This is a genomic window from Mycobacterium sp. 050272, assembly GCF_039023525.1.
GTDB lineage: Bacteria > Actinomycetota > Actinomycetes > Mycobacteriales > Mycobacteriaceae > Mycobacterium.
Genome location: NZ_JBCHKV010000021.1, coordinates 1 through 57,671, shown reverse-complemented (window position 1 = coordinate 57,671; position 57,671 = coordinate 1). Strand labels below are relative to the sequence as shown.

Below are 57,671 nucleotides of genomic sequence, written 5' to 3'. Positions count from 1 at the left end.
GCAAGCCGTGAAAGCGACTCCCCGCAGCCTGCAGATGTTGCTGTTCGCCCGTCGTGTGGTGCGGCAACGCGACGTCCTGGACGGAAGCATGGCGCACGAACTGCTCTGCGCCGCCGACGCCGGCCAGCTCAGCTACGACGATTGCTCGGCACTGATGATCGATTACATCGCCCCATCGCTGGACACGACGATCAGCGCCATCTCCAACGCCCTGTATCTGTTCGCTACACACCCCGATCAGTGGCGCCTGGCAAAAGACGACCCCGGGCTGATCCCCAATGCCGTCAACGAAGTGATCCGCTATGAATCGCCGCTGCGCGCCTTCGCCCGCCAGGTACGCCACGACACCGAGATCGCCGGCACGCCGATACCTGCCGGATCACGGGTTCTGGTCATGTACGCCTCAGCCAACCGTGACGAGAACGAATGGGACAGACCCGAAATCTTCGACATCCGCCGCGACGCTGGTCGCCACATCGGTTTCGGCCACGGAACCCACGCCTGCGCCGGTCAGGGACTCTCCCGGATGGAGACCGCCGCCATTTTGCGCGCCCTGCTGGAACGGGCGGACCGAATCGAAGTCGTCGGGCAACCCGTCTGGGCAGTGAACAACATCATCCGCCGACATCAACACCTTCCGCTCAAGTTGATACCGGCCTGAACATCTCGGGCGGCCTAATCGACACCTCGACCGGGTAGCGGTCGCGGTGTATGCGAGCGGCACCGGTTTGCCATCGGCATGGTGAGTGAGTACTCTCTCACCATGCCCGATTCGGGACGCGATCGACTGCTGGCGGAGGCGCTGAAGCTCTTCGCCGCCAAGGGCTATGCGGCGACGTCTGTCGCCGACATTCAGCGGGCGTCGGGCCTCGCCCCCGGATCGGGAGCGTTGTACAAGCACTTCGCCTCCAAGCGTGAACTGCTGGAGGCGGCGGTGACCCAACGGATCGAGAGCATCGTCGCCGCCCGAGAGCAGTTCGATGCCGGGCAGCCCGGCAGCGTCGAGCAAGCGGTGCGTACCGCGGGGCAATTGATCTGGAGCAACCTGAACCACAGCGAGGATTTGCTCAAGGTGATGCTGCGCGAACCCGAGGAGCTCGGCGATCTCGACGAGAAGACCTGGCAGGTCATCACCGACAACGCCTATCAACGGTTCGCCGACGAGCTGGCCGCGTCCAATCGCTCAGGCCGTACCAGCATTCCCGATCCCGAGGCCGCGGCGGCCGTGGCGATCGCTTCCCTGTCTCACGCAGCGACGCTGCAGGCGCTGTCCGGACGCTTGCCGGGCAACGTCGACGAGGATCGCTATTTCGAAGCATGGGTCACCCAGACCGTTAGCGTCCTCGCACAACACACCAATCCCAGAAACCGTTGAGTATCAACCTCTTCCAGGAGTAGAACTATGACTTTCTCACTGCAACTAAGCGACGACGTCATCGAGGTACGCGATTGGGTGCACCAGTTCGCGGCCGAAACCATCCGCCCCGCCGCGGCCGAATGGGATGAACGGGAGGAAACTCCGTGGCCGGTGATCCAGGAGGCCGCGAAGGTGGGCCTCTACTCCCCCGACTTCTTCGCGCAGCAGGCCGCCGAACCGACCGGCCTGGGCTTCCTCACCGCGTTCGAGGAGATGTTCTGGGGCGACGCCGGCATCGCGCTGTCCATCATGGGGACCGGCCTGGCGGCAGCGGCGTTGGCGGGCAACGGAACTCCCGAGCAGCTTGGACAGTACTTGCCCGAGATGTTCGGTACGCCCGGCGACCCCAAGCTCGGTGCGTTCTGCTCGTCGGAGCCCGACGCGGGTTCCGACGTCGGAGCCATCCGCACCCGGGCCCGGTTCGACGAGGCGACGAACGAGTGGGTGCTCAACGGCACCAAGACATGGGCAACCAACGGCGGTATCGCCAATGTGCACATCGTGGTGGCGTCGGTCTATCCGGAGCTGGGCACCCGCGGCCAGGTGTCGTTCGTCATCCCGCCGGAGACCAAGGGGCTGTCACAAGGGCAGAAATTCAAAAAGCACGGTATCCGCGCGTCGCACACCGCCGAGGTGGTCCTCGACAATGTCCGGTTGCCCGAGGACTGCATTCTCGGCGGCCGCGAGAAATTCGAGGCCCGGATCGCGCGGGTCAAATCCGGCGCCTCGGCGGGTGGCCAGGCGGCGATGAAGACCTTCGAGCGCACCCGTCCGACCGTCGGCGCGATGGCCGTCGGCGTGGCCCGGGCCGCCTACGAGTACGCACTCGAATATGCCTGCCAGCGTGAGCAATTCGGCCGCAAAATCGGCGAGTTCCAGGCGGTGGCATTCAAGCTCGCCGACATGAAGAGCCGGGTCGACGCCGCTCGCCTGCTGGTGTGGCGTGCCGGCTGGATGGCTCGCAACAACCAGAACTTCGACTCCGCCGAAGGCTCGATGGCCAAGCTGGTCGCGAGCGAGGCCGCGGTCTACGTCACCGACGAGGCCATCCAGATCCTCGGCGGTAACGGCTACACCCGCGACTACCCCGTGGAGCGGATGCACCGTGACGCGAAGATCTTCACCATCTTCGAGGGGACCAGTGAGATCCAGCGCCTGGTGATTTCGCGGGCCTTGACGGGTTTGCCGATCCGTTAGGTTTGACGGCATGAAACGTGCGGTCGTCGCGACAATCGGATCCATCGTCCTCGGCTCCTGGGTGAGCATGCCCCCGGCCGCCGCGGACAACCCCGTCTGTACGGCGTCGCTGTGCGCGTTCTTGTCTCCGTCGCGCAACATCAGCTGCGAGGTCAACTACAAGCGCGACCCCAGTCTCCCCGACGAGGTGTACTGCCAGACCTTCTCGCCGGAACAGTCGGCGCACCTGTCCACGGGCGGGGTCGTCACCAGCTGTAAGGGCGTTTCGTGTGTTGGCAATCCCGGGGAGAACACTCCTACCCTTGCTTACGATCAGACCGCGAGTGTGGGCCCCTTCAGTTGCACGTCCAAATCGGACGGTGTGACCTGCACGGTCTCCGGTGGCAAAGGATTCACGATCTCCACTGCGGGAATCACGTCCGTCGGTTGAGGCTGTTCGCCTTTCGTCCCCCAGCTGGCGGCGCAAGCCGGGGCGGGCAGGGCAATCGCGGTGGTGACGGCCGTCTCGGCGCTGGCGTTGCTGCTACGAATGCGACGGCCGATTGGGTCGGCGGGGCAGGGCAACTGACACCTGCCCGGCGGCCACCAGACATGATGACCGCATGACCACCGAGCTCCGGGTTCTCGACAGCGAGGACGACCTCATCGCTGCGCTTAACGTCTTTCGCGTCGCGATGGTCGGTTTTCCACCGATATCCGATCTGCCACCCGGCCAGATCACCAAGATGATCGACCCTGGACGGATGGTCGGGGCGTTCGTCGGTGGGCAACTGGTCGGCACCGCGTACGCCGGGACGAACACGTTGACCCTGCCCGGCGGAGCGGCCGTGAGCCATGCCGCGGTGACAGATATCGGGGTGCTGCCGTCGTTCACCCGGCGGGGCATCGCCACCGACCTGGTGCGCCACCAGCTAACCGACTTCACCGCGCGAGGGGAGGTGGTCGCATCGTTGCGCGCGTCGGAGGCCACGATCTACGGGCGGTATGGCTACGGCGTGGCGAGTGCGATGCAGAGCACGCAGGTCCAGACCGCGCGGGCGGCGTTTCGTCCCGGAGTCGCAACGGGTGGGCCGGTGCGACTTGTCGGTGCCGCCGAGGCCTGGGAGATGCTGCCTCGCATCTATGACGCCCATCGCCGATCCCGGGCAGGGACCATCGACCGGCCCGGAGTGTGGTGGGAGGGCGTGCGGCTGCGCACCGAATTATCTTCTGGGGCTTGGTATGTCGCCGTGCACGGCGAGCCGGGCGACGAGTCGGGTTTCGTCCGCTACCGCCCGGTCGACACCGACAGGTGGTTTGTCAGCGAGCAGCGCACCATCATGGTTGAGGATTTCTTCGCGCCCACCGTCGATGCCTACCTGGGGCTGCTGCGCTTCCTGCTCGGGCTGGATCTGATTGACCGAGTGACGTTTTGGATGCTGCCGCTCGATGATCCGATGCCGTCGCTATTGGTCGATCGCCGGGCGGTCAAGGTGACCGCGGTGCATGACGAAACGTGGTTGCGTGTCGTCGACGCGGAACGTGCGCTGGCGGCGCGCTCCTACGCCGGTGACGGCGCCGTCACCGTTGCCGTCAATGACCCACTGCTGCCTAAGAATTCGGCCAGGTACACGATTAGCGGCGATGGCGCCGAGGCCACGACTCGGCCCGCCGATCTGCACGTCGGCATCGAGGGGCTGGGTGCGGTGCTGCTGGGCGGCACGACCTGGCGCAGTCTTGCTTTGGCGGGGCTGGCGCGGGCCGAGAATCCGGCGATGCTGACCGTGGCGGACCGGCTGTTCGCCGTTCCCGAAGCACCCCATGCGGGAACGTTCTTCTGATCAGTCTCGGACAACCCTGACCGGGTAGAGGTTGTGGCTGCCCTGGAAGCCTTTCAACTCGGCTTCGCACGGTGCGCAGAGTTCGATATCGGGTGCGCCGTCGATCGCGTCGCGCACCGACTCGCTGACCAGGATCTCACCGCCATCGGCCTGCCCGGCGACCCGGGCCGCCATCGCGACGTTGCGCCCGAAAAGGTCGTCGCCGCGCCGGACCGACGGCCCGAGGTGCATACCGATCCGGACGCGAATGCCTTCGGTGTCTTCGAGCAGGGCGCGTTGCACACCGATGCCGCACAGCACGGCCTGGCGGGGATCGGCGAAGGCGATCATGAATCCGTCGCCCTGATTTTTCACCACGTGACCGCCGTGGTCGTCGACGAATTTCTGGATGAGCCTGTTGTGCTGTTGCAGCACCCGCACCCATTCGCGGTCGCCCAGGGCCTCGTTGTGGGCGGTCGAATCCTCGATGTCGGAGAAGGCGATCACGACATCACCGTCGGCGGTGAGCCGGGCGAGGTCGGGCCGTTCCACCTGCGCCCAGCCGGCGAGGTCTTCGACCGAGTTGCGGACCGTCGCGCCGACGCCTTTGGTCAGGAGCGAATCTGCCGTCTTGAATGCGGTTCGGATCGCCAAGGGCGCGACTCCGCGTCGGCGCCGGCGTCGCCCACTGCTGCGCCGGCTGCGTTCGAGCGCGGCGCGTGCGCCACTGAGCTGCCGACGCGACACGATGAGCAGCACGCCGAGCGTGATCAGGCCGCCGAGTTCGGCCACCGCAACCACAGTCAGCACCACCGTCATTGGGCCGAGTATGCCGCAGCGCTGCGTCAGCGGTTTTCGGCAGACCTCTGGATCACCAGACGTACCCCGGCCGCCACCAGGTCGGGCTGGTGGATTTGGATGAAGTGGTCGCTGTCGGTCGCGATCAGGTGGGGTGTCTGCGGCCGCAGCGCGATCAGATCCGACGCGCCGTCTCGCCAGGCCCGCTCCAGCGTGGCGCTCTGCTCATCCGACACGCTGCCGGGAACCGCGAACGGCTCGGTCCTCGTCAGTACGACGGTGGGCACCGGCGGGAAAGGTCGTGCCTCGGCGACCTGCGCGATGCTCTTGTCGAAGTCGATCACCTCGAACGAATCCGCATTCGCGAACTGCGGCAACGGATGATCCAACTGTTGGCGGTAAATCGGCCAGTCCGATCCCATCAGGGCCGGGATCTCGACGGCGAAGGCGTCGACAAACGCGCATGCCCGCACCTGGTCGGGATAGGTCTGCGCGTACAGGCGGATGAACAGCCCGCCGAGCGAGTGCCCGACCAGAACGTAGGGGCCCGGCACATGGGCGGCAGCCAGCAAGGCATGCAGATCTTGGACAACGTCTTGGGCGGTGCGTGGCATCGCAACCGGTGAACTGCGGTCGCTGATGCTGGGCGGGTCGGGATAGCGCAAGGTGCCGGGCCGGTCATAGGCGCAGACGCGGTGGTCGTCGGCCAGAGCAGGCAGCACACCCGGACCGACAGCTGGGGCAACCACCTGGGACTGATTCCACGGGTCCGACGAGTTGTGATAGCCCGATTCCAAAATGATTGTCGGACTGCCCCTTCCGTGGCATTCCAGATAGAGGTGGCGGCCGTTGCCGATCTCGATCGGACCGGCAAAGTCGCCGCCGCCGCCCGACCCTGATGCAGCGTGGTGATTGGCGCCGCATCCCACCAGCGCGATTAGCACTGCGATGGCCGACAGAAGTCTCAATGCGCTATCTGCGATCCGCATCGCGTCATTGTGCAGCTAAGCCAGCCATGCGTAGCGGAATTCCGGGCAAGCTCGTGCACGGCGTTTCGTACCGTGTGCGCCGGCGATGCCGGCCCGGATGCCATGGGAGATGATGCATAGGTGACGGTCGAGAAGACGAGCGAGGTGTTGCGCGTCGGCGACAACTTCGAGCCCACCTTCGAGCATGAGCTGGCGGCTCGCTACGAAATTCCCTTACTCCCAGGCGGTCCGCGACGCGCCGAGTTCCTAGCGCAGCATGCGGCGCAGATTCGCGTGGTGGTGACCTCCGGCCGCTACGGCGTCGACGCCGAAATCATCGCAGCGCTGCCCAATCTGGAAGCGATAGTCAACAACGGCGCAGGAGTGGATTTGATCGACCTGGCCGCGGCCGGCCAACGGGGCATCGGCGTGAGCAATACTCCGGATGTGCTGTCGGACACCGTTGCCGATACCGCGCTGGGGCTGATCCTGATGACACTGCGCCGATTCGGTGCGGCCGACCGCTACGTGCGAGCGGGCCGGTGGGCAAGCGAGGGACAATTCCCGTACGCCAGAGACGTCAGTGGCCAACGGGTCGGCATCTTGGGATTGGGCCGCATCGGATCGGCCATTGCTACCCGGTTGCTCGGATTCGGCTGTGCCATCGCCTATCACAACCGGCACCGAATTGACGGATCGCCGTATCGTTACGCCCAGTCGCCGCAAGAGTTGGCCGAATCGGTCGACGTGCTGGTCGTAGCCACGACCGGCGACGAGCAGGCTCGTCATCTCGTCGACCGCTCCGTCCTTGCGGCGTTGGGTCCCGACGGCTATCTGATCAACATTGCTCGCGGGAGCGTCGTGGACCAGGACGCGCTAGTGGAGTTGCTCGCCGCCGGCGCACTGGGCGGAGCGGGCCTGGACGTGTTCGCTGATGAGCCCAATGTGCCTGCGGCGCTTTACGATCTGGACAACGTGGTGCTGTTCCCGCACATCGGTAGCGCGACAGCGCGCACCCGACGGGCGATGGCACTGCTGACGATCCGCAACCTCGAGAGCTACCTGAACACCGGCGAGCTGGTTACACCGGTGTTGCGCCGCCGCGGATAACCCACTACCGCCGCCGCACCAGCCGCTTCTCCACCGTGGCCAAGGCACTGTCGGTCAATTTGCCCAGCGCGGCCAGCAGGACGATGGCCAACAACATCACATCGGTGCGTCCAGTGTTCTGGCTGTCCAGCAGCAGGAACCCCAGGCCCTTCGAGGACGCGATCAGTTCGGCGGCGACCACGAACAGCCACGCATTGGCCAGGCCTAATCGCAGCCCATTCACCAATTCCGGTGCCGCGGCGGGCAACATCACCGTGGCCAGCAGCGACGCGCCGCGTCGACCGTAGGCCCTTCCCACCTCCACCAGCTGCGGGTCGACGTGTGAGAGCGCAGATGCCGTCGTCGTATAGACGGGAAAAAACGCGCCGATGGCGACCATCAGAATCTTCGGCGTCTCGTCGATGCCAAACCACAAGAGCAACAACGGAACCCATGCCAGCGAAGGCACGGTGCGAAACGCCGCGACGGTCGGCGCCAACAACCGGCACACGATTACCGACAGCCCGACCAGGGAACCCAGCGTGAGCCCCGCGACGGCGCCCGCAAAATAGCCGACCAACACCCGAGAACCGCTGGCCTGCAAGTGAGTCCAGAGTTCACCACGCCGTATGAGCCCACCCAGTGCCGACACCACGTCGCCGGGAGGCGGAAGCTGGCTCGGTGAGAAGAACCCCGTGGTCGCGGTGGCGAGCTGCCAGATCACCAGCAGCAGCACCGGGACAATCAGTCCCACTAACGCCAGCGGCAACTTCGCCAGCCGGCTCGATCGCGACGTCAGTGCGCTTGCTGAGCGAATTTCGGTTCGATCAGCGTGCTCAGCGCGTTGCGGCCCGCATCGTCGGACTTGATATCGGAGTCGGCTACCGCCAGCGGCTCCACCCGCGTCAGTACCGTACGCACCGGGTCCCCCGGCACCGAGTCGATATCCACCAGTGTCCGGGTCAGCTCCTCCTGCGCCACGCTCAGCGCTATGTTCGCCTGCGAGGCCAGCAATGCCGCCAGTTGATCGGGGTGTGCTTTCGCCCACTTCCGGGCCTCCTCATAGCTGTTGACGACCGCCTGGAGCGCTTCGGGGTGATCGGCGATGAAATCCTCGCGGGCATCCAAGACGCCGTAGGTGTTGAAACTGCGGTTGCGGTAGATGAAGCGTGAACCCTGCTGCTGGATGGTCTGTGCGATGAACGGATCCAGCCCGGACCACGCATCGACGTTGCCGCGCTCCAACGCGGTCTTGCCGTCGGCATGCTGCAAGTTGACGATCTCGATATCGCTCGGTGAAAGTCCGGCTGTGGCAAGCGATTGCAACAGGAAGAAGTACGGGTCGGTGCCTTTGGTGACGGCTACCTTCTTGCCCTTGAGATCGGCCACCGAATTGATCGGCGAGTCCTTGGTGACGACCAGTCCCGTCCACTCACCGCCGGCATAGAGGTCGACGACCTTGATCGGTGATCCGTTAGCCCGCGCGACCAACGCGGCGGACCCGGCGGTGGATCCGACGTCCAGCGCTTTGGACCGCAGCCCCTCGTTGGCCTTGTTGCTGCCGGCGGAAAGCACCCATGTGACGTTGTAACCGCGGCTTTCCAGCAGGTGCTGGTCGCGCACCACCAGACTCAACGGGTTGTAGTAGGCGTAATCCAGATGGATGTCTCTCGACGCCGTAGGACCCGCATTCGAACCGCAGCCCGATACCGCGATGACGCCGGCGATCATCGCAATCGAGGTCCGGTAACGACCTTTCACCATACTTTTGCCTCACTGCCTCGTCGGGGTACACCGAGCTCGTCCAGCAATTGCTCCCGCAACGCGGCGATTCGCGGATCCCCGCGGTCGCGTGGTTTGGGTATCGCGACCTCATGCGTCGCGGCAATACGGGCCCCGCGCGAGTCATCCGCGCGCAGAATCAGCACTCGGTCGGCGAGGATCGCCGCCTCGTCCACGTCATGGGTCACCAACACCGTTGTCGTACCTGCCTCTTGCTGCACGGCATCGAGCAGGTCCTGCATCCGCAGTCGCGTCAGCGCGTCAAGGGCGGCCAGCGGCTCGTCCAGCAAGAGAACGCGCGGGCGTCGCGCCAGGGCCCGCGCGAGGCCGGCGCGCTGCGCCATCCCGCCGGAGACTTGCCGCGGATAGTGTTGGCCGAACGCGCGTAACCCGACGACCTCAAGCCAGTGTTCCACTGCACCAATACCTTTAGCGCGTGCCGTGCCAGGCGCCAGCCCGTAGGCCACGTTCGCGGCCAAGGATCGCCAGGGCAGCAGCCGCGGCTCCTGAAACACCACCGCGCAGCGTGGGTCAATTCCGCGCACCGCTTCGCCGTCGATCTCGATCCGTCCCCCGGTAGGACTGTCGAGACCGGCGATGAGCCGCAGCAGTGTCGACTTGCCGCTACCCGACGAGCCGAGCAGCGCGACCACCTCGCCGGGCTCGATTTCGACGTCGACCTCGTGCAGCACGGTATGTGTTCCGAAGGTGCGGTCGACACCACGAAGGGACACCCGGGCCGGCGCCGGATTGGTCGACATCACCCGCGCAGCCTAGGAATCGCTGTGACAGAACACCAGGTTTGCTTCGGGCATGATTCAAACCTCGCCCCGTTGGGCAGTCTTCGGGTTGACAACTGCAGTTGTATCGCGAGTCGGAATAACCGCCCGAGCGGCGCCGTCTGTGGACAAGGTGCAGCGCTAATTTTCGCGGCGCGCTTCAAAAACCAGAACGCTGTGGCCGATATCACCGCGATACACAGTTCGTCCATCAACCGCGTGCAGAGACTGGGGGAGGAATTCGTGTGCAGGCCAAATGTGGCAGTGCCGCATCGGGTGCAACCGGCGACGGTGGAACCGCATGGACATGCCGAACGCGGTGAATCCAGGGGAACCGCACGGTTGTTCGCCTCGGTGCTGGCCGTCCTGCTCGCAACAGGGTGGGCGGCCAACCATTTCGCCGGGTTGATCCCCGCGCTGAGCGATCACCAGCATCTCCATCGGACCACGCTCGACGCGATCTTCGGGATCTACGCGGTGGGACTGCTGCCCGGCCTGCTCATCGGCGGCCGGCTATCGGATGTGCTGGGACGCCAGTCGGTGGCATGGGCGGGGTCGATCACCACCCTGGCTGGCACGGTCGCGATGCTGCTGTCGCTGCATTCACCGGTCTTACTCGGGGGCCGCCTGGTGGTCGGGGCGGGAGTCGGGCTGGTGGTCAGCTCGTGCACCGCCTGGGCTTCGGACATGAAGGGGCCGGCCGGCGCCGCGATTGCCGGCGCCGTTCTGACGGCCGGTTTCGCGGTGGGCCCGTTCGCATCTGGCGTGCTGGCCTCGGTGGGGCAATCCGGGCTTTGGGAGTCGTTCGGCATCGCCGCCGCGCTGGTCGTGCTCGCCACGGTCGTCGCGGTGGTGTCGGCTCAGCGCGCGGACGTGGCCGCACCGCTATCCGTGTCCGGTCAGAAGCAGTCCACGTCGGCACGCCCCGACATCGCGCGGGCGTTGAGCTGGGCGCTACCCCTGTCGCCATGGGTGTACTCCTCGGCGACTCTTGCCTTCGTCACGGTCCCCACCCACGTGCACACCGGGCTCGCCGCCCCGCTGGCCGCAGGAACCGCAGCGCTGATTGCCAACGGCGTCAGCGGCACCACTCAATTGGTCGCCCGCGCGCGGCAGTGGGGTCCACAGGCCGGCACCGCCGGCACCGTGCTGGCCGCACTCGGCTACGCGGTGACCGCCGCGGCGCCGTCGACGATGCCGCTGGCCGTGGCGTTGTCGCTACTGGTGGTGCTGGGCTGCGCGTCTGGCCTGCTGCTGCGCGAGGGGCTGATCGACTTGGAAGCCGCCGCGCCACAACACTTGCGCGGTGCGCTCACCGGAACGTTCTACACGGTCAGCTACATCGGCTTCGGCCTGCCGATGCTGCTGAGCACCATCGGGTCCGCGAAGGCCGCAGCGACGATCCTCACGGTGATGGCGGTGCTGGCGTTGGCGACCGCCGCAGCCCGGGCGGTGCGGCTGCGCCGAAACAGCCATCGGCAGAGCGAGTTTCGTCCTGGGTGATCGCTACAGTGCCAGTGCCTGGCGCAGCACCGCGATCTTCTCCGCCTGTTCGCGCTTCGATATCGCCGCATCCTGGATCAGCATCGAGCCATGGAAAGTTCCTGGGAACAAATGTAATTCGACGCTCACACCGGCCGCCAGCATGGCCACCGCATAGGCGACGCCTTCGTCGCGAAGCGGGTCGAAGTGCATAACCGAGACGTACGCCGGCGGCAGACCGGCCAGATCGGTGGCACGAGCCGGCGCGGCATAGATCGGCACGTCGTCGGTTCCGGCGCGACCCGCGCCCAAATAGCAGTCCCAGCTGACGATCGCTCGGGGGCGGCTCCATAGCGGGGTATCGATGAAGTCGGTCATGCTCGACGTGGCGAGTCGGTCGTCGAGTTCGGGCACCGACAGGAACTGAAACACGATGTGCGGCCCGCCGCGGTCGCGAGCCAGCAGCGCCAGCGCCGCACAGAGTCCGCCTCCGGCGCTCGTCCCGTGAATGGCGATGCGTTGCGCGTCGATGCCCAATTCGTCCGCGTTCTCGGCCATCCAGATCAGTCCGGCGTACACGTCCTCCAGGCCGCCGGGGAACGGCGTTTCTGGTGCGAGCCGGTAGTCGACAGACACCACGACGACGCCGAGTTCGCGGGCAAGCAAGACGTTCGAGCCGTGTTCGGTGTCGAGGTCGCCTGCGACAAACCCGCCCCCATGCACGCTGTACACCGCGGCCGGGGCGCTGCGCCGATCCGGCAAATAGATGCGGATCCGAACCGCCGGATCGCCGTCGCGACCCGGGATTTCCCGCTCCTCGACCCGCAGTCCCGTGGCGTCCGGCACCGGAAGCGCTGCGATGAGGTCCGACATCGCCGCCCGAATGGCCAACGGGTCGTCACCGGGCAAGTCGGGCAGATATGGAAGCGCCGCAGCAATTTCGGGGTCGAACGCATAGGTGGTCATGGGCACTCCTGAATCGATCAGCCGCGATGTCGTTCGTTAGTTTGCTCCTGGCGATCGGCGTCTGGCTAGATCGATGCACGTTCGTGCGCGCGCTGTGTGTATCGGCGCGCCTCACCTCGGCGCCCGGATGGAATGAAGTCGAGAATCGATCGGTTCGTACATAGCGGTGAAGTTTCTGCTGATAACGCTGATCACGCATGTGCCGGACCCTATCTCAGGTGAGAAGAAGAGCCCGGCGGTTCGTTTGCACGATGTGCTCGATAAGGCGGTGCTGGCCGAGGAGCTGGGTTTCGACGGCTTTGCCGTCGGCGAACGCCACGAAGACCCGTTCATCTCCTCGTCGCCGCCGGTGGTGCTCAGTAACATCGCGGCGCGGACCTCCAAAATCGGCCTTTTCACCGGCGTTACGACGTTGAGCCTGCTCGACCCGGTCCGCGCGTTCGAGGACTACTCCACGCTCGACAACCTGTCCGGCGGGCGCCTTGAGCTGATCATCGGCAAGGGCAACGGGACGGCACAGGCCCAGTTGTTTCACGTGACGGCCGATGACCAGTGGGACCGCAACCGCGAAGGCTATGAGCTGTTACGTCTGCTGTGGGAGAGCGAGAACGTGACATGGTCGGGCAGATTTCGGCCGCCGCTCGTCAACGCCAAAGCACTTCCCCGGCCACTGCAGAACCGGATACGGATCTGGCACGGCAGCGCCACCAGTAAGGACTCCGTCGACCTTGCGGCTCGTCACGGTGATCCGATTTTCTCCGCCAATGTCGTCAACCCCGTCGAGCCCTACGCGGAACTGGTGCGCCATTACCGGCGGCGGTGGGAGTTCTACGGACGCCGCCCGGAGGATGCCCTGGTGGGCGCGGGAACCGCGGGGTTCTACGTCACCCGAACGTCGCAAGAAGCAGTCGCGGCCTACCGGCCGATGTTCGAGGCCCGACTGGCATCCGCGCGCCGCGTGGGAGTCCCGGTGGTGTTCGACTCGATCGAGGATTTCGTCGAACGAAGTTCCGCATTGGTGGGCAGCCCCCAGCAAGTGATCGACAAGGTCGGCAGATACCACGAGCAGCTCGGCCACGAAGTGATGCACCTGTCCGCCGATACCGACGGCGTGACACCAGCCCAACAGCGTCGTAGCCTCGAGCTGTTTGTGTCCGACGTCGCTCCGGTTCTCCGCGAGCGGATTCCCAGCCGGCCGCTGGCAGCCCAGACGGCTACCAATGTAGTTGTCGGATAACTACTTCCACGCGAAGACCGGTTGTTCCAGCCCGTCAACCCGGTCATCCCGGCCTTCCAGGCCCAGCCAGCGCAGCTGCAACAGCACAGCACCGGTAGGGGCGTGGATCAGGTCGTTGCCCAGTGGGATCTGCACGACCGGTCGCGGACTTTCGGGGATGGTGATGAACCGCGGTGAGTCGTCGCGTTGCAGTTGGTGCAGCCCCACGCGGTAGACCGCCACCACCTCGTCGGGCGCCGGATGAAGATCGAGCCGCCCACCGCCCCAAATCACCACCGGCGTGATGACATATCCGGAACGAGTCGGGTAGTCGTCGAGTAGTCCCAGCACGGTCGAGCCTGGTAGTTCGATCCCTACTTCCTCATGCAGCTCACGCAGCGCCGCGTCGACCACTGTCTCCCCCGGATCGAGGCGGCCACCGGGAAGCGCCCACTGCGCCGCGTGCGAGCTGAGGCGAGAAGTTCTGCGGCACAGCAGGAATGACGCACCACCGGACACGTCGACCATGCGGCCGTCCAGATCGGCGGACGGCATCGGGCGGCCGGCATTCCAGTCCTCCACGGAAACCGGGTCGACCCGGTCCTCGCCGACCTCCGAATCGACGAGCACCACGGCAACGGCGGCGCGCCGCTTGCTCGGGTCCGTCACGATGCGACGATCGTGGCCCGCGACGTTGCGGCGAACCTGTTCGCGCAGCGCCTCGTCATAAGGAATGGTCACGTCTGCAGCCTAAGCCGAGAGGTTTCTCACATCCGAAGGCCGGTACTGCACGGTATAGTCTGCTATATCCAGCGTTCGACGGTGCCCGTCGACCAATCACCACCTGATCCGCGAGGCAGCCTTGACCACGCAGCTCTCCACCGCCCGGGCGACCGCGACGGTGGTCGTGGTTTCCGCTGCGTCGTTTTTGGCCAGCCTGGACCTGTTCATCGTCAACATCGCCTTCCCCGAGATTCGTGGGGCTTTCGGTACATCCGATCTCGGTGCGATGTCCTGGATCCTGAACGCCTACACCCTCGTCTTCGCGGCGTTCCTGAATCCGGCCGGCCGCCTGGGAGACCGGTACGGCCATCGCCGAATCTTCCTGTGCGGGTTGGCCGTATTCACCCTCGGATCGGCCGCCTGCGGGCTGGCTGGATCCTTTGCCCTGTTGGTGACGTTCCGCGTGGTGCAAGCGTTTGGCGCCGCGATGCTGATGCCAAGTTCGCTTGCGCTGTTGATGGCCGCTGTGCCCGCGGCGCGGCGGGCTGTTGCGGTCAGCACGTGGTCGGCGGTGGCCGCCATGGCCGCAGCGCTGGGCCCGCCGATCGGGGGCCTGTTGGTCGAATTATCTTGGCGTTGGATCTTTTTCGTCAACCTACCGGTGGCGGTGCTGGCCCTGGTGGCCGGACTGCGAGTTCTCACAGAGACCGCTACGACCGGTGGCGGGATGCCTGACCTGTTCGGCGCGCTGAGCCTTGTGTTCAGTGTCGGGGCTTTGGTATGGGCCCTGATTGAGCTGCCCGTGCCCGGTTCTGACACCGGCAAGATCGTGATCGCGGTCGCCGGCGCCGGATGCGCGTTGGCACTGGCGATCTGGCGTTCGCTGCGTCATCCCTCCCCGGCATTGGATCTGGCTGCCGTACGCGTGGTCCCCATGTGGGCGAGTTGCCTGGCGCTGTTGCTGTTCGCCGCGGCGTTCGGTGCGATGCTGCTGGGCAGCGTCATGCTGTTCACCACGGTGTGGGGCAAGGCACCCGCCGCCGCCGGCTGGTGTTTGTCACCCGGCCCCGCGGTCGTGGTGGTCGTCTCGCTGACGTTCGCCGGCCGGCTGATCGGCAGGTTCGGGATCGGCGCGGTCGCCGCGGCAGGTGCCGCGCTGTACGCGGTCGGAATCGCCATCTGGCTTTGCCGGGTGGGTCCCGAGCCGCACTACCTCGCGGATTTCCTTCCGGGCCAACTGTTTACCGGGGCAGGTGTCGGCCTGACGATGCCCAGCCTTTCCGCCGTCAGCGGTCTGGCGCTGCCGTCACACCGATGGGGCGCCGGATCGGCACTGACGAATACCGCTCGGCAGTTGGGCACGGTGTTCGGCACCGCAATCCTGACGATGATCTACCAGCCGGGCATCGATCTGGCCGCGGTCCGGCGCGGCTGGGTGTTCATCGCGGCCGCCGCCGGCGCTTCGGCGTTGATCGCCGTCGCGCTGGCAGTCTGGTGGAAGACCGAAGGCAGCGGCTTGACTGCTGCCTTCGACGTCGGACACCATGACCGCGAGGCGCAGAAGGCGGGGAGTTGCAATGGCTGACATCACCATGTTGATCCTCGACGACCACGACTGGTTCCGTGAACAATTCGCCAAGCTGGACGAGCTGCAAGCCCAGACGCCGCCCAACCCCCGCGCGCTCGCGCGAGTCTGGCGTCCGCTGGCCGACAAGCTCGACGTGCATGCCTACATCGAAGAGAAGATCTTTTATCCGCAACTGCTCCAACGCGGGACCGACGACCCCGAAGGCGAGACGCTGGATGCCATCGGTGATCACAACGACATTCGCGGCGGCGTGCGCGACGCCAACGCAGCCTCGGTGGGCACCGAATCGTGGTGGGCTGCGGTGGGCCGCACCCGCGTCGCCAACGACGACCACATGGCCGAGGAGGAACGCGAAGGCCTGGCGGACTTTCGCCGCAACGCCCCGGTCGGACTGCGCGAAGCGCTTGGGCAGCAGTACAGCGAATTCATGGCCCGGCACCCCACCACCAAGGGAATCGAAATCGTCGACCGCGACCCCGAGGCGTATGTCGAGGACATCGAGAATGCCCGGCCGGCGAAGCCGCAAGACTTCTCGTTGCGCATCGGCAGCCTGAAAGGGCAATAGGCGCAGCCGTGCTCAGTTCTGCCGGCCCGCCAGCTCGGCGACGAATCGATCGACGAAGCGTGCCACCGGCCCTGCGCCAGCAGGGCGAATGACGAATTTCGTCAACCCCGCGTCCAGATAGCCGTCGAGTTGGCGATGCAGCTGATCCCAGTGCGCTGCGATCAGGTCGGCGGGATCGACGTCGGGACGACGCCGGCGGGCCGCCGCGGCCAACTCCGGCGACAATTCGCCGTCGGCGACACCCAATGAGATGCCGAAGTGATCAGGCTCAATCTTGCGGCCGGCCTGATCGGCGGCGCGCTCGATCGCTTCGCGCCCCGCCCGCGCTTCGGCGGGAGTCAGAAAGCTGCCCAACCAGCCGTCCGCCAGGGCGCCGATGCGCCGATATGCCGCCGGCGCCGAACCGCCTAGCCAAATATCCAGTGGTGGAACAGGTTTCGGCGTGATCGCTGCCCCGCTGACGGTGAAGTACTGGCCGTGATAGCTGGCCGGGTCGTCGGACAGCGCCCAGCGCAGCACCCGCAGCGACTCGTCGAACACCGCCGCGCGCTCTCCGTCCGGGACCGCGAACAGCTCACGCTCGGCCGCAATTGCCGAGCGTAAACCGAAGACCGGAAGGACCCGCCTGGGTGCGATCGCCGCCAACGACGCCAGCTGTTTAGCCACCAGTACCGGATGGCGTCCCGGCAGCACCGCGACCGAAGTGCCCACCTTCAACTGCGTGGTGCGGGCGAGCGCATAGGCCATCCCGACCATCGGATCCACCGTGGGTGCGTAGACAAGCTCGGAAAACCACAGCGAGTCGACGCCGGAACTCTCCAAATGATCGACAATGGCGGCGAGTTGATCCGGCGTGCTGTTCGCGCCAAGTCCGACCCCGAAGCGAATCTTCACCCGCGTCTCCCTTCGCGCTTACTATCCAGCAGCATGACCGACAGCGACGTTACGGCGATCACTCAATTGGTGAACCTCTACGGCCTGGCCGTCGATTCCCAGCGCTGGGAACTGTTCGACCGGATCTTCGCCGACGATGTGGATGCCGACTACGGTCCGGCATCGCGCTGGGGGGATCGTGAGCGGTTCAAGTCCGAGTTCGCCACGTTCCATGACCCTTTCGATTCCACCCAGCACACCATGTCCACCCATGTGGTCCAGGTCGATCAAGACCGCGCGCACAGCTTCTGCAACGGCGGGTGGCGGCTGGTGCGCAAGGCCGTCGACGGCAACTCCCTTTGGGAGGGCAGTGGCTGGTACGACGATGCGCTGGTACGCACTCCCGTCGGCTGGCGGATCACTCACCGGGTCTGCCGCATCACCTGGTGGACCGGAAACCCGTTCGTCAACGAAACGGTTCCCGGCGTGCGGTTCGACCTGGCCACCACGGTGTTGCGCCGAGAAGCCGACGCCGGGCGCGTCGGAATCCTCGGTGCGGTCCTGAAATAACGCCGCTGTCAGGCGGTGGCGAACTTCTCGGCCAGTTGGACAGCCTCCTGCTGGATCCGGCCGAACTGGGCGGCCATCGCCTCGGACAACGCCGTCGCGCCGGATAGCGGACGCACCATCACCATGAAGTCGTCGATCAGGCCGTCCGCGTCGAAATGCAGAAAGTCGCAGCCGGTGATCTTCAGGCCGGGCGCCCCGGCAAGGCCGGTCTCGAAGATCAGTGCATGGTCGCGGCCGTCGGCGCCCGCGATCTCGCGGACGTAGTGGAAGCCCTCGAAGATCCGCAGTACGCCGCTCAGAATCGCCGCGGTGATCGGCTTGCCGACGTAGGGCTTGAACGCCACCGGGCTGGTGAACACCACGTTGTCGGACAGCAATGCCTGGATGGCTGCCTCGTCGCGGTCCTCGACCGCCTTTCGGAAGGGATGCATCAGATCATGGTGCCGGATTCACCAGGTAGTGCACGAACACGGGTCGCAGCCATTCGATGAGCCTGGTGTCGTCCATGCCTGCCAGGGACGGGATGCACAGTATGTAGCGGGCCGTCGCGAGGCCGAGGAGTTGCGATCCCACCAGGGCGGCGCGCTCGTGGGCGCGATCGGGGACCACCGCCGATAACGCCGGGGCCACCTGATCGACGAACATCGCGAGCAGTGCGTCCGCGGCGGTGCGGTTGGTCGCCGCCGCGCGCAGCAGCGGCAGCAGCGGACCTTCCGGTCCCCACACGCCGATGAACAGCGGCAGCAGCAGATCGGCGATGCGCTCGGGGGCAATGCCAGTGAGGTCGGGAAACTTGACGTCAAATCGGGAGGCCGCGGCGAAAAGCTCTGCCTTGCTTCCGAAGTAATGCATGACGAGCGCCGGGTCGACGCCGGCCTCCGATGCCACCGATCGGATGGTGGTCCGTTCGAAGCCGTGGTTCCCGAATTGCGAACGGGCGGTCGTCAGGATCGTCGACCGGGTGGCCTCTGCATCGCGGATTCTGGGCGCCATGGCGAAAGTGTATTCAACAACTGTTGACATAGCACGCCCACCGGCCTACCGTTTGATTTCAACAACTGTTGAACGGGGGTGCGGCCATGGCCGTCACAGCAATCCAGATCGGACTCGATCCCGACGTCATCGACTACTCGTCACCCGACTTCGCGCAATTCCCGGGCCTGTCGCGGGAGAAGCTGCGCACCGCAAACAACGACAACGTGGCCGCGCTGCGCGACGCGGGCTACCAGGTCGACAACTGCCTCATCGACTTCGGCGATGCGGGTGCCGACAAAGCCCGCACCTGGCTGGACGCCAAGCGATACGACGCGGTGCTCATCGGTGCCGGCGTGCGGCTGATCCCCAACAACACGCTGCTGTTCGAGTCGATCGTCAACGCCGCACACATCACGCAGCCCGGCTGCCGCTTCGTCTTCAATCGTGCGGCCGTGGCTACGCCCGACGACATCCGCCGCTGGTACCCGCACCCGGACGCGGTGGCGCGATGACCGGCCACCACGTCGATGTGCTCGTCGTCGGCGCCGGACCGACTGGACTGACCGCCGCCGGTGATCTCGCTCGCTCAGGCCGTTCGGTCACCGTGCTGGAGCGGTGGCCCACGATCAACCCGTCCAGCCGGGCCTTCGCCACCATGGCCCGCACGCTAGAGGTCCTCGACGCACGGGGGCTCGCCGCGGACCTGTTAGCGCGTTCGCATCAGGCACCGGGCGTCACGATGTTCGGCGGTGCCCGCATCGACCTCACCCACCTCGACTCGCCGTATCAATTCGCGATGATCACGCCACAGACCAATATCGATCGGGCCCTGGCCGACTACGCCGCCGCGCAGGGCGCAGGCGTCCAACGTGGTGTCGAAGTCGTCGGCCTCGACCAGGACGATGACGGCGTGACGGTGACCGCCCGACCGCACGGCGACGAAGCGGGGCCACACACCCGTTGGCGGGCAAAGTATGTGATCGGTGCCGACGGTGCGCACAGCACGGTGCGCGCATTGGTCGGTGCGGACTTCCCGGGTCGCACGATCCTGTCGTCGATCGTCCTGGCCGATGTGTTGCTCGCGCACGGGCCAGCCGGGCGCGGCCTGACGCTGGGCAGTACTCGCAACGAGTTCGCGTTTCTGGCTCCCTATGACGATCGCGATGCCAGCGGTGCGTGGTATCGCGCGATGGTCTGGGATCGCAAGAATCAGCAACCCGACAACGTGCCCGTCGACTCCGACGAGATCGCCAGCATCCTGGCCCGGGCGATAAATCCCGATCCCGGCTTGCTCGACGTGGGCTGGAAGTCCCGATTCCATTGCGACGAACGCCAAGTCGCGCAGTATCGGCACGGGCGAGTCTTCCTGGCCGGCGACGCCGCACACGTCCACTCCCCGATGGGCGGTCAGGGCATGAACACCGGCATCCAGGACGCGGCCAACCTCGCGTGGAAGATCGACGCGGTGCTTGCCGGCGCGGATGACGCCGTGCTGGACACCTACCACGACGAGCGTCATCCGATCGGCAAACGAGTCCTGCTGCAGTCCGGCTTGATGGCCCGCGGGATCAAGCTGCACCAGCCGGTCGCACGCGCCATTCGAAATCTATTGGCGCCCAGGATTCTTCGCATTCCTCGCGTGCGTGACGCGATCGCCGGGAGCTTCGCCGGAACAACGTTGCGGTATCGACACCACAAGGGCGAAAGTTCATTGGTAGGCACCCGTGCCACGCAGATTCCGCTACGGCACGGCAGGCTCACCGAGTTGCAGCGCCTGCCCGGGTTCGTCTTCATCCGCGAGCGGGGCGCGGACCCGATCGACGCGGCGGGACTCGCGCAGGTCGAGCGGGCCGACGAGGGACCGGCGGTATTGGTGCGTCCCGACGGCTACATCGCCTGGGCGGGTGCCTCGGCCGACCGGACCGCGGGCACCGAAGCGCTGGCGCGTTGGACGGGCCGTGAACTCGACTGTCTGACAAAGTAATCGGCTGTCAGCCGATTCTGTCGACCCCCACCAGTTGTGCCAGCTGCTCGGCCGAATAACGTCCGGGACCCTGGCCACTGAGGACCGTTGCCCGGGCAGCGCGGGACAAGGCGGTGTTCAACGGCGCTTCGATCCCGTGTTGATGAGCGAGACGGACGATCTCACCGTTGAGGAAGTCGGTCTCCACGTTGCCGGTCTGGCGGCTCAGCGACTGCCAGGTGGAATTGCTGGGTCCGGTGTTCGATCCGGGCACCGGCCGTATCGCCGGCCCGTCGGCGCGGGCGGCCGTCGAGACCTCGAACGAGATGAATTCGATTCCCGCGTGCCGCAATACGTTTTCCCCTTCGCGGCGCAGCGCGGCCACCACCTCGCCGACCGCGTCGCCGGTGAGGGCGCCCACGGCGTTGCCGAGGTTGCTCAGCAGCTTGTTGTACTTCCACGGGGCGACATCGTCTGGCGTACGGACCCGGACTCCGGCCGCTGTCCATGATTCCGCGAGGGCGGCCAGCAGGTCGGCGTCCTCCTGCGTGCGCAGCGCCGCGGGCCACCGCGAAATGTGGAACTGCCCGACCACCGGCCACGCTCGCACGATGACCTCACCCGGTTCCAGGTGCACGGCGGGCAACCACACGCAGATCCCGAATATCCGGCGAAAGTAGCGCAGCGCTTTCTCTTCTGCGACAACGCCGTTGAGTGCGGTCATCGCCGGCAGCCGCTCACCCGCGGTTCCGATCACACCGCCCGGTCCATGGACGGGTTGGTCGACCCATTCCTGTAGTGCCGCATCGAGTTGCTGAGTCTTGGTGGCGAACACCAGGACGTCACGGTCGGTCAACCTCATGTCGTCGGGTCCTCGCGCCGTGCTGACCGCGGTACGGAAAGCACCGTCGGGCGTTTTGAGTGTGATGCCTTGGGCGGCTAAGACCTCGGCATGCCGGCCGCGCGCGACCAATAACGTGGGGATACCGGCGCGGGCCAGCACCCCACCGACGGTGCCGCCGATCGCGCCGGCGCCGACGATTACGTATCGGTGGTCAACTTCCGCTGACAATTGGCCCACCTTCCGTCGGCTCCCATGTTTTCGTGCGTGAGGTTACGTCGACTTGCTGAGAGCCCGGTGAGCATACGAGAGCGGGCCTCCGCCGGAGGTTGCTGGCACCCCGCGACCAACAACCTCTGCAGAAGGCCCGCTCTCTCTTTCCCTCAGTGGTCGGCAGCATCCTTCGATCGGCGCCGGCCGAGGATGGCCTCGGTCCAGGCGCGGTTCTCGCAGTAGATCGATGCGTCGGCCTGCCGGCGTTTGCCTTTGCCGGCCTGTTGTCCGTGACCGCCATGCGCACCCATCGGCGGCACGCCCATGCCGCCTGCGCCCATCGCGCCTCCACCACCCGGCATCCCCAGTGCCGTGGGCGTGAGTGCTGCCGGCGCCGGCCGGAGGCCCCCTCCTCCTTCGGCCGGCGCCTGCAGTGGCATTGAGGGGACCGATTGCAGCGGCGGTATGCCGGCGCCACCGGACGACGCCGGTTTCATGCCGGCCGGTTTCGACGGGTCCGGCACCGCGGCCACAGCACCGCCCGGGGTCGCGCCGGTCGGCGTCGCGGCCGTGTCGGCAGACGGCATGGCACCCAACTCCGGACGGTTCTCTCCCGTCGGGAGCTGCCCGTTGGCGGATTCGGGATAGGGCGTTTCGGTGCCGGGACCGACGTCGTAGGCACCGGGGTCAATCGGCGGCACAACGGCACAGGCGGCGGGAGCCCTCGGCGGACTGATCGGCGGCAGTGGCAAAGCGGCCCGCTGCTCGTATTCGGCCAGCACCTGTTCGGACTTCTCCTGCAGCGCCGCGTACTCCTCTTCCAACACGGGCTTGAGGTCGGACCACTGCATCTTCCAGGGATAGCTGGTCTGCCACTGGTACCAGAGGTAATCGAGGTCTTCGACCTGTTGCACCGTGGGATGCTCCGGGAGCGCCCAACTTTGCGTCGATACGACGCCGCGGGCCTGGGTGGCCATCAGGCCGCACAGATCCGCCATTTGGTACAGCCAGGCCCGTTGCTGGTCGAAGTTCGCCTCTACCGCGTAGCGCGCGTCGCCCTCCCAGGACTCGAAGGGCCGGAACCGATACGCGGCCTCCAACAACGTCCGTTGACACGCGGTCCACGCCTCGGCGAAGCTGGTGAACGCCACGCCCTGATCGGGTTCGCTGATCTCCTGCGCCGCCTCTTTGACGTCGCGGTACGGTGCCGGTTCGTCTGCTGCCGCGATTTGCGTGTCGGTGAGTGGTGGCGGGGCGATGCTTTTCATCTGGGTGCTGGTCGTCGCCGCCGACACTGACGCATCGCCGTTGTCGACGGCTGCCGCGGCGCCGGTGTCGACCTCTTCATAGGCCTTGGCGGCATTGCGCAGGGACTCGGCCAGCGCGTCCCACTCTCGTTCGCCGGTTTCCAGGTAGATCCGCATGTTGTCGGCGGACAGCGCGAGTTGAGCCGCCGCTGTGATCACCATCGGTAAGACGCACGGGGCCTGGGGGTTTTCGGTGGGCAAGCCCGGGATCGGGACCTCCAGCTCGTCGGCCCGGGCCATCAGCTCCTCGTATTCCACGCTCAGCGTCTGCGGCTGTGTCATGGCAGATCGTCCCCTCGGAGTTTCGGGTGGGTGTAGTCAACTGACTACGATGATAGTGTAGACATATGACTACACGCGGCGCAAGCCCCGATGCAGCTCCCGTTCCAACCGGCCGTGCAGAGGTGACAGCCGCGATCCTGGACAGCGCGGCGGAGTTGTTCGCCGAGCGCGGGCCCGGTGCTGCGTCGATTCGCGACATCGCGGCCAGGGCCCATGTCAACCACGGCTTGGTGTTTCGCCATTTCGGGACGAAAGAGAAGCTTGTCGCTGCCGTGCTTGATCACCTGGCCGCGAAGCTGGCCACCTTGACCGACGGCGATGCGTCCCCGGAGGAGAGGGAGGCGGCCGCCTCCATCCACCTCCGGGTCATCGCGCGTGCCCTGCTCGACGGGTTTCCGGCGGGCAAACTGCAGTCCAGCTTTCCCGCCGCCGCCCGGCTGCTGGAAGGCATTCGGCCCGAGCACGAGAGCGAAGAGAGCGCCCGGCTCGGCGCCTCGCATGCGATCGCCTTGCTGCTGGGTTGGCAGTTGTTCGAGCCGTTCGTGCGCGCGGCAACGGGACTTCAGGATCTGTCTCGCGAGGAGTTGCGCGAATCGATGTTCGCCGAGATGGCCAGACTGGCTGAACCGCACTGAGGCCCGCGGCACCGTCGTCTCGAGATTCGGCACCGGCGGATGCTCGGTAGGCTGAGTGCGCGTCGAAAGCCCCGAGGAGGCGCCGATGTTCCGCACCGTTTGGGCGAGCTGACATGAGCCAGACGACGCCGGCCACGACCGATCGACTCGCGCAGCTGCCGCTACCACCCGGCCCGCGGGTGCCCGGCGTGGTGCAGACCGCGCTGTTCTCCCATCGGGATCGCATCACGCCGTGGCTGCGCAAGCATTACGGCGACGTCATCGCCGTTTCCGTCCTGGGCCGGCCGTCCGTCCTGGTATGCAGTCCTGAGCTCAATCGGTCCGTGCTGAGCGGCGAGCCGACGACCTTCCACGCGGGCGAAGGACGAATTCAGGGGATTCGGAACGTGATGGGTGAGGGCTCGGTGGTCACTACCGACGAAGCTGCTCACCAACGGCTACGCAAACTGCTGGTGCCACCCTTCAACGGCGCCGCGCTGCGCGGCTACCGGGACATGATGAACGAGCTGGCTGCCAGGGAGATGGGCCGCTGGCCGGTCGGCACCGCGTTCGCCGCGCAACCGCGGATGAACGCCGTAACCCTGGAGATGATGCTGCGCGTGGTCCTGGGTCTGCGGGAGGGACCCCAGCTCGACGCGCTTCGTGTCCCGTTCTCGCGACTCGTCTCCGCATCCATGGCGGTGTACGCCGGCGAGGTGGTCCCGCAGTTGCAGCGGTTCGGGCCCTGGAAACGATTCCGTCAACTGCGGGAGCGGATCGACGACGCGCTCTACACGGAGATCCGTGAGCGCCGCAACACGGGCACCACCGCCGACCGCGGCGACGTGCTGTCCCAATTGATCGCCACGCAAGTAGATGGAGACCGGCTCTCCGATGCCGAGCTGCGCGACCAGATGGTGACCCTGCTGCTGGCGGGCCACGAAACCACCGCCATCACGCTGTCGTGGACCCTGCACGACCTCGCGCATGATCAAGCGCTGCAGGACAAGGCCATTGCGGCCGTCGACAACGGCGACGACAAATACTTCGAGGCGGTGATCAAAGAGTCGATGCGACTACATCCGGTGTTCTACGCCGTCGCACGACGACTGACCCACGATATCGAACTGGGCGGCTACCGCGTCCCCGCCGGCTACACCGTGTTCGCGGGCATCGGCCCCGTCCAGTCGGATCCCGGGCAGCACACCGATCCGCACGCGTTCCGACCCGAACGGTTCTTCGACGGCTCTGCCACCGCCTGGAACTGGTTGCCGTTCGGCGCCGGAGTACGCCGTTGTCTCGGTGGCGGATTCGCGATGATGGAATCCACCGCGATCCTTCGTGAGGTCCTGCTCAACTACCGTCTCTCGCCCGGCCGCAGCCGACCCGAAACAGCCCGCGCGCGTCACGTCGTCTACATCCCTTCCCACGGCGCCCGTATCATCGCTCACCGGCGCGCGAAATAGGCTGTCCAAGTAGTGAATTGATCATCAATTCGCCGTCGTTGTCGACCTGCGTCGTGGCATTGTCGTTCTGCCGGAAGTTGACAAAAGCCGACTGGTGAGTCGAGGTGTTCAGCAACTCGTTGAACGTGCCGATCACAGGAATCGGCCCCTGCGGACCTGACACGTCCGCGGTGTAGTTGACGAATGCCTCCTGCTGAAAGTTGGTGTCTTGCAGCGTTCTCGTGATGGGTGCGCTGAGGTTCTTGACGTTGATCAAGCCGGCCGCCGGCGTCCCGGACAACTGGTTGATGTCGGCCTGCAGCACGCCGACGAGATCGGTTCCGCCGGCGGGTTTGACCGCCACCTGCAACTGCGCGCTGGAGTCACTGTTGGACAGCGCCACCCAGTTGGGGCCGCGGTCCGCGATCGTCCAACCCGGAGCCGGCGTGATCGAGACACCATTCACGATGGCGATCGAGCCGACCGAAGCCAGGCGCACCGATTGCCTGTTGCCGGTTGCAATCATGACGACCGCCGCGGCCACGACACCGGCGATAGCGAGCATCCACAACCGCCGCGCGAATCCACGGGCCTGGTAGTGCACTCTGGGCGACGACGTGGTCATGCTCTTGCTCCTGACGCTCGATGGGCGATTGCTTAACTCGCCCTTTGACTTCAGCGTCGTCTGACAGTGTGGAGCTTGTCCAAGATCGGGTTGCTATGGCTCGATACAAGCCGATTATGAAGCCGTTACGCGGCAGTGGCGGGAGCGGCCGATACGCCGGTTACCTCAGCGTGCACATGGCCGCAGCTACCGCAGTGCACCTCATACTTGAGTTTGTTGTCGCCGAGTTCGAGGAACCGGTACTCAGCGAACGCCGCGCATCGCGGACACCGCGTGCGACCGTGCTCAACCATCGTCATCTCGGCCCCCTTCTCCTGTATCGCTCCGTGAAAATACCCGCTCGATGCCTGGTCAAACCATCAATATTTCGGCGCTCGCCCGGTCTGCCGCCCTATTGACCTCATTGAACACATATCGTTAATGTGTTCAAGTGCCCGTCGATGCCGCGCGAGACACCAGGCCGGTGCCGAACGCGTTGTTGACCGCCGCCTCCGACACGCTGCGCCAGCTAGGGCCCAGGCGCTTCAGCCTGACGGCGGTGGCCGAAGCCGCCGGCGTATCGCGTGGCACTGTCCACAATCTGTTGGGCAACCGTGACAACGCGATTGCCACCGCGCTGAATCAGTTGGCTGCCGGGTTCATCGACACCATGGCCGTCGAGATCGCCGGGGAAGCCACCCTGGCCGAGCAGGCGGCCGCGGTCGCGGTGTTGATTTGCGCGCATCGTCAACGCTCGCAATCGATACCGCGTGGCCTGGATCGAGGCCTCCTGGTTCTGCTGTTGGATCACGGCGGCGACGAGTTGATGCGCCGCGCGATCGAATTGTGGAAGCCCTTGGTCCAGGCCGCTCAGCGCAACGGAGAAGTCGGTCCGACGGTCGACGCGGCGCGCGCTAGCGAATGGATCGTGCGAATGCTGTTCAGTTTCGAGCTGATCCCCCCGATCGCGGTCAACCTCGACAATCCCCGTGCCGTGCGCCGGTACGTCTGTGATCACATCGTCGCCGGCCTGACCGGGGCCGACCGTGGCTGAACCTGACTACGAAGTGGCGATCATCGGTGCCGGACCGGGCGGGATCGCGGCAGCGAAGTTGTTGCGCGACAAGGGCATCAACAACTTCGTCATCTTGGAGCGCGGGCCCGACTTCGGCGGCACCTGGCGGGACAACCACTACCCCGGTCTGGCCGTCGACATCCCGGTGCTCTGGTATCAGTTGTCCTTCGCGCCCAACCCCCACTGGACGCGATTCTTCGCGCCGGGACCGGAGATCTACCAGTATCTGCGCGACACCGCGGCGCGCTTCAAGCTCTACAAGCACCTGCAAGCCAATGCCGAAGTTGTCCAACAACAATGGGACGCCGCAGGCAGCCGGTGGCATCTTTCGATCAAGGATCAGCCGCCGGTGTCGGCGCGCTTCGTGATCAACTCGGTGGGCGGCTATGTCAACGCCAAGAACGTCACGGGCATCGACGGCGTCGACGACTTCACCGGAACGATACTGCGGCCCAATGCCTGGGACGACGACTACGACACCGCGGGGAAACGCATCGCCATCATCGGTACCGGTTCCAGCGGAGTCCAGATTGCCGGGGCTTTGTCGGACCGGGCCGCCAGTCTCGTTGTCTATCAGCGCACTCCAGCGTGGGTGCTGCCCAAGGTCGACTTCGACATCGCGCCATGGATGCGCCGGCTGTTGCGGCTGCCCGGAGCGGTCGGTTCCGTTAATGCCCTGGGGCGGGCAGGCATGGACGCGTTCATGCTCGCGCCGCTGATGCATCTGTTGCCGCGGCTGCCCGGCCGGGTACTCACGCGCCTCATGCCGGTCTACGACGCCTGGTGCCGACTGTTATACCGGTTGCTGCTGCGCGCAGTGGTCGAGGATCCGCAGACGCGCCGCGCGCTGGTGCCCCGCTACGGCCTGCTCGCCAAGCGTCCGGTCATCTCCAGCAGCTTCCTGCCCGTGTTCAACCAGGTGGGCACGCAGCTGGTCACCACCCCGATCGAGCGCATCACCCGTACCGGGATCCGGACCACCGACGGCACCGATCGCCCCGCCGATCTGATCGTGTTGGCCACCGGCTACGAGCTGTGGACCGATCCTGAGACCTACCGTCCCGGAACGATTCTGGGCGACAACGGCTTCGACCTTGCGCAGTATTACCGCGCCGAGGGTTTGCGCAGCTATTCCGGGACGGCGCACCCGCGGCTGCCCAACCGGTGGGAGATCGTCGGACCGCTGGGCTTCGTCGGATTCGCCTGGCCCGACTTCGTCGAGACGATGGCGGCCCACGCCGTGCGCATCATCGACGAGGCACGACAGCGCGGCGCGACTTCGGTCGCGGTCAGCCAATCCGCGTTCGACCGCTGGAACGATCGGATGCAGCGGCAAGGCAAGGCCGTGCACCTCTACCTGACGGCCTGCAACCCCGGCTTGTCCACCTATTTTGTGAACTCTCAGCGCGACACCGTCTACCACCGTCCGCAGACCATCATCGCGTCGCGGCGGTTCAGCCGGCGATCGCCGTTGACGGACTACGAGTTTCGCACCCAACCCGCCATCCAGCCACAGTCGGCGCCGCCAGCAGAGGAGCTATCGGCATGAGCGAAACCGCCACACCGCTGGTCGGGAAGGTCGCCTTCGTGACCGGAGCAGCCCGCGGACAGGGCCGCTCACACTGCGTCCGGTTGGCCCGCGCCGGAGCCGACATCGTCGCGATCGACGCGTGCGCACCGGTCGCCCAGCACAACGGCTATCCTCCGGCGACACCCGAAGACCTCGCCGAGACGGTCAATCTGGTCGAGAGTGAGGGCCGCAAGATCCTTGCCGAGGAGGTCGACGTCCGCGACCTGGCTGGCCAGCAGCGCGTCGTGTCGAATGCGATCGAGCAATTCGGACGGCTCGACATCGTCGTGGCCAATGCCGGGGTGCTGAATTGGGGCCGGGTGTGGGAGATTTCGGCCCAACAGTGGCAGGAGACGCTCGACACCAATCTCACCGGGCTGTGGAACACCATGAAGTCCGTGGTGCCGGCCATGATCGACGCCGGTAATGGCGGATCGATCATCAACATCAGCTCCGCTGCGGGAATCAAGGCCGTGCCGGGCTGCGGGCATTACTGCGCAACCAAATTCGGTGTTGTCGGCCTCACCAACTCGCTGGCAATCGAACTCGGCGAGTTCGGCATCCGCGCCAACTCGGTGCATCCTTATGGCACCGACACCCCGATGGGCAACGATCTGTCGATGTACCAGGTCTTTCAAGACCACCCGCACTACATCCACAGCTTCTCGCCGGGCGCACTGCCTACCGAGTCGCTGGCTGCTCCCGACCTGATCTCCGACATCGTCGTCTGGCTTGCCAGCGACGCGTCCGCGTTGGTCACCGCCGCCCAGATCCCCGCCGACAAAGGCTATCTCAAGATCTGAGTCGCCGGGCAGCTAGTGTGGTCAACATGCTCCCGAAGCTGGCAATGCTGTTGGCCTGCCTGGTGCTGGTTGCCGGCTGCTCAAGCCCGGACGCGGCGGCGCATGATTCCGACAACGGCGGACATGTCACGATTCGCAAGGGCGATATCTTCGACATCGTCTTGACCGACGACTACCCGACGTCACACTGCCAATGGCACGAAGAAGGCTCGCCCGATACCGCGATCCTCAAATATCTCGGGTCCCGGTATCAATGGGACAACAAAGCACCCGCCGCCCCCGGCATCCATACCAGCAGATATCAGGCCACGGGCGCGGGCACCGTGCATGTCACACTCGTGCAGGAAGACAATGCGAGCAATGTCGCAAGGCGCTATGGGCTGGATGTGACTGTGCAGAAAAGGATCATCGATTTAGCAGCGGCCTGAGGTCGTCGAGACGGTCGAACAGGTGCCAGATGTATTTCGACGATCCGTCCTCGCGATGCGGATGCAGATCGGCGAGTTCGGGGTCGCTGCAGTAGTTGTCGAAGGCTTCCCGCGATTCCCACTCCACCAGGATCAGCACCTGACGCGGTTCGATGTCGCCGAGAACCGCCTCCTGAAATTTTCCGAGCGCAACGACGCGACCGCCGTGCTTGGCCACCTCGGCAGGTGACCGTCGTGAGTAGGCGCGGTACTCGTCGGCGTCGGCGATGTCGAAGAGGTTCAAGGCATAGACGCTCATGTCAAAGACGTTACGTGCGCCAGCGATTCGCCGCTATGAGGGCCGGCCGAGCAGATGCGGGTCAACCCCACCAGAAAGCTGCGGCGATGATCCCGTAGAGGACGACCAGGGTGGCGCCTTCGAGCCACGTCGATTCGCCGTCGAACGAGATGAACGCGGTGAGGATGACCGCGAGCAGCAACGCCACCACCAACATCGGGCTGAAGACCAAGGTCAGCCCGGCCATGCCGGTGGCCTGCGAGATGAGCACCAACGCCGGCCCCAGCACCAGCGAAATCTGCAGTGGCGAATTGAGAACGACCGAGAACGCGTACGCGGATTGCCCCTTGGCGGCAAGCTGGATGCCGACGAAATTCTCCACCGCGTTGCCGGCGATCGCGACCACGACCAGGCCTGCGAACACCTCGGAGATGTTGAGTGCGTGCATAGCCGGTTGCAGCGCGTCGACGAACCACTCCGACACGAAAGCCGCCAGAACCCCGGCGCCGGCAAGCATGCCGATCGCGAGCCAGACCGGCCAGCGCGGGTGCTCGTGGATTCCGGCGGGCGGGGCCTCGTCGTCGTGCCGGCGTAGCGAGGCCGGCAGCGATAGGACGAACAGCCCCAGCAACAGCACCGAGACGACGATCGACAGGGCGTCTTCGTGGTGGGAGGCCGGGGTGTGGATCCAGTAAGCCACCGACGGGATCGACAACGCCGTCACCGACAGCAACATCAGCACCGTCACGGTGCGTGCGCGGTGGGACCCGAGTTGCTGAGTACCGTGACGTAGCCCGCCGGCCACGAACGCGAGACCCAACACGAGCAGCAGGTTGGCCAAGATGGATCCGACCAAAGCCGCGCGGACCACGTCGACCAGGCCGTGCCGCAGGCTGAACAGGCAGATGAACAGCTCCGGAAGATTGCCGAGCGCCGATTGGAGCACCCCGGTGGCGCCGGCTCCAAAGCGGTCGCCGAGCTGATCCACACTGTGGCCGACGAGTGCTGCGAGCACACCGACCGCCGCGGCGGCGACCACGAAGGTCAGCACCGAGTTCCAGCCGCCGAAGTGGGCGAACCCGGCGCACAGCACCAACACCGCCGACAGGATCAACAGGATTCGATCGGATCGGACCAGGACGGGCGTGGCGGCATCCGGCATGGATCAACCCTAATGTCAGTCGACGCGGTGCCGCGACGCGGCGATGACCGCCCTGGCCAGAGCGCGAGTAGGGCGGTTCCTACCCCAGGCTGACGAGTTGCTCGACGGAGTCCTTGGGGAGCTCACCGTCGACGACGGCGGTGACGGTCATGTTTTGCAGGTTGATGGCACCGCCATGGTTGTCCAGGAACGCGGTGTCGGCGGCATCACGGCCCGTGGCAATACGGACCATGGACTGGCGCGGTGCCAGGCAGGTGGCGTCAACGACCTGCCAGACCCCGTCGATCAACGCCTCGGCCACGGCGTGAAAATCCATCGGCTGGCAGCCCGGCGCGTACACCGCGACCAGTCGGGCCGGGACATGGACCGCGCGCAGCAGCGCGATCACCAGATGAGCATAGTCGCGGCACACGCCGGCACCCGCGAGCAAGGTGTCGGCGGCCCCGTCGATCGGATCACTAGACCCGGGAACATAATTCAGCCGGGTGCCAACCCACGACGAGACCTTCTCGAGCAGGGTCACCGAGGTGCCGTACTGCTCGAATTCGGTTGCGGCGAAACCGAAGAACTTGTCGGCTTCGGCGTACCTACTCGGGCGCAGATAGGTGATGGCGTCTATGTCGGTGACGGGTTCGGGGTCCGCGTGGCCGTCGACCGTCGCCTCGTACGACGCGGTGACTGTTCCCTTGTCGGCGGGCAGGACATGGATTCGGGTCTGATGCGCGCCGATGATCTCGCGCGGCTCAACGGTCTTGCCGTTGTGCTTGATGGTCAGCGATTCGGTCACCTCGAGGCCTGGTCGACGACTCACCGCGATCTGGAAATCCAGTACCGTGGGCTCGGTCACCTCGACTTCCATTTCCGCGCCAACGCTGCGGCGAACGTCGGTCGTGCTGCTGTTGTCTGTCACTCCGCGGCGTCTCCATGCAGGCATACGATCAAGCCTCTCCTCAAAGCGAGCCGAATCCCGCACGCTGCTTGGCAGGGCTTTCGTTTACGCACTTTCTACCGCACAATGCCTCGGACCGCTCGTCGGCAGCCAGCCCGGTTCGACTCAAGGCGCTAATCCCGGTTGGTCTCCACGACGGGCAGGTCCAGACGCGAGGACGCGTGCGCGACGGTGTGGCGTGACGGCTTCATCGCGACGGCGGTCAATGGCGGTTCGCCCGTGCCGAGGTTGCGGGCGTAGTGCGGGTGCGAGCCGCCGGCAATCATCAGCCTGATCCTTGTCCCGGCTCGGAAGCGGTGGGCGATGGCATCCAATGTAATTCGCACAATCGGGTCTTGGTCGACGCGGCGGACAAAGCCCTCGGAAACATTGCGCGAGCGACCGCGCGAATCGACCTCGCTGAGCCGAACGAAGACATCGGCATGAGGATTGTCGGTGCAATGTCGCAGTTGCACCGATGGCGTTCCGATGACCTCCCAGTCGTGTGTCAGCGGCGCTGTCGTGAAGGTGATCACGTCGTCTCGCAGGCTCAATTCGGTGTCGTCCCGATACCCGACGTTGGAAGCGGACAGCAACGGCCCGCCGATCGTCGGAGTGGGATCGGCCGGGTCGTAGGTGAATCGTGACGCCGACTCGTCGGTGGCCGCGGCATCCGACAGTGCGGCACCCGAATTGAGATAGAGCGTGCGGGTTCGGCAGGCCGGCGGCCAGTCGGGTAGGTCGCGCCAGCCCGGGCCGCCCGTGACGAAGATGCGCACCGGACTCCGAGCAACCGAACTCGTGCCCGCGAGATGCCTTGCCAGCCAAGGCAATGTCTCGCGTGTGATCAGTCCGGCCGACCTACCCAACATCTCGAGGTGTGTCCACGCGCCGATGTGCAGCGCGGGATTTGATCCGTTGGCCTTCAGTCGCCGGTACTGTTCGAGCGTCTGGCCGAGGAAGAGGTCCTGCCACCCGCCGATCAGCAGCACCGGGATTCTCGTGCGATCCGGGGCCGCCTCGACGTCAGCGCGCCGCCAATACTCGTCGCTGACGCCGCTATGTTCCAGCGCGTCTTCGTACCACGATGCCCCCTCCCCCAGCAGGTCGCGGCCGCTGCGGCCTAACGGCAACCGGTTTGCCGCCGCCCGCACGCCACGCTCGGAAGTGAACTGCCGCAGCGTTCTTCGACCGGGGCCGCCGATCTCCTGATTCGCGACCTGAGCACACCACCACAACACGTTGTTCAAGGCGAGCCCACCGTTGCGCGCGATGAGCGACTTGGACTCGTGGGGTCCGACGATGATGACCGCGGTGACGAGTTCGGGGGGTGGGTCGACGAGCAGCGCCCACTGGGTGAAGCCGAGATACGACTGGCCGAGCGTGGCGAAGGTGCCGGTGAACCAGGGCTGGTCCCGCAGCCAGGCCACGGTGTCGGCCCCGTCTTCGACTTCGTGTGTGGCCGGCGCGAATTCGCCACCGGAACCGAATGTGCCGCGCACACTTTGCAATACGACGTGATAGCCGCGTTGGGCATATAGCTGGGCGTATATCCACGACACCGGCGCGCCGCGGCCGTAGGGGCAGCGCAGCAGTAGCGTGCCGGCCGGTGTCGCGGTGCGCGGCAGGTAGTGGTCGGCGCGAAGGACGACGCCGTCGCGCATCGGCACGGGGACATTTTTGCGCACCGAGTAGTCGATCGTCGCCGGGGGCAAGCCGAGCATGCGGGTCATCGCCCGATCGACGAGTCGCATCCGCGCCGAGCGTCCGACCGCCGGCACCTCGCGGATCGGCTTGTCGGTCATCGTGTTTCCCGGTGTGTCCAGAATTGCCAGGGATGGTCGTCGGCGAAGGTCCTCCAGCCGTCGGTCGACGCGCCGGCGAGAAACAGCGCAATCGCATCGCCGATAAGGGCCTGGCTCTGCGATTGCGTGATCCGGTCCGAGGTGACCAGGCCGCCGATGCCCTGCACACTCGCCGACAGCACCAATGTCAGGCGTTCCACGTCGCTGGGTGCATACGCACCGGCGTCGACACCGCGGGAAATGATGCGCAGCAGTGCCGCCATGTGATTCGCGACCGCGTTGCGGACAGCATCAGAAGGGTTGTTCACCTTGGCCGCGAACATCAGGTCCAATAGCGCGGGCTCGGCCACCGCGAATTCGAGGTATGCCGACGCCACGGCGTGCAGGGCGCGTCGGAAGTCGTCGGGTTCTTTCGCGGCCGCCTCGCCGATTCGCTCGGCCAGCTGATCGAAGCCACGCTCGGCGAGTGCGTCGAGCAGCGCCTCACGATCGGCGAAGTGCTTGCGCGGGGCGCCGTGGCTGACGCCGGCCTCGCGCGCCAACTCCCGCAGGGACAGCGCGTCCAGGCCACCATCGCGCAGCACCGCCTGCGCTTGATCGAGCAGGACGGCACGCAAGTTGCCGTGGTGGAACGGTTTCTGCTCGGCCACATCGCTAAAGTAGTCGTTGACTACTTAGTTGTCAACGACTACTTTCGGCTGTGGTTGGTCTCGCAGTGCTGGTCCGTCCTTGCGGAAAGGAATTCGACTGCGAATCAACAGAATACGGCCCCTTCGAGGACGGGGAAGGGGTTTCCCGGTTTGCCCCCGCAGACCGGGTCGTCGGAGGCGCGATGGGTATCGACCAATCGCAAAACCGCGCAGCGGAGCGCGACTACATGCCTGCCTTGCTGGCCATGTCGATGGCGTACTGGTTGACGAAGGTGCCCGCCGGCGGATCGCCCTTGCCGCATGATCCGTCGGATTCGCCGGGCCGCTTGATCCACAAATAGGCGTCGGCATGCGCGCCGGCGGTCGAGGCGGTGGGCTGGGTGCCCAGCGCCCGGCCGCTGGGGTTGCACCAGTTGAGCTCGGAGTCGGGCGCCGGGCCGGCGCCGTTGCGCGACGTGTCGATCACGTAGTGCGATCCATTCGTGAGCCCCGAAATGGCCTCGCCATAACCGATTTCGTCTTCGGTGGTGAAGAAGTTCGCCGTGTTGACGCTGAAGCCCCGCGCGTGACCGACCCCCGCCTGGTTGAGTCGGGCGGCCATGTCCTCGGCGCTATGCCAACGCAGGTGACCCGCATCGACATACACGGCAGCATTCGGGTCGCGGGTGAACGTGTCGACGGCGTAGCGGATCAAGTCGAAACGTTCCTGGCGTGCGTCACCCGACAGGCAGTCGGCCATCGCGAGCGCATCGGGTTCGACGACGACGGCCACCCGCGAGGCGCCGATGCCGGAAGCGATGCCGTCGATCCAACCGCGGTAGTCGGCGCCCGACCCGAGACCACCCGCGGCGAAGCTGCCGCAGTCGCGGTGCGGAATCCCGTAGATCGACAAAACGGGGATGGCGCCGGCGGCATTCGCGTCGCCGACGTACTTCCCGACCGTGCCCGCCGAACCGCCCGGCACGATCCAGTAGGCCTGCGGTGTGTTGGCCACGGCGGTCAGCTGGGGACTGGGCGGGTTCGCCGCCTGCGCCGCACGCATGGCCGCCGACGTGGGGTTGACGTAGAACGGCGCACCTGCCAGCGGGTTTCCGTCGGAGACCAAGCGCATCGTCGGGGCTGGAACGGCCTGCGACGAAACGCCTAGCCAGGCGACGGTCGCGGCGGTCAGGACGGGGGCAATCCACCGCGCAAGAGCGCCAGCAGCTGAGGACATCACCTCAGGAAAGTTAGTGCCTTAAAGCGTTGCGTGCGAAACCGGGGTGGCGCCGACGAAGCACCGCCGACATTGATGAATTGACAGCTCGACGCGGGCGCACCCGCATCACATGTCGGAGCCCCTGGGGCGCAGGCTAGTCGCGGGGTAGCTGGCGAGGTGTGCCGTTCTGGGTCAGTCCCCACACGATGGTGGCGTCGCAGTCGCGGGGTTGCTGGTGGGACGGTCTGAAAAGGTAGGCGGCTGCACCGGTTCGGACTCACGACCGCTGTGGGGCACAACCTCGGGCTCGCGGCGATGTGAGAACAAGTCCGATGATGTCATGGGCAGATCCTTAAAATTTGGTTTGGTTTCGACGCAGACGTAGGTGGTCGAGACGAGGGCAATCGATCGTGGGTTGCTCACCTACACAATGACGTTTGCGGTGTAGCGGCAATACGCTCGGCTTGGCATCCAATCTACACAATAGCCAAGGACAACGTCGCGGCGTTGGACTGGCGGCGTTGATCAGCCCCGGAAATGCCGCTTGAACGTCCTTTGGTCGCGTTCTAAGCCGCGGCGTCTTCCGAGGTCCTGTGCGGCGGCCGTCTTCATCGAGTACACGCTCCCGACTTGGAGCGGGGCGGGAAGCTCCTCAACGTGCTGTGGGCTGGCGGGAAATAACCCACCAGCCCACATGCGGTAGAGCTCAGATTAGACGGCAGTCACCCCGACCGCCTGCGGGCCCTTGGAGCCCTGCTCAATACTGAACTCAACACGCTGATTGTCCTCGAGCGATTTGTAGCCGGTTCCCTTTATTTCCGTGTAATGGACGAACACATCTGCTGCGTCGCCATCCGGAGCGATAAAACCGAAGCCCTTTTCGCTGTTAAACCATTTCACAGTTCCCTGCGCCATACCATCAACTTCCCTCATTCTGAATGGATGCCGACAGGGCATCCCCGGACACAGTAGCACGAGCGATGCCTGCCAATTAACTTCAGTTGCGGGACAACGATTTTCATGTATTGCGGCCAAAGCAGAAACACGCGCCGACATTCCCCTCAGCAACGCGCGAACACAGGGCGCGGCTTCCGACGACTCTTCCGATTTAGGCTTCAATTTCGGAAACGCGTGTCGTCTTGGTTCGGCTGCTACCCACTCCGGTCGTCACGCCCAGCGATCGCGAATCGCGGAGATCAGACGGCATCGCCCGCCCTTTGCAATAACGCAAGTCGAGTAGCCGACTACTCGTGCGCAAGCCCGGTCGTCCGCCATAGCGTCATCAGCACGGCTACGAACCACACCCATTGCGACACGTACTTCTGAAAGTGGGGCCACCGTGGATCTGACCAGCACCACATTGGACGAATTGATCACGCCGGTCCGGCAGGACGACGCAGATCGGCAACCGGAGAAGGGCCTGGCGCTTTGCCTATCCGGCGGCGGCTACCGGGCGATGATCTTCCACGTCGGCGTGCTCTGGCGGCTCAACGAGGTCGGCCTGCTGCCGAAGCTCGACCGCATCTCCAGCGTCTCGGGCGGTTCGATCACCGCCGGCGTACTGGCGAAGAACTGGAAGCAGCTGACCTGGGACACCAAGCAGGTCGCCAGCAACTTCGGCGAACAGTTCGTCACGCCCGTGCGAAAGATGAGCGAAACCGCGGTCGACGTCAAAGCGGTGCTCGAAGGAATGCTGCCGTTCGGCGATTCCGCCGCCGGCCGCGTCGCGGCAGCCTATCGCAAGCACCTCTTCGGTGACACCAGCCTGCAACAACTCCCCGACAAGCCACGCTTCATCTTCAATTCGACCAACCTCGAATCCGGGGTGCTGCTGCGGTTCAGCAAGCCCTATCTCGCCGACTACCGCGTCGGCCGGATCATGAATCCCGATGTAGCGCTGGCGGTCGCGGTCGCCGCGTCGTCGGCCTTTCCTCCTGTCCTGTCGCCGTGCACGCTGCACCTCAAGGGCCAGGCCTGGATCGACGAGCAAGGCAACACACTGACCGAGCCCGGCTTCCGCGACGAAATCAAGCTGACCGACGGCGGCGTATACGACAACCTCGGTTTGGAAACCGCGTGGAAGCGATACACGTCGATCATCGTCAGTGACGCCGGCGGCGAAGTCGCCGCCGACGACGATCCCCCGACGGATCCGCTCCGGCAGACGGCTCGAGTACTCGACCTCATCCACAATCAAGCCCTTGCGATGCGCAAGCGCCAGGTGATTGGCTCGTTCAAATCCGGCCTGCGACAAGGCATGTACATCGGCATCCGTAGTCAAGTCGCGAAATACGGCGGGGCGGTGCTGCCGGCCAACCCCGACCGCACCCGAGCACTCGCCGAGGTGAAGACGCGGCTTGCGCCGCTGTCCGACGCCGACCAAGAACGACTTATCAACTGGGGCTACATCATCTGCGATGCCGGCCTGCGGACGCACATGTCCAGTGAGATCACCGATCCCGCGAAGACCGAACTGCCCTATCCGAACGAGGGGTTGACATGAACGGGGAAAACTCGATCTCGCGAAAGTTGGTCGATTACATCCTGGTTGGCGCCGGCTCGAGCCGACGACACCTGCAGGGCTCACCCATATTGGGGGATGTGTGGACCGCGTACGTGGAAGACCTGAGCAAACCCGTCGACCTGCTGATCACGTCATACAAGGGCAGCTCGTCCAATGCCCTGGCCGCCGAAATCTTCAAGCGTCTGCAAAGGATCCGTCGCGGTGTCGCCCACGGCGACGACCCGAGGGTCGCGCCGGTGCAGAACTACGTAGCCGCCCGGTTGTACTTCGACGAAGTGATCCGGGTCCTGATCCCGATGACGAAGTGGTGGCTCGATCCGAAGACTCGCAGCGAGATCGATGCGTGGATGAATTCAGCTAAGTCCGACGGCGCAGACGGATCCGACAAGATTGCCCAGACGGTTGCCGATGTGCGGGTGCTGGTCGGCGCATGGAACAAAGGTCCCCAGAACCTCGACGAATTGTTCAAGGATCCCATGGTCGGGATTCGCAGTCGGCGCACGGCGTTTGAGCGCTTCGTCGCGTTATGCGCCCTGGTCTCGATGGTGCAGCGGCCGCCCGAGGAGACGGACCGTGAGCCGATGGCGCCACCGGTGTTGACCAAAGTTCAGAAGAAGACGCAGGGTCTGCTGGTCGACACCAGCAACGACGACTTGCGCGAGCTCGTGGTCGGCCTGATCTCCACGGAGATGTCCCCGGCAGATGAGGCGAAGGTCTGGCAGATTTCGCGCAACCGACCGGCTTCCACGGCGATCATGAAGTCGGTGCCGGCCGTGAAGGCCGACGCGGCCCGCCGGCTGTTCGAACTCGACTGCAGCGGAATCAACTGGGCGGTGGTCGATTCCGGGATCGATACGCATCACACCGCGTTTGGTAAGCACCCGGTCCGCAAGACCTATGACTTCACCTACTATCGCGAGGTCGTCAACCTCAGCAATGTCGACGACGTCGTTCGCAAATGCAATCTAGAGGCGATCGAGACTGCACGGAAGGACAGCCCCCTTCCGCCGAACGCGGACCGCAAGCTCAAACAGATCGCCAAGGCCGCCTGCGAAGGTCAGCCGATGCGGTATGACCTCATCGCGGAGTTCCTCAAACTCGGCGATGACGACACACCGCCACCACCGCCGACCAGCGAACACGGCACTCATGTCGCCGGCATCATCGCGGCCGCGGTCGACGAAGCCGGCGGAAATCTCGTCACCGGCATGTGCCCGGGGATCGGTCTCTACGACTTGCGCATCATCGGATCCGACAAAGAGGACACCGAGTTGGCGGTGATTGCGGCGCTTCAGTTTGTCCGGCACACCAATGAATTGGCGGGCGACCTGCAGATCCAGGGTGTGAACATGAGCCTGTCGATCGAGCACGACGTGCGCAATTACGCATGCGGGGCAACCCCGGTCTGCATGGAGGCCGAACGACTCATCGACAGCGGCGTGGTTGTCGTCGCGGCGGCCGGCAACTTCGGCTACCAGAACATCATGGTCAACGACCAGCCGTTCAATAACTACCTCGCCTTCAGCATCACCGACCCCGGCAATGCGGAGCGCGTCATCACGGTCGGATCCACCCACCACTACAAACCTTTCACCTACGGCGTGAGCTACTTCTCCAGCCGCGGACCGACCGGTGACGGACGACCGAAACCCGACCTCGTCGCTCCCGGCGAACGCATCTATTCCCCAGTGCTGGGCAATGATTGGGGCTATCTGGACGGCACCAGCATGGCCGCACCTCACGTCAGCGGCGCCGCGGCGCTACTGATGGCGCGCTATCCAGAACTGGTCGGACGTCCCGACAAGATCAAGAAGATTCTCTGCGACACCGCGACCGATCTCGGACGAGAGCGCACCTTTCAGGGTCACGGCTTACTCGACGTCCTTCGTGCATTACAGAGTCAATGAGGTGAATTCAGATGGCCAACAGCATTTTCAGCCTCGAAATCCTGCCGGCGAAGAAAGGCGACTGCCTACTGCTTCGATACGGTCCAACGGCGCACAAGAAGCAGAAGCTGGCGTTGATCGACGGAGGCCCCAGCGGCGTCTACACCAACCACCTCGAGCCGCGGCTGAAGAAGCTGCGCGACGAAATGGGCGTGCCCGCCGGCGAGCCGATGGCGCTGGACTGGGTGATGCTCAGCCATGTGGACGACGACCACGCCAACGGACTGGTGCGGCTCACAGAGGAGCTCAGGGCGCTGGCGGTGAACCGGTTCGTCAAGCCACGGCGGCTGTTCCACAACACCTTTGACAAGATCATCGGCAATGACGCCGCCGAGCTGAAGAAAGCCACCTCCAACGGATATGGAACGGCATCGCTGACCGGGGACATCCCGGTCGACCTGGTGCCCGACGACGCGAAGGTCGACGCCGACACGTTCAACGATGCGCTGATGGTGCTCGCAGGCATCGAACAAGGCATCGACCTGGCCGGCAACGCCGAGGTGCTGCAGATACAGGTAAACGATGGAGAGGGCGGGTTGATCGTCGCCAAGGATGGCGGCACGGCGATGGACATGGGTGACGGCCTGACGTTGAACGTCATCGGACCGATGCTGCCAGAAGTCCAGGCTCTCCAAGAAGCACACCGAAAGTGGCTGGAAGAGCAGAAAAAACACCCGAAACCGCCGGCTGCCGCACTGGCCGCCTACGTCGACAAGTCGGTGCCCAATCTGTCCAGCATTGTGCTGCTCGCCGAATTCGGCGGGAAGACGATCCTGTTCACCGGCGATGCCCGCGGCGACAAGATCCTCGAGGGCATGAAACTCGTCGGACTGGGCGACAGTTTGCACGTCGATGTGTTGAAGGGCCAGCACCACGGTAGCGAAAACAACTACACGCAAGACTATTTCGAGCAAATCACCGCCGACCGCTACGTGTTCTCCGGAAACGGGCAACATGGCAATCCCGAGCGGGCAACGCTGGACATGCTGCGCAAGGCGCGCAACGTCGTCCGGCCGGAAGAGGACTACAAGATCTACCTGACCTACGAGATCGCCGACATCGACGAGCTCCGTCAAGCGGACTGGGAGATCAAGCAGCAACGGGCGAGCCGAACCCGCAATCCCCTACCTGATTGGTCACCTGCCAAGCAGGGCCTCGCAGCGTTCTTCGAGAAGTACCCCGACATGGCGGCCAGGGTCGTTCCACTCGGGGGCGATGTACCCCGACACCGCATCGATCTGCTGGGCACGCCGTAACCGGTCGGTCAGGCGGCTCGGCCGAAGTACAGCTCTTGGGTTGCGACGCAGACCATTTGCCCCGTGCGGTTGTACATCGTCGACGTCGTCAGCCCCCGGCCCGCGACACCGCTGGTCGACACCTGATCTGAGAGAACCCAGTCAGCCAAGTCGACCGGCCGGTGAAACCACAGTGCATGGTCGATGAGGGCGTTGAAGGTGCTGACCGGCGTGGCCCGCCGCATGACGAGTGCGGGCTCAACCATCGTGGTTCCGGAAAGGTAGGTCAGCAGGCAGCTGTGCAGCACCTCATCATCGGGCACAGATCCGTTGGCGCGCCACCACATTCGCAGCCGCGGCGACGACTCGGCCAAGTCGATGGCAAGGCGCGGCGGGGGGTCGACGTAGCGCAGCTCGAAGGGCCGAGGTGCGACCCAATGGCCGTTCAGTTCGTCCGCATGTGCCGCTAACTGCTGCTGCACCGGCACCAGCGATTCGGGGTCGGCGACGTCGGGCATCGGCTGCTGGTAGTCGAGCGACTCGAATGGCACATTGAAGGATGCGAGCGCTTCGAGCAGGATCTGGCCGTCCTGGCGGGCCGTGATCTTGCGGGTGGACAGCGTGCCGCCGTCGCGCGCCACGTCGACGTGCAAGTCCACCGGGTTGCGGGCATCGCCGGCTCGCACGTAGTAGACATGCACGCTGTGCGCCGCGCGGCCCGGCGCGGTGCGGCTCGCCGCCATCAGCGCCTGGGCGGCGATGTGGCCCCCCACGATGTGATGGTCCGGGTTGTCCAGCTGCGTGGCGACGAAGTGGTGGTCGTCAACGCGGGCAACGTTGAGCGTTTCGATGACATCGGCAAGGCTGGGCCAGTCGTAACTCACTCGGGGATCTTGTCATCCGCTGTCCCGGCGCAGCGCCCGGCGGTCAGGATTAGTCCTCCACGTCTGCCGTCATGGCTACCAGTACGCGCCGGAATCGCTCGACCAGCGTTTCGATCGCGGTCGCGGTGAACACGTGCGTATCGAATTCAACGCGTAGACCGATTTCGTGGCCTGGCACGGCTTGCACTGAAAGTGGGTAGTGGTTGTATTCGCGGTTGGTAAAGCCTGTTATTTGCAATCCGTCGACGGTCATCAACCCAGCAGTGTCGATGGGGTAGTTCTCGTACACGAACATGGTGTCGAATAATTGGCTGTGGCCCGCTGCATGGTGGATCTCATTCAGCGGTAAGTGTTGGTGCTCAAGAGTTTTCGTGTAGTTGCTTTGCAGCTGTGCAAGCAGGTCGGCGATGGTGGTCTGCGCGCCGATGGTCGCCCGCACTCCGACGGTGTTGATCAGCAGGCCCACCATGGATTCCGCGCCGGCCAGCTCGCTCGGCCGTCCCGACACCGCCGTGCCGAATGCCACATCGGCCTGGCCGGTCAGCTTCATCAGCAGCTGCGCCCACGCGGCCTGCAGGACGGTGCTGACGGTCGTGCGGCACGAGCGCGCCAGCTCACCCAACGCCTTGGTGGTCTCCGCGGACACCTGGAATGACGCCGTGCCGCGCGGACCGAGCGCCGACCGACCCGGCGGCCCCACCAGGCTGGGCGTGTCGAACCCGTCGAAGACCTCGCGCCAGGCTGCCGCAGCGGCCGCTCGATCCCGTTCGGACAGCCACCCGACGAAGCCGCGATAGGACGGGGCCGCCGGCAGCCGCGCGCCGTGATAGGAGGCAAAGATTTCCCGCAGCAGGATGGGCTTCGACCACCCGTCGAGAACGATGTGGTGGTTGGTGAGCACGAACCGATATCGATCGGACGCGGTGCGGATGACGGCAGCGCGGAACGGCGGTTGGCCGGCAAGGTCGCAAACCGCGACACGTTCGGCAGCACAGAGCTGCTGAACCTGTTCCTCGACGTCCGCATCGGCGGAGTTCAGCTCGACGTACTGCCAGGCCGGCACCGGATCGGCGGGGAGCACCTGCACCGGTTCGCCGAGGTCCTCGACGAAGCGAGCCACCACGTTCGGGTGGCGCGTGACCACCGCGCGCACCGCGTCACGCAAGCGCTGCGGGTCGAGGGAACCGCTCACGGTGATATCGAGCTGCACCGCGTACAGGTCGTCACTGCTCTGTGTGCTGCCGGTGAGAAACAGCAGGCCCTGCTGCAACGGGGTCAACGGCAGCACGTCGCCGAGCCGGTACTGCCGCGCCAGCTCGTCGATGTCGCGCTGGGCGAGCCGAGCCAGCGGGAAGTCGGACGGCGTCGCGCCGCCCCCTCCGCCGCGCACGTGCGCGCACATTCCCGTCAGGGCGTCGAACCAGAGATCGCTGAGCCGGCTGACCTGCTTGTCATCCAGCGCGGAGCGCGCCCAGGTCCAGTTCGCCTGCAGGGCGGGGCCGGCTTCGGTGTCCATGGTCACGGCGTTGAGCTCCACGGTGTGCGCAAGCGGCATCTCCACGGCGCCCGCGGCACCGGCCAGCACGAAGCTGTTCTCGCCGAGCCGCCACAGCCCACCGGAGAGCTCGGCCGCGCCACCCAGACGACCCAGGTAGTTGAACCCGATCCCGTGGTCGGACCAGTCCAGATCGACATCAGCGGTCACGTAGCGCAGCAGTCCGTAGGTCAGGCCGTCAGGCAGGGCCCGAAGCTGCTCTTTGGCGTCCTTGATGACGCTGCCCAGGCGATCCCCACCGGCCGCCACCTGCCCCCAGGACAGGTCACCGACCGTCAGGGCCACCGGGAATTTGGTGGTGAACCAGCCCACCGTGCGCGACAAGTCGACATGCGGAGCCAGTTCTTCCTGGCGCCCGTGACCCTCCACGTCGATGCCGATCGGGGCGCCGGTCCCCAAGAACTGCCGCCACGCCAGGCCGAACGCGATCAGCAGAACGTCTTGAACTCCGGCGTGAAACGCCGCCGGGACCTCACCGAGCAGCAAGCGGGTCGTCTCGACATCCAGCGACACCGACAATCGGCCGGCGCTGACGTAGGTGTCCTCTGGCCCTACCGGCGGCAGCGCGGCTGGGATCCCTGCCACCTGGCTCCACGCCTCGGCCTGAGCCATGACGTCTGCGCTCTGCGCATGCTCGGCCAACAGTGACGACCACCTGGCAAACGACGTCCCGGGTGCCGGCAGCGTTACCGGCTGGGCACTGTGATGCTGGGCCCAGGCAATGTTCAGGTCTTCCAATAGGATTCGCCACGACACACCATCGACGGCGAGGTGGTGGACGATCAGCGCCAACTGCTTGGTCGACTCGGCCCACACCGTACGCACCACTGCCCCGGTGTGCGGGTCCAGACGCGACCGGGCCGCGACCAGCGCGCCGGGCGACAGCTCGTCGACGGTGTCCATGCAGCCGCCGGCGTCCACCGCCCCGGCTTCGGGCACCCACAACGACCAACCGCCGGTGCTGCCATCGATGCGCAACCGCAGCGTGGCATGCCGGTTCAGCAACGCCTGCAGGAGCACCACCGCGTCGGCCTGCGTGACATCCGCCGGCGCTTGGACCACGATCGTCTGGTTGAACTGTTCGACCGGACCCTCGAGGCTCTGCAACCAGCGCATGATCGGGGTGGCGATCACCGAACCGGTGCCGTCGTCGACCACGCCACTCTCGTCGTCGGCGATCACCGTGGCGACCTGCGCGAGCCGGGCCACCGTCTGTTCGACGAAAACGTCACGCGGACGGCACATTAGGCCTGCCACGCGGGCACGGGCCACGACTTGCATCGACAGGATGCTGTCGCCGCCCAGGTCAAAGAACGAGTCATCGACACCGATCCGGTCGACGCCCAACACCTGGGCATAGATCGCGGCCAAGGCTTCCTCGATCGCGCCGGATGGAGCCCGGTAATGGTCGGCATCGCAGTATTCGGGTGCGGGCAGGGCGCGGATGTCGAGTTTGCCGTTGACCGTCAATGGCAGCACCTGCAGGACCACGACCGCGGTCGGCACCAGGTAGGTCGGCAACCGATGACCCAATTCGGTGCGGAGCTCGGCCGGGTCGGCGGTTCCGGTGATGTAGCCCACCAGCCGCTTGTCGCCGGGACGGTCCTCGCGCGCGATCACCGCCACCTGATCGACCCCGTCCAGCTCTTGCAAAGCCGCCTGGATCTCGCCGAGCTCGATGCGATACCCGCGGATCTTGACCTGCTCGTCAGCACGCCCGACGTAGCGCAACTGACCATCGGCACCCCACGACACCAGGTCCCCGGTGCGATACATGCGCGCACCGGGTTGTCCGTACGGACATGCCACAAACCGCCCCGCGCTCAGCCCCGGCCTACGCACATAGCCGGCGGCCAGTCCGGCACCGGCCACATACAGCTCGCCGACCACCCCGGCGGGCACCGGACGCAACCATGCGTCGAGCACAAAGAACGCGAGGTGCGCCAACGGCACTCCGATGGGGCTGGCGTTGCTGTCGACGTCATCGTCGGAGATCTCGCGCAACGAGGCATGCACCGTCGTTTCGGTGATGCCATACATATTGATCAAGCGCGGCAGTCCACGATGCTGTTTCACCCAGGTCTTCAGACGGTGGGGTTCGAGCGCCTCGCCACCGAACACGACCGTCTGCAACTTCAGTTGCTCTCCCAACTCCGGGGCGAGCACATCGGCCGTCTGCAAAGCGTAAAACGCCGATGGCGTCTGGCTCAACACACTAACCTGTTCACGAACCAGCAAGGCGTGCAACTCTTCTGGCGAGCGGACCACCGAGTCGGGCACCATCACCAACCGCCCGCCATACAACAGCGAACCGAAGATCTCCCACACCGAAAAGTCGAACGCCAATGAATGGCACTGCGTCCACACCTGGCCCAGCGTCAACTCGGCGTCCAGCGATGCCAGTAGCCGCGTCACGTTGCAGTGCTGCACAGCAACGCCTTTGGGCGCTCCGGTCGTTCCCGAGGTGTAGATGATGTAGGCGATGTCCTCGGCCGCCGGGGCCGACAACGCGGTATCGGGCTGGGTATGCACCGCGAGGTCGTCGATAACGACGATGGGTAGGTCTGTTCCGTCCAACCGAGGCCGCACGTCGGCGGTGGTGACCGCCGCGGCCGGCGCGGAGTCGGCCAGCACGAACTCGATCCGCGACGCGGGCACCGTCGGATCGATCGGCACGTAGGCGGCCCCGGCCTTCAGCACAGCCAGGATCGCCACCACCGCGTCGGGTGTCCGCGGAAGCAACACGGCCACCCGGGCACCCGGGCCGGCATCATGCTGTATTAGCAAGTGCGCCAGCCGATTAGAAGACTCATCTATCTCGCGATATGTCCACGAACGATCCTCGTAGCTGATCGCCACCGCCTCCGGGGCGCGGACCCTCTGAGCGGCGAACAGTTCAGGAATCGAGACAGCGGACAACTCCGGCTCGGCCAGCATCGCCCGGTTGCCCCACTCACCGAGGCGGTCATGCTCATCCCGGTTGAGCAGATCGATCGACGACAACGGCCGTGCGGAATCGGCGGTCATCGCCGTCAGCACCTTCTGCAGCCGATCGATCAGCGAGTCGATGGCCGCACGGTCGAATACGTCCGTGTCGAATTCGACGCGAAGGCTCAGTAGCCGGCCCGGCGTCGCGACCACCGACAGCGGATAGTGGTTGAACTCGCGGCTGTCGAACCCGGTGACCACCAGGTCATGAGTGCCCATCAGCGCAGCGGCGTCGATCGGATAGTTCTCGTACACGAAGAGCGTGTCGAACAGCTGATCGTGTCCGGTGGCGCGGTGGATGTCGGGTAACGCCAGGTACTCGTACTCCAGGGTGTCGTTGTGCAGGCGTTGCAGCTGGTCTAGCAGATCGGCGATGGTGGTCCTCGCGGTGCTGTTGGCGCGCGCCGGCACCGTGTTGATCATCAGTCCGACAATGGATTCCGAGTTGTTCAGCTCGCTCGGCCGACCCGAGACCGCGGTGCCGAACGCCACATCGTGCTGACCGGTCAGCCACATCAGCAGCTGCGCCCAGGCGCCCTGCAGCACCGTGTTCACGGTGGTGTGGCACGTACGGGCCAGCTCGGTCAAAGCCGCTGTGGTCTCGGCGGACACCTCGAAGGAGGCGACCTCGCGACGTCCTACTCGGCCGGGCACACCCACCAGTGTCGGGATCTCGAAATCGGCCATCGCATCGCGCCAAACCCGTTGTGCAGCAACGCGGTCCTGCCCATACAGCCAAGTCACAAAGCTGCGATACGACGGTGCCGCGGGCAGCCGCGCGCCGTAGTAGCTGCCGAACACCTCCCGCATCAGGATGGGCAGCGACCAGCCATCCGCCACGATGTGATGGATGGTGAGCACCAACCGGTAGTGGTCTGCCGCGGTACGGATCAACGCCGTCCGGAACGTCGGCTTGTCCCCCAGGTCGCAGACCGCGGCACGCTCGACCGCGCACAGTCGCTCGATCTGCTCATCGGCGTCGCCGCGAATGGGGTCCAGTTCAATTTCCTGCCAGGCCATAGCCGGGTTGGCCGGGATAACCTGCACCGGCTCACCGAAGTCTTCGCGGAACCGGGCCAACAGATTTGGATGCCGGTTGACGACCGTCTGTACGGCCTCGCGCAGGCGGTGCGCATCGAGGGCGCCGGTGACCGTGACGCCGAGCTGCACGGTGTACAGGTCGTCCAGATCCGCCGCGAAGCTGGTGTGGAACAGCAGGCCTTGCTGCACCGGGGTCAGCGGCAGCACGTCCTGGACGTCGCCGCGGGAACAGAGCTCGTCGAGCTGCTGCTGGGTGAGACGGGCGGGGGCGACGTCGGACGGAGTCAGCCCGCCCCCACCGGCTTTGACATAGGCGCAGATACCGATCAGGGCCTCAAACCACAACCTGCTCAGCCGACGGACCTGCTCGTCATCCAGCACTGAGGGCGCCCACGTCCAGCTCGCCTGTACGTGCGGCCCGGCCTCGGTGTCTATGGTGCCGGCATTGAGTTCCACTGTGTGCGCAAGTGGCAGGGGGAGCGCCGCGGCCACCCCCGCAACCGACAGACTGTCCCCGTCGATCCGCCACAGCTCGCCGGGCAGGTCGGGACCGGCACCGAGGCGGCCCAGGTAGTTGAACCCGACGACCGGCTCGGACCCGCTGAGATCAACCTCGGAGTTCAGGTAGCGCAGCAGACCATAGGTCAGCGGTTCGGGCAGGGTCCGCAGCTGCTCCTTGGCGTCCTTGACCAGCGCGCCAAGAGCGGCGGTGCCCGCGGTCACCTGGTCCCACGGCAGGCCGCCAACCGTCAACGCGACCGGGTACTTCGCGGTGAACCAGCCCACCGTCCGCGACAGGTCAACCTCGGACGACAGCTCCTCGTAACGCCCATGGCCTTCGACGTCGATACCGATCGGCGCATCGGCGCCACTGCCGAGAAACTCCGCGAGCGCCAGCCCGAAGGCGATCAGCAATATGTCGCCGATCCCGGTGCGAAACGCCGCCGGCACCTCGCCCAGCAGCAGGCGCGTTGTCTCGACGTCCAGCGAGTCCGACAACTGGCCGGCGGTCTGATAGGTATCCGTAGGTTGCACGGCCGGCAGCGCGGCCGGTATCGCCGCCACCTGCCGCCACGCCTGCGCCTGCGCCGCTATCTCGGCCCGGTGTGCATGCCCGGCCAGCAGCTCCGACCACCGTGCGAACGACGTGCCGCCGGACGGCAATGTTACGGGCTGGCCGGCATGATGCTGTGCCCAAGCAATATTGAAGTCCTCCAACAGGATTCGCCACGACACCCCGTCGATGGCCAGGTGGTGGATGAGCAATGCCAGCTGGCCGGTAGCAGCCGCCCATACCGCGCTCAGCATCAGTCCGGCCGACGGGTTCAACCAGGAGCGTGCCCGCACCAGCGCCTCTTCCGACAGCACGTCGACGGTATGCAGGCAGGCGCGGGCATCGACCGCCCCGGCGTCGGGTGCCTCGAGCGACCAGTTGCCGGCGCCGTCATCGTCGATGCGCAGGCGCAAGGTGGCATGCCGATCGAGCAGCGCTTGCAACACGACCACCACGTCGGCGTCGGTCACCCCGGGCGGGGCGGAAACCACGACGGTCTGGTTGAACTCGTCGATCGGGCCCGCGATGTCGTGCAGCGCGCGGATGATCGGGGTGGCCACCACCGGACCAACGCCCTCGTCGGTGACGCGGGCCTCGCCGTCGGCCAGCGTCGCGACCCGGGCAAGTCGCCTTACCGTCTGTTCGACGAAAACATCACGCGGCCGGCACATCACCCCGGCCGCCCGCGCGCGGGTCACCACCTGCATCGACATGATGCTGTCGCCGCCCAGGTCGAAGAACGAGTCATCGACGCCGACGCGCTCAACCCCGAGAACCTGGGCGAAGATATCGGCCAGCATTCCTTCCACCGCACCGGCCGGGGCGCGGTACTCACCGACGGCGAATTCGGGTGCGGGCAAGGCGCGTTTGTCGAGTTTTCCATTGACCGTCAACGGAATTGCGGGCAACACCACAACCGCGGCGGGCACCATGTAGGCCGGGAGCCGCCCCGCCAGCGCGGTGCGAATCTCGGTCGGGTCCGCGGTGCCGGTGATGTAACCGACCAGCCGCTTGTTGCCGGGGCGGTCCTCGCGCGCGATCACCGCCGCCTGGTCCACTCCGTCCAGCGCGGCCAGGGCGACCTGGATTTCACCGAGTTCGATGCGGTACCCGCGAATCTTGACCTGCTCGTCGGCGCGGCCCAGATGCCGCAGCTGCCCGTCGGCGCCCCAGGACACCAGGTCGCCGGTGCGATACATGCGTGTCCCCGGCGCCCCGAAGGGACACGCCACAAAGCGCGCGGCGGTCAGGCCGGCGCGCCGCACATATCCGAGGCCGACGCCGCGCCCGGCCAGGTAAAGGTCGCCGACCACCCCGGCCGGAACCGGCTGCAACCACTTGTCCAGCACGAACATCGCCGCCCCCGGTATCGGCGACCCGATCGGCACCAGACCCTGACCCGGCGCCAGCGGCGTACTCATGGACGCACACACTGTCGCCTCGGTCGGACCGTAGGCATTGATCATCACCCGCCCGGGTGCCGCCCACCGATCCACCACGTCGGTCGGGCAGGCCTCGCCGCCCACCACCAACACCGTCGACTCCAGCCCCTCCGGTGACAGCAGCGCCACCGACGACGGAATCTGAGCCAGCACGCTGACCTGCTCCGCGACCAGCAACGCGTGCAGATCGTCCGGGGAACCTGTCACCGATTCGGGCACCACCAGCAGCCGCCTGCCCCGCAGTAGCGCACCCCAGATATCCCACACCGACAGGTCGAAGGCCGAGGAGTAGCACTGCGCCCACACCCCACCCGGCGGCAGATGTTCGTCGAGCGCCTCGATCAGCCACGTGACGTTGTGATGGGTGATGGCAACACCTTTGGGTGTCCCGCTGGTGCCGGAGGTGTAGATGACGTACGCGACGTTTTCGGGCGCGGGCGTCGGAAGCGGGGTGCCGGGCTGGGCCTCGACGGCGGGATCGTGCGCGTCGATGACCAGCAGGCCGGAATCGTGCAGTCGCGAGCGCAGCTCGGCCGTGGTGATCAGCGCGCTTGGAGCGGCATCGGTGAGCATGAACTCGACCCGCGCCGACGCATGCCCGGGGTCGACCGGCAGATAGGCTGCCCCGCTCTTGAGCACCGCCAGCATCGCCACGATCGCGTCGGCACACCGGGGAAACAGCAGGGCCACACACTGTCCCGGGCCAATTCCATGACGGGCCAGTAGATGCGCCATCCGGTTAGCGGCTTCGTCGAGTTCCCGATACGTCACGGAACGGCCGTCGTAGGTCACCGCTACGGCCTCGGGGATACGTGCCACGTGCTCGGCGAACACCGACGGAATCGACCCCGTCGCGGTCACCGGCTGGGTGAGCGCCGCGCGATGCGCCCACTCGTCGAGCCGGCCCTTGTCATCCTGGTCCAGGATGTCGAGCGCCGAGATCGGCCGCTGCGGCTCGGCGGCCATCTCGATCAGCACCTGCTCCAGACGCGCCGCGAGGTAGGCGACGTCGAAGCTTGAATACGGCTGCCCGAGGCCCGCCGTGCTGAGCGACAGAAAGTCGCTTGCCCCAATGAAGAAGAGCCCGAAGTGCTCCGCGGGCCCGTTGGCGGTATAGGTCGCGGTTGCCGGAGCGCCATCGAGCTCCAAGGTCAATCGGGACGGGATGAAATTGATACCCACCCGGTTCGCCGGCTGTCTGAGGCTGTGGAGGTTGCCTTCACCGTCGAGCTGGTGCACCGGAAAACGCTGATGTTTCAACAATTCCCGGATCTGGACGTCAACGTGCTGACAGAATTCGGCGACCGTTGTCTGTGGTGACGTCTGCAAGACCAGCGGCACCACACCGGCGAGCATCCCGGGCAGCGTCTTGGACTCGGGACGCACCCGCCGGCTGACCGGGAAATCCAGCGCCACCTCCGAAGCACTGCCCGACCACGAGTGCACCACGAGCGCGGACGCCGCCGCGATGACCGAATAGCGGCGGATGCGCAGCTTTTTGGCCAGCTCTCGCATCCGGCCGACGGCGGTCGCATCGAACTGAACCGACGCCGACGGCGAACATGGATCGCGGTCGGCGTCAATGTGACCGATCTGGTAGTCCTGGCCGCTCTCGGGGGGAAGGTTCTTGGACCAGTAGTCCTTGTCTTCGAGGTAGTCGTTGCATGCTTCGTATCCCGACTCGAGATCAATCAGATCCTGTGCCGACCCGAAAAATGCTGGGGGAATTGGCTTTCCAGCGGCCATCGCCGAGTAGACGGTCGCCACCCGACGCGACATCAGCGCCATGCCCAGACCGTCCAGAACAATGTGGTGACAGCAACCGAACAAATAGAATTCATCGCGCTGCGTCTGGAACAGGACGAATTTGAGCAGTTGGCCGTTCAGCGCCATCGGTGTGCGCTGGATGGCCGAAGCCATCCGCCGGACTTCGGCTACCGGATCGGGAGCGCCGACCAGATCATGAAACTCGAGCTCGACATGCGGGTCCTCGATCGGTCTTTGGACCACTCGGCCTTCGATCTCGAAGAATGAGACCCTGCTCGGTTCGGCCTCCGCCACCGTCTGGCGGATCGCTCGCTCCAGGAGAGCACGGTCTATCGTGCCGTCGATCTTCACTAACAAACCAAGTTGCCAGTCCGTGCCAGCACCGCCGGACTCCTGAGAGAGCCAGATGTCCAGTTGTCCACGGGTCAGCGGCAGCGCGAGGCCATCACGTCCCATCGACTCCCCCAAGACTTGGCCCACTCGCCCCCATACCCCGAGTGACTGATGATCAAAATCCTGCCTCGCCGCCGGCCTGTCGCGCAGAGCTTCGGCCAAATGTCCGGTCATTCTGTCGGAAATGGCTGCGACGCCAACGTATCCACATAGACCATCCGGCACGGGCTCAAACCCGGGCGAAAGCCGAAGACCGTTCCTTGATCTTGACTTAGACGCAGACTACCCGTTCTGATCGCCGACCTGCGGATCCGCCGGTCAAACCGGAAGTAACGAATTTACTGGGACGGGGTCGGGCTTCGACACCGCGTCGCCGCGTATCGGCTCATTCGCCCACGCGCGGCGCAGCCCTGGACTAAGCTCGGATTGGATTCGGGGGATTCACGGTATGCGACGCAGCTGATCTCGGGCAATCAAGGCTAGCGCAGGCGCCGTAGGACGCGGCGTGGGGTGTCGCCGCTGGGAGGGGCGCGTCGATGAACCGACGGTCGGACTATGTCTTCACCGAGCTCAGCCGGCACACGGATGACTGGGTCCCGGTGATACAAAACTATCTCGACTTCCTTGTCGAAGGCGACGGCCGCAAAGCGCATTGCCCATTTACCGAGACGATGCTGATTAAGCGCCAGTTCTACTACGACACAAGCGATCTGCTTCTAGACGAAGAGGAATTCTTCCGCGCGATAGCGGAGTTGCGGGAGTTTCACGCTCTACATTCTGATCGCTATTTGGTCGTCGGGGTGGCATATCAGAACCGAGACAACTTCTTCGAAGCGATCGCCGCCAATGGCGAAGTGTGGCGGCAAGCACTGCGACTCGACCTGATAGCCGCTGGGCGGACGATCGCCTGGACACATCCGAAAAATCCGATCGGCACCCATACGGATCGGGACAAACCCGCTGATCCGCTATGGGTGAGCGATATACCGCTTCTTATGCTGAGAAACCTCGACAGGGGCGATGAGCCGTTCATGGTGAACGCTGAGTCCAAGCGGGCTTTCGTGCTGGGCATGAGGTATCACGAGACGATACCGATCGCGGTAAGCCCCACGATAAATCCACAGCTCGAAACGCATTACAAGGTGAACGCGCTGGTGCAACTCATGAATCATGTCCGGCTGTCCACCGTCAGATCGGTATCAGCCGATTTGGACGGCGAACTCACCACCGTATTGAAAAGCGGGAAAACGTATGCGCATACGTGGAAACCCGAACTCGTGGGATCGGAGGTCGCTGAACATGCCTGATCTGCCGAGAACCCGGATATGTCGAAAGCTTCGTCTCGAGTAGCGCTTTCAGACGAGTAAACCGCGAATATCCGGCGACATCGCAACTCCCAGGGCAGGAGGGAGACGCGAGGTCTGCGACCCAACAAGATTGAAAACGCACCTCCCTGCGTGAGCGAGTGCATTCTCACGCAGGGAAGTGCGGTGACCCGATTTTCCGTTTCGCGCCAACACGCCCGAGTTGTTTCATCCGCAAACAGGTGCCGACCGACTATTGCAGGCACGGTCGAAAAAGGTGGTGCCACATGGTTTTCGATTCAGGGCCTCGGCCCGAGGTTTCCGGCCGGCGGTCGGCGTGACAACGACCGAAATGCCCGCCACCCAAAAACCATTGAGCGCCAACGGCGCATCGGCCGCGATCCCGCGAGGCTTCCCCCCGCCCAAGTTCACGCGGCCGACCATTGCGACCCCGACCGTGTTGCTCTGGCTTGGGTCCCTGGCTACCTGGTGTGTGGCGACGACCGCGGTTCTTTGCGGGGTGAGTCCGTGGTGGTTGATGGTCACCGTCGTCGTTCAGAGTCTCGTAACGTTTTCCATGTTTACCGTGTTGCACGAATCGATACACCACATCGTCGGGCGGCCAAACTGGGTCAACCAGGTCTTCGGTCGCTTGTCGATGCCATTCGTTTCGTTGTTCGGAACATATCCAGTGCTGAAACACATCCATCTCGCCCACCACCGCAACACAAACGAAAGTGCTCAGGACGACCCGGACGCGTGGAGTATCGCCGGCCCGCGTTGGCAGCTGCCGTTGCGCTGGTTGACGATCGATGCCTGGTATTGCTGGTTTTATCTGGCGCGCCTGCGGCAGCGCCCGCGCAAGGAGACGCTGGGGTATGCCGTGAATGTCACTGTCTCGCTTACCCTGATCACCACCCTGGTCATTCTCGGCTATGGCCGAGAGCTGGTGCTGGTCTATTTCATTCCACAGCGGATCGGCATGGGCATTCTTGCGTGGTGGTTCGACTGGCTGCCTCACCACGATCTCGTCACGACAAAGACAAACCGCTTCCGCGCCACCCGCGTTCGGATCGGTTGGGAGCGGGTGATGTGTCTGCTGCTGCTGTATCAGAACTATCACCTCGTCCATCACATCCATGCGGCGATCCCGTTCTACCTGTACGTCAAGGCCTGGAGGGCGACGGAAGCGGGCTATCTGGACCGAAACGTTCCGATCACCACCGCCTGGGGGCGGGACTTAACACCATCGGAGTACCGAGCGCGCCGCGAGACCAGTGCCCAGCCAGGCAACATGCGGTCGATTTCCTAGGTTTGCAACCGATTTGAGTCCCCTCGCCGGACGGCATCCTCGAAGAGGTCGGCGGCCATAGCGGCGCTTTCGGAGGGCGTCGTCAACCGGTCGGCAAGCTCGCGGGCCCGGGTGGCGCAAGCCGGGGTCAGAATGAGGCGCATATCCGCGACCAAGGAATCAGCACTGGTCGCCGAAAAGCGCCGAGCACTACCCACTTTGAGCCGTTTGATCTGAGCGCCCCAGTACGGCTGATCTGCCGAGCTCCACAAGATCAGGGTAGGAACTCCGGCGCGCAAGCTGGCGGCCGTCGTGCCAGATCCCCCGTGGTGCACGACTGCGCGACACCTGGGGAAGATGGCCGCGTAGTTCGCTGCGCTGATCAGCTTGACGTGATCGGGGTGAGGGACACCGGCGAAGTCGGTTCCGCCAAAACAGATCAGCGCCCGCTCACCCAACTCAGCGCACGCTGAACTGATCAATTCGACAGTGGCGGAGGGCGATTTGACCGGGATGCTGCCGAATGCGAAGCATACGGGTGGCGTCCCGGCTGCGATCCACGCTGCGACATCCTCGTCGGCTTCGGTCGTCAGTTCCATCGTCAGGGCGCCCACGAATGGGCGCCGGTCGCCCCATTTTGCCCATTCGGCGGCCAGGCCGGTGAACAGCAGGCCGTCGTAGGCCTGAATTTCCAATGGTTTTCGTTCGGCGATTCGCTGCTCATACCGACGTGTTGGCTTCGGCAAGCCCAGTCGGGAACGCTGCGTGCCCTCCACTTTCTTGGTCGAGCACCAGAACAGCCACTCCATCGTCTTCATCACCATGCGGAACAACGGCGCGGGTAATGACGGGACGAGTTGACCGTTGGCCCGCATGGGAAAGTGGTGCAGCGCGGCCAGTGGGATGCCGTAATGCTCAGCGACATTAGCGGCGGCCTGCTCGAAGTTCAGGCCGGTAGACAGCAAGTCCGCACCGTCAGCCAGCGACAGCAGCGTGCTGCCTACGACGTTCCAGTACCGGATTATCGGGTCCCATCCACCGCGGATTGCCTTGACCGGAGTTCGGAAAACGTCTCGCCACATGTTGCGCAGGAACTCGTCGTCGTAGAATTCCCGCACCTGCGGACCGTACGGGACCGCGGTAATCCCCACTGATTCAACGAAACCGACGAGTTCGGGCGGTACGGCCATGAGAACGTCGTGGCCCCTAAGCAGCAATTCGCGGCCGACCGCGGCGGACGGCTCGATGTCGCCACGAGTTCCATAACATGCCAGGGCAAACTTCAAGACCGGTCCCTCCCCTTCACCGATGCCGTCTGTCGGCGATGAGGAAGATGCTAGCGAAGCACGTCCCCGGAAAATCCGGCAGCACGTGCTGGTGCCCGCTGTTTCAGCAGGAAGCTGTGTGGCATCCCGCCATTCGGGCTAGATTTGTTGTTCTGCAGTCATATTCGCAGACGCGGCACCCGCTTGGCTAGGGCGATGGCAAGTCGCGGCGGGGAGTCGACGTAACGGGCGGTTGGTGTTCATGGACTGTCGGCGCCGGGGAACAGTTCGGCGATCAGTGCGTGGACGTGTTGAGCGATAGCGTCGCGGATGGCGCGAACGATTTCGGCGGGCTGGCCTGCTGGGTCGTCGAGCTTCCAGTCGCGGTAGGCGATTCCGGGAAGGTGGGGGCCGAGGTCACCGCAGCCCATGGTGATCACGATGTCGCTGGTCCGCACGAGTTCGGGGGTGACGAGCTGGGGGGTTGCGTCGGCGATGTCGATGCCGAGTTCAGCCATGGCCGCGATGGCGCCGGGGTTGATCGTGTAGGCGCGTTCGGTTCCAGCTGAGCGAACCTCTACGCGATCGCCGGCGAAGTGGGTGAGTAATGCGGAGGCCATTTGCGAACGACCGGTGTTGTGCACACAGACGAACAAGACGCTAGGTTTGGCACTCAAAGCTCTGCGCTCCCCGAGAAAATCAGCCCAGCGCTAGCCGCTCCTGGGCCATCGACATTCTACGCCTCGACCAGCAGAAATAGCTCCGCCGGCGAATTTCGCACTCACGGCGCCCCGTGCCGCTCTCAAACCACGTGCCCGGCGTTTCCGTTGTGCGCTCATTGCTGCGCGTTACGCCAGGCGAGCATCTGGTTGAGGACGGAGAAGTCGTAACCCGCATCGATCGGGTGATTTCGGTGCTGAACGTAGTCGCCTGTCTGTCGACGTTCATGGAATTCCCCATGTTGAGCCGGTTCTCGTTCACGTAATTCCCCAGGGTCGCGTTCACGTAATTCCCCACCGGGAAGGTGGGC

48 protein-coding genes and 1 pseudogene (1 of these 49 running past the window's edge) are annotated in these 57,671 nt (G+C 65.2%); 24 read left to right on the top strand and 25 right to left on the bottom strand.

Annotated features, from left to right (window positions below; translation table 11 throughout):
• The 5 genes from AAHS21_RS27865 to AAHS21_RS27845 form a co-directional block, all read left to right on the top strand.
• A protein-coding gene (locus tag AAHS21_RS27865; protein WP_342930744.1) for a cytochrome P450 crosses the window boundary here: on the top strand, nucleotides 1-661 show its 3' portion. Its footprint begins 533 nt before the window's first position; the window shows 661 of its 1,194 coding nt (coding positions 534-1,194); the start codon falls outside the window, past its left edge; it ends in the stop codon at nucleotides 659-661.
• Nucleotides 662-763: 102 nt separating this feature from the next.
• Entirely contained in the window at nucleotides 764-1,375 is a 612-nt protein-coding gene (locus AAHS21_RS27860; RefSeq protein WP_342930743.1) for a TetR/AcrR family transcriptional regulator, read from the top strand.
• Between the two features lie 27 nt (nucleotides 1,376-1,402).
• The gene (locus AAHS21_RS27855; RefSeq protein WP_036465727.1) at nucleotides 1,403-2,614 is read left to right on the top strand and encodes an acyl-CoA dehydrogenase family protein; all 1,212 of its coding nucleotides are present in this window, start codon (nucleotides 1,403-1,405) and stop codon (nucleotides 2,612-2,614) included.
• A gap of 10 nt (nucleotides 2,615-2,624) precedes the next feature.
• Nucleotides 2,625-3,044: a hypothetical protein gene (locus tag AAHS21_RS27850; RefSeq protein WP_342930742.1), complete on the top strand. Its 420-nt coding sequence runs from the start codon at nucleotides 2,625-2,627 to the stop codon at nucleotides 3,042-3,044.
• Nucleotides 3,045-3,216: 172 nt separating this feature from the next.
• A complete protein-coding gene (locus tag AAHS21_RS27845; protein WP_342930741.1) occupies nucleotides 3,217-4,434 on the top strand; it encodes a GNAT family N-acetyltransferase in 1,218 nt (405 codons plus the stop codon).
• On the opposite strand, the gene AAHS21_RS27840 is transcribed toward AAHS21_RS27845, so the two are convergent.
• Together AAHS21_RS27840 and AAHS21_RS27835 are read right to left on the bottom strand one after the other, a co-directional pair.
• The gene (locus AAHS21_RS27840) at nucleotides 4,435-5,232 is read right to left on the bottom strand and encodes an adenylate/guanylate cyclase domain-containing protein (RefSeq protein ID WP_342930740.1); all 798 of its coding nucleotides are present in this window, start codon (nucleotides 5,230-5,232) and stop codon (nucleotides 4,435-4,437) included. It lies immediately after the preceding gene.
• 26 nt (nucleotides 5,233-5,258) lie between these two features.
• Nucleotides 5,259-6,200, bottom strand: coding sequence for an alpha/beta hydrolase (locus AAHS21_RS27835; protein WP_342930739.1), 942 nt, complete (start codon nucleotides 6,198-6,200; stop codon nucleotides 5,259-5,261).
• Nucleotides 6,201-6,320: 120 nt separating this feature from the next.
• Here AAHS21_RS27835 and AAHS21_RS27830 point away from each other — a divergent pair, with 120 nt between their 5' ends.
• Nucleotides 6,321-7,289: a 2-hydroxyacid dehydrogenase gene (locus AAHS21_RS27830; RefSeq protein WP_342930738.1), complete on the top strand. Its 969-nt coding sequence runs from the start codon at nucleotides 6,321-6,323 to the stop codon at nucleotides 7,287-7,289.
• Nucleotides 7,290-7,293: 4 nt separating this feature from the next.
• On the opposite strand, the gene AAHS21_RS27825 is transcribed toward AAHS21_RS27830, so the two are convergent.
• The 3 genes from AAHS21_RS27825 to AAHS21_RS27815 form a co-directional block, all read right to left on the bottom strand.
• Nucleotides 7,294-7,992 (bottom strand): ABC transporter permease, encoded by a 699-nt coding sequence (locus AAHS21_RS27825; RefSeq protein WP_342930776.1) that lies wholly within the window; start codon nucleotides 7,990-7,992, stop codon nucleotides 7,294-7,296.
• Between the two features lie 71 nt (nucleotides 7,993-8,063).
• Nucleotides 8,064-9,029, bottom strand: coding sequence for an aliphatic sulfonate ABC transporter substrate-binding protein (locus AAHS21_RS27820; RefSeq protein WP_342930775.1), 966 nt, complete (start codon nucleotides 9,027-9,029; stop codon nucleotides 8,064-8,066).
• On the bottom strand, nucleotides 9,026-9,784 hold the full coding sequence (locus AAHS21_RS27815; RefSeq protein ID WP_342930774.1) for an ABC transporter ATP-binding protein: 759 nt from the start codon (nucleotides 9,782-9,784) through the stop codon (nucleotides 9,026-9,028). The genes AAHS21_RS27820 and AAHS21_RS27815 overlap by 4 nt, the downstream gene beginning before the upstream one ends.
• 288 nt (nucleotides 9,785-10,072) lie before the next feature.
• On the opposite strand from AAHS21_RS27815, the gene AAHS21_RS27810 reads away from it, so the two are divergent.
• Nucleotides 10,073-11,332: an MFS transporter gene (locus AAHS21_RS27810; RefSeq protein WP_342930737.1), complete on the top strand. Its 1,260-nt coding sequence runs from the start codon at nucleotides 10,073-10,075 to the stop codon at nucleotides 11,330-11,332.
• 3 nt (nucleotides 11,333-11,335) lie between these two features.
• Here the strand turns inward: AAHS21_RS27810 and AAHS21_RS27805 are convergent, their stop codons facing one another.
• A complete protein-coding gene (locus AAHS21_RS27805) occupies nucleotides 11,336-12,277 on the bottom strand; it encodes an alpha/beta hydrolase (RefSeq protein WP_342930736.1) in 942 nt (313 codons plus the stop codon).
• Between the two features lie 166 nt (nucleotides 12,278-12,443).
• Here AAHS21_RS27805 and AAHS21_RS27800 point away from each other — a divergent pair, with 166 nt between their 5' ends.
• Nucleotides 12,444-13,514, top strand: coding sequence for an LLM class flavin-dependent oxidoreductase (locus tag AAHS21_RS27800; RefSeq protein WP_342930735.1), 1,071 nt, complete (start codon nucleotides 12,444-12,446; stop codon nucleotides 13,512-13,514).
• Here AAHS21_RS27800 and AAHS21_RS27795 read toward each other — a convergent pair whose 3' ends face one another.
• On the bottom strand, nucleotides 13,515-14,234 hold the full coding sequence (locus tag AAHS21_RS27795; protein ID WP_342930734.1) for a CoA pyrophosphatase: 720 nt from the start codon (nucleotides 14,232-14,234) through the stop codon (nucleotides 13,515-13,517).
• Between the two features lie 121 nt (nucleotides 14,235-14,355).
• Between AAHS21_RS27795 and AAHS21_RS27790 the strand changes: the two genes are divergently transcribed.
• Both AAHS21_RS27790 and AAHS21_RS27785 read left to right on the top strand, forming a co-directional pair.
• Nucleotides 14,356-15,801 (top strand): MFS transporter, encoded by a 1,446-nt coding sequence (locus tag AAHS21_RS27790; protein ID WP_342930733.1) that lies wholly within the window; start codon nucleotides 14,356-14,358, stop codon nucleotides 15,799-15,801.
• A complete protein-coding gene (locus AAHS21_RS27785; protein WP_342930732.1) occupies nucleotides 15,794-16,369 on the top strand; it encodes a hemerythrin domain-containing protein in 576 nt (191 codons plus the stop codon). Before AAHS21_RS27790 ends, AAHS21_RS27785 begins: the two co-directional genes overlap by 8 nt.
• Nucleotides 16,370-16,381: 12 nt before the next feature.
• Here AAHS21_RS27785 and AAHS21_RS27780 read toward each other — a convergent pair whose 3' ends face one another.
• A complete protein-coding gene (locus tag AAHS21_RS27780) occupies nucleotides 16,382-17,263 on the bottom strand; it encodes a TIGR03854 family LLM class F420-dependent oxidoreductase (RefSeq protein ID WP_342930731.1) in 882 nt (293 codons plus the stop codon).
• Between the two features lie 33 nt (nucleotides 17,264-17,296).
• Between AAHS21_RS27780 and AAHS21_RS27775 the strand changes: the two genes are divergently transcribed.
• Nucleotides 17,297-17,812, top strand: coding sequence for a nuclear transport factor 2 family protein (locus AAHS21_RS27775; protein WP_342930730.1), 516 nt, complete (start codon nucleotides 17,297-17,299; stop codon nucleotides 17,810-17,812).
• 8 nt (nucleotides 17,813-17,820) lie between these two features.
• On the opposite strand, the gene AAHS21_RS27770 is transcribed toward AAHS21_RS27775, so the two are convergent.
• On the bottom strand, nucleotides 17,821-18,243 hold the full coding sequence (locus AAHS21_RS27770) for a nuclear transport factor 2 family protein (protein ID WP_342930729.1): 423 nt from the start codon (nucleotides 18,241-18,243) through the stop codon (nucleotides 17,821-17,823).
• 4 nt (nucleotides 18,244-18,247) lie between these two features.
• A complete protein-coding gene (locus AAHS21_RS27765) occupies nucleotides 18,248-18,805 on the bottom strand; it encodes a TetR family transcriptional regulator (RefSeq protein WP_342930728.1) in 558 nt (185 codons plus the stop codon).
• 86 nt (nucleotides 18,806-18,891) lie between these two features.
• Between AAHS21_RS27765 and AAHS21_RS27760 the strand changes: the two genes are divergently transcribed.
• Nucleotides 18,892-19,299, top strand: a complete 408-nt coding sequence (locus AAHS21_RS27760) for a hypothetical protein (protein WP_342930727.1) — start codon at nucleotides 18,892-18,894, stop codon at nucleotides 19,297-19,299.
• The gene (locus AAHS21_RS27755) at nucleotides 19,296-20,771 is read left to right on the top strand and encodes an FAD-dependent oxidoreductase (RefSeq protein ID WP_342930726.1); all 1,476 of its coding nucleotides are present in this window, start codon (nucleotides 19,296-19,298) and stop codon (nucleotides 20,769-20,771) included. Before AAHS21_RS27760 ends, AAHS21_RS27755 begins: the two co-directional genes overlap by 4 nt.
• Nucleotides 20,772-20,778: 7 nt before the next feature.
• Here the strand turns inward: AAHS21_RS27755 and AAHS21_RS27750 are convergent, their stop codons facing one another.
• Both AAHS21_RS27750 and AAHS21_RS27745 read right to left on the bottom strand, forming a co-directional pair.
• Complete coding sequence (locus AAHS21_RS27750) at nucleotides 20,779-21,822, bottom strand: 2-dehydropantoate 2-reductase N-terminal domain-containing protein (RefSeq protein ID WP_342930725.1); 1,044 nt, start codon at nucleotides 21,820-21,822, stop codon at nucleotides 20,779-20,781.
• A gap of 152 nt (nucleotides 21,823-21,974) precedes the next feature.
• The gene (locus AAHS21_RS27745; RefSeq protein ID WP_342930724.1) at nucleotides 21,975-23,393 is read right to left on the bottom strand and encodes a secretion protein EspB; all 1,419 of its coding nucleotides are present in this window, start codon (nucleotides 23,391-23,393) and stop codon (nucleotides 21,975-21,977) included.
• Nucleotides 23,394-23,458: 65 nt separating this feature from the next.
• Here AAHS21_RS27745 and AAHS21_RS27740 point away from each other — a divergent pair, with 65 nt between their 5' ends.
• Together AAHS21_RS27740 and AAHS21_RS27735 are read left to right on the top strand one after the other, a co-directional pair.
• On the top strand, nucleotides 23,459-24,028 hold the full coding sequence (locus AAHS21_RS27740) for a helix-turn-helix domain-containing protein (RefSeq protein WP_342930723.1): 570 nt from the start codon (nucleotides 23,459-23,461) through the stop codon (nucleotides 24,026-24,028).
• 113 nt (nucleotides 24,029-24,141) lie between these two features.
• The gene (locus AAHS21_RS27735; protein ID WP_342930722.1) at nucleotides 24,142-25,473 is read left to right on the top strand and encodes a cytochrome P450; all 1,332 of its coding nucleotides are present in this window, start codon (nucleotides 24,142-24,144) and stop codon (nucleotides 25,471-25,473) included.
• Here the strand turns inward: AAHS21_RS27735 and AAHS21_RS27730 are convergent.
• Nucleotides 25,448-25,978 carry a hypothetical protein gene (locus AAHS21_RS27730; protein ID WP_342930773.1) on the bottom strand — a complete coding sequence of 177 codons (531 nt, stop codon included), beginning with the start codon at nucleotides 25,976-25,978 and terminating at the stop codon, nucleotides 25,448-25,450. The genes AAHS21_RS27735 and AAHS21_RS27730 overlap by 26 nt on opposite strands.
• A 529-nt stretch (nucleotides 25,979-26,507) precedes the next feature.
• On the opposite strand from AAHS21_RS27730, the gene AAHS21_RS27725 reads away from it, so the two are divergent.
• From AAHS21_RS27725 to AAHS21_RS27710, 4 genes are read left to right on the top strand one after another with little or no spacing between them, the layout of a single operon-like run.
• Nucleotides 26,508-27,110, top strand: a complete 603-nt coding sequence (locus tag AAHS21_RS27725) for a TetR/AcrR family transcriptional regulator (RefSeq protein ID WP_342930721.1) — start codon at nucleotides 26,508-26,510, stop codon at nucleotides 27,108-27,110.
• Complete coding sequence (locus tag AAHS21_RS27720) at nucleotides 27,103-28,680, top strand: NAD(P)/FAD-dependent oxidoreductase (protein ID WP_342930720.1); 1,578 nt, start codon at nucleotides 27,103-27,105, stop codon at nucleotides 28,678-28,680. The genes AAHS21_RS27725 and AAHS21_RS27720 overlap by 8 nt, the downstream gene beginning before the upstream one ends.
• Nucleotides 28,677-29,504: a mycofactocin-coupled SDR family oxidoreductase gene (locus AAHS21_RS27715; protein WP_342930719.1), complete on the top strand. Its 828-nt coding sequence runs from the start codon at nucleotides 28,677-28,679 to the stop codon at nucleotides 29,502-29,504. The genes AAHS21_RS27720 and AAHS21_RS27715 overlap by 4 nt, the downstream gene beginning before the upstream one ends.
• A gap of 26 nt (nucleotides 29,505-29,530) precedes the next feature.
• Nucleotides 29,531-29,932 carry a protease inhibitor I42 family protein gene (locus AAHS21_RS27710; RefSeq protein WP_342930718.1) on the top strand — a complete coding sequence of 134 codons (402 nt, stop codon included), beginning with the start codon at nucleotides 29,531-29,533 and terminating at the stop codon, nucleotides 29,930-29,932.
• Here the strand turns inward: AAHS21_RS27710 and AAHS21_RS27705 are convergent.
• The 7 genes from AAHS21_RS27705 to AAHS21_RS27675 all read right to left on the bottom strand — a co-directional run bounded on the left by AAHS21_RS27705 (nucleotide 29,910) and on the right by AAHS21_RS27675 (nucleotide 36,867).
• Entirely contained in the window at nucleotides 29,910-30,230 is a 321-nt protein-coding gene (locus AAHS21_RS27705; protein WP_342930717.1) for a DUF1330 domain-containing protein, read from the bottom strand. The two genes, AAHS21_RS27710 and AAHS21_RS27705, sit on opposite strands and share 23 nt — an antisense overlap.
• Nucleotides 30,231-30,291: 61 nt before the next feature.
• The gene (gene cax / locus AAHS21_RS27700; protein WP_342930716.1) at nucleotides 30,292-31,371 is read right to left on the bottom strand and encodes a calcium/proton exchanger; all 1,080 of its coding nucleotides are present in this window, start codon (nucleotides 31,369-31,371) and stop codon (nucleotides 30,292-30,294) included.
• A gap of 79 nt (nucleotides 31,372-31,450) precedes the next feature.
• On the bottom strand, nucleotides 31,451-32,305 hold the full coding sequence (locus tag AAHS21_RS27695) for a transglutaminase-like domain-containing protein (RefSeq protein WP_342930715.1): 855 nt from the start codon (nucleotides 32,303-32,305) through the stop codon (nucleotides 31,451-31,453).
• A gap of 128 nt (nucleotides 32,306-32,433) precedes the next feature.
• Entirely contained in the window at nucleotides 32,434-34,104 is a 1,671-nt protein-coding gene (locus tag AAHS21_RS27690; protein WP_342930714.1) for a CocE/NonD family hydrolase, read from the bottom strand.
• Nucleotides 34,101-34,754, bottom strand: coding sequence for a TetR/AcrR family transcriptional regulator (locus tag AAHS21_RS27685; protein ID WP_342930713.1), 654 nt, complete (start codon nucleotides 34,752-34,754; stop codon nucleotides 34,101-34,103). Before AAHS21_RS27685 ends, AAHS21_RS27690 begins: the two co-directional genes overlap by 4 nt.
• Nucleotides 34,755-34,977: 223 nt before the next feature.
• Entirely contained in the window at nucleotides 34,978-35,973 is a 996-nt protein-coding gene (locus AAHS21_RS27680) for a glycoside hydrolase family 6 protein (RefSeq protein WP_342930712.1), read from the bottom strand.
• 690 nt (nucleotides 35,974-36,663) lie between these two features.
• Nucleotides 36,664-36,867 carry a cold-shock protein gene (locus AAHS21_RS27675; RefSeq protein WP_342930772.1) on the bottom strand — a complete coding sequence of 68 codons (204 nt, stop codon included), beginning with the start codon at nucleotides 36,865-36,867 and terminating at the stop codon, nucleotides 36,664-36,666.
• Between the two features lie 424 nt (nucleotides 36,868-37,291).
• Between AAHS21_RS27675 and AAHS21_RS27670 the strand changes: the two genes are divergently transcribed.
• Genes AAHS21_RS27670 through AAHS21_RS27660 form a run of 3 tightly spaced genes read left to right on the top strand, consistent with a single transcriptional unit; the run spans nucleotide 37,292 to nucleotide 41,678 of the window.
• Entirely contained in the window at nucleotides 37,292-38,455 is a 1,164-nt protein-coding gene (locus AAHS21_RS27670; protein ID WP_342930711.1) for a patatin-like phospholipase family protein, read from the top strand.
• Nucleotides 38,452-40,383 (top strand): S8 family peptidase, encoded by a 1,932-nt coding sequence (locus AAHS21_RS27665; RefSeq protein ID WP_342930710.1) that lies wholly within the window; start codon nucleotides 38,452-38,454, stop codon nucleotides 40,381-40,383. The genes AAHS21_RS27670 and AAHS21_RS27665 overlap by 4 nt, the downstream gene beginning before the upstream one ends.
• An 11-nt stretch (nucleotides 40,384-40,394) precedes the next feature.
• Nucleotides 40,395-41,678 (top strand): hypothetical protein, encoded by a 1,284-nt coding sequence (locus AAHS21_RS27660; protein WP_342930709.1) that lies wholly within the window; start codon nucleotides 40,395-40,397, stop codon nucleotides 41,676-41,678.
• An 8-nt stretch (nucleotides 41,679-41,686) separates the two neighbouring features.
• Here the strand turns inward: AAHS21_RS27660 and AAHS21_RS27655 are convergent, their stop codons facing one another.
• Together AAHS21_RS27655 and AAHS21_RS27650 are read right to left on the bottom strand one after the other, a co-directional pair.
• Nucleotides 41,687-42,541, bottom strand: a complete 855-nt coding sequence (locus tag AAHS21_RS27655) for an acyl-CoA thioesterase domain-containing protein (protein WP_342930708.1) — start codon at nucleotides 42,539-42,541, stop codon at nucleotides 41,687-41,689.
• Nucleotides 42,542-42,590: 49 nt separating this feature from the next.
• The gene (locus AAHS21_RS27650) at nucleotides 42,591-52,844 is read right to left on the bottom strand and encodes an amino acid adenylation domain-containing protein (protein WP_342930707.1); all 10,254 of its coding nucleotides are present in this window, start codon (nucleotides 52,842-52,844) and stop codon (nucleotides 42,591-42,593) included.
• A gap of 473 nt (nucleotides 52,845-53,317) precedes the next feature.
• Here AAHS21_RS27650 and AAHS21_RS27645 point away from each other — a divergent pair, with 473 nt between their 5' ends.
• Complete coding sequence (locus AAHS21_RS27645; protein WP_342930706.1) at nucleotides 53,318-54,088, top strand: 1-aminocyclopropane-1-carboxylate synthase; 771 nt, start codon at nucleotides 53,318-53,320, stop codon at nucleotides 54,086-54,088.
• 349 nt (nucleotides 54,089-54,437) lie between these two features.
• Nucleotides 54,438-55,397 carry a fatty acid desaturase gene (locus AAHS21_RS27640; RefSeq protein WP_342930705.1) on the top strand — a complete coding sequence of 320 codons (960 nt, stop codon included), beginning with the start codon at nucleotides 54,438-54,440 and terminating at the stop codon, nucleotides 55,395-55,397.
• Here the strand turns inward: AAHS21_RS27640 and AAHS21_RS27635 are convergent.
• The 3 genes and pseudogenes from AAHS21_RS27635 to AAHS21_RS27625 form a co-directional block, all read right to left on the bottom strand.
• The gene (locus AAHS21_RS27635; RefSeq protein WP_342930704.1) at nucleotides 55,394-56,662 is read right to left on the bottom strand and encodes a glycosyltransferase; all 1,269 of its coding nucleotides are present in this window, start codon (nucleotides 56,660-56,662) and stop codon (nucleotides 55,394-55,396) included. The two genes, AAHS21_RS27640 and AAHS21_RS27635, sit on opposite strands and share 4 nt — an antisense overlap.
• A gap of 239 nt (nucleotides 56,663-56,901) precedes the next feature.
• Nucleotides 56,902-57,312 (bottom strand): annotated as a pseudogene (locus AAHS21_RS27630) (arsenate reductase ArsC); the annotation flags it as partial.
• Between the two features lie 164 nt (nucleotides 57,313-57,476).
• Nucleotides 57,477-57,671: hypothetical protein (locus AAHS21_RS27625; RefSeq protein ID WP_342930703.1), on the bottom strand; the 195-nt coding region annotated here is incomplete at its 5' end.

Bases quoted from the DNA above. Each gene is read 5' to 3' on its own strand.
- AAHS21_RS27860 (WP_342930743.1), top strand. From the start codon at position 764: ATGCCCGATTCGGGACGCGATCGACTGCTGGCGGAGGCGCTGAAGCTC.
- AAHS21_RS27855 (WP_036465727.1), top strand. From the start codon at position 1,403: ATGACTTTCTCACTGCAACTAAGCGACGACGTCATCGAGGTACGCGAT.
- AAHS21_RS27850 (WP_342930742.1), top strand. From the start codon at position 2,625: ATGAAACGTGCGGTCGTCGCGACAATCGGATCCATCGTCCTCGGCTCC.
- AAHS21_RS27845 (WP_342930741.1), top strand. From the start codon at position 3,217: ATGACCACCGAGCTCCGGGTTCTCGACAGCGAGGACGACCTCATCGCT.
- AAHS21_RS27840 (WP_342930740.1), bottom strand. From the start codon at position 5,232: ATGACGGTGGTGCTGACTGTGGTTGCGGTGGCCGAACTCGGCGGCCTG.
- AAHS21_RS27835 (WP_342930739.1), bottom strand. From the start codon at position 6,200: ATGCGGATCGCAGATAGCGCATTGAGACTTCTGTCGGCCATCGCAGTG.
- AAHS21_RS27805 (WP_342930736.1), bottom strand. From the start codon at position 12,277: ATGACCACCTATGCGTTCGACCCCGAAATTGCTGCGGCGCTTCCATAT.
- AAHS21_RS27785 (WP_342930732.1), top strand. From the start codon at position 15,794: ATGGCTGACATCACCATGTTGATCCTCGACGACCACGACTGGTTCCGT.
- AAHS21_RS27775 (WP_342930730.1), top strand. From the start codon at position 17,297: ATGACCGACAGCGACGTTACGGCGATCACTCAATTGGTGAACCTCTAC.
- AAHS21_RS27770 (WP_342930729.1), bottom strand. From the start codon at position 18,243: ATGCATCCCTTCCGAAAGGCGGTCGAGGACCGCGACGAGGCAGCCATC.
- AAHS21_RS27765 (WP_342930728.1), bottom strand. From the start codon at position 18,805: ATGGCGCCCAGAATCCGCGATGCAGAGGCCACCCGGTCGACGATCCTG.
- AAHS21_RS27760 (WP_342930727.1), top strand. From the start codon at position 18,892: ATGGCCGTCACAGCAATCCAGATCGGACTCGATCCCGACGTCATCGAC.
- AAHS21_RS27755 (WP_342930726.1), top strand. From the start codon at position 19,296: ATGACCGGCCACCACGTCGATGTGCTCGTCGTCGGCGCCGGACCGACT.
- AAHS21_RS27745 (WP_342930724.1), bottom strand. From the start codon at position 23,393: ATGACACAGCCGCAGACGCTGAGCGTGGAATACGAGGAGCTGATGGCC.
- AAHS21_RS27740 (WP_342930723.1), top strand. From the start codon at position 23,459: ATGACTACACGCGGCGCAAGCCCCGATGCAGCTCCCGTTCCAACCGGC.
- AAHS21_RS27735 (WP_342930722.1), top strand. From the start codon at position 24,142: ATGAGCCAGACGACGCCGGCCACGACCGATCGACTCGCGCAGCTGCCG.
- AAHS21_RS27730 (WP_342930773.1), bottom strand. From the start codon at position 25,978: ATGATTGCAACCGGCAACAGGCAATCGGTGCGCCTGGCTTCGGTCGGC.
- AAHS21_RS27715 (WP_342930719.1), top strand. From the start codon at position 28,677: ATGAGCGAAACCGCCACACCGCTGGTCGGGAAGGTCGCCTTCGTGACC.
- AAHS21_RS27710 (WP_342930718.1), top strand. From the start codon at position 29,531: ATGCTCCCGAAGCTGGCAATGCTGTTGGCCTGCCTGGTGCTGGTTGCC.
- AAHS21_RS27705 (WP_342930717.1), bottom strand. From the start codon at position 30,230: ATGAGCGTCTATGCCTTGAACCTCTTCGACATCGCCGACGCCGACGAG.
- cax (WP_342930716.1), bottom strand. From the start codon at position 31,371: ATGCCGGATGCCGCCACGCCCGTCCTGGTCCGATCCGATCGAATCCTG.
- AAHS21_RS27695 (WP_342930715.1), bottom strand. From the start codon at position 32,305: ATGCCTGCATGGAGACGCCGCGGAGTGACAGACAACAGCAGCACGACC.
- AAHS21_RS27690 (WP_342930714.1), bottom strand. From the start codon at position 34,104: ATGACCGACAAGCCGATCCGCGAGGTGCCGGCGGTCGGACGCTCGGCG.
- AAHS21_RS27675 (WP_342930772.1), bottom strand. From the start codon at position 36,867: ATGGCGCAGGGAACTGTGAAATGGTTTAACAGCGAAAAGGGCTTCGGT.
- AAHS21_RS27665 (WP_342930710.1), top strand. From the start codon at position 38,452: ATGAACGGGGAAAACTCGATCTCGCGAAAGTTGGTCGATTACATCCTG.
- AAHS21_RS27660 (WP_342930709.1), top strand. From the start codon at position 40,395: ATGGCCAACAGCATTTTCAGCCTCGAAATCCTGCCGGCGAAGAAAGGC.
- AAHS21_RS27650 (WP_342930707.1), bottom strand. From the start codon at position 52,844: ATGGGACGTGATGGCCTCGCGCTGCCGCTGACCCGTGGACAACTGGAC.
- AAHS21_RS27645 (WP_342930706.1), top strand. From the start codon at position 53,318: ATGAACCGACGGTCGGACTATGTCTTCACCGAGCTCAGCCGGCACACG.
- AAHS21_RS27640 (WP_342930705.1), top strand. From the start codon at position 54,438: ATGCCCGCCACCCAAAAACCATTGAGCGCCAACGGCGCATCGGCCGCG.